The sequence below is a fragment of the Paenarthrobacter sp. PAE-2 genome, assembly GCF_026013155.1.
GTDB lineage: Bacteria > Actinomycetota > Actinomycetes > Actinomycetales > Micrococcaceae > Arthrobacter > Arthrobacter ureafaciens.
Genome location: NZ_JAPDNV010000030.1, coordinates 1 through 44,783 on the forward strand (window position 1 = coordinate 1; position 44,783 = coordinate 44,783).

The window sequence follows — 44,783 nt, forward strand, 5'->3', positions numbered from 1 at the left end:
GTGGCGGGTCACCGGAAAGGTGACCCGCCACTTTTTGTGTTCCCCCGCCCAAGTAAGTAGCAGTTAAGCGCGTTTTGACGGCTCAAAACGCGCTTAACTGCGACTCAGTTGGGTGCTTTAGCCAAGCTCGAGCACGCCGTCCACCCGGCGCGGGATACCCAGCGGGTTGGACTCGTGCAGGGCGGGATGCAGGATGCTTTCGGGAGCGTCCTGGTAAGCAACAGGCCGCTGGAACCGGCGCACAGCCGTGGCTCCCACCGAGGTGAAAAGGGAGGTGGTGGCCGGGTAGGGGCCACCGTGCTGCTGGGCCCAGTTCACCGCAACGCCGGTGGGCCACCCCGCGAACAGCACACGCCCGGCCAGTTCACTCAGTTGCTCCACCAAAGCAGAGATATCCTCGCCCGGCTGGGAGTGGATGGTGGCTGTCAGGCTGCCGGGTACCTTGGCGAGGGCCTGCGACAGCTCATCCTGGTTGGCGTACTCGATGAGCAGCGTGGTGGGGCCGAAGCACTCCTCCAGCAGCTCCTCCGGCCGCTCCAGCACGTTCGCCGCGGTGGTCGCGAAAACCACGGGGGCGGCGCCGTCGGCAAGCGCATCCTGCTCGGCGGTTCCGCTGACCAACGTGACACCGGGCAGCTCGGCGACGCCCCGCAGCCCGTGCGGGAACGCTTCCGCGATGCGTTCGGTCAGCATCGCTGCTGCCGGCTTGTCCTTGCTGGCTTCAGCCAGGTGCGCGGCGAAGTCGGTGCCGGCCGGGATGAAGACGAGTCCCGGCTTGGTGCAGAACTGGCCGGCGCCCATGGTGAAGGAACTTCCAAGGCCGGCAGCGAGTTCCTCGCCCCGCTCGGCCACTGCCGCTTCCGTGATGACCACGGGGTTCAGGCTGCCCAGTTCCCCGTAGAACGGAATGGGTTCCGGGCGCGAAACAGCGAGGTCGAACAGTGCGCGCCCGCCCGGAATGGAACCCGTGAAGCCGACCGCCTTGATGGCGGGATCCTGGACCAGGGCAGTGCCGGCTTCCCGTCCGCTGACCAGCGCGAAGATACCCTCCGGCGCGTCTGCTCCCGCGAGCGCCTCGCTGACGATTTCCGCGGTCCGCTCGGAGAGGCGAAGGTGCCCGGAGTGGGCCTTCACAATCACGGGGCAGCCGACGGCGAGCGCCGAGGCGGTATCGCCGCCTGCCACGGAGAACGCGAACGGAAAGTTCGACGCCGAGAACACGGCTACGGGGCCAACCGGCCTGAGGATGCGGCGCAGGTCGGGCTTGGGCGGGGTGGCGCCCGGATCGGCATGGTCAATGACCGCTTCGAGGTACGAGCCCTCGGTGATCACCTTGGCGAACAACCGCAGCTGCCCGCTGGTCCGCGCCACTTCCCCCGCCAGGCGGACTGTGCCAAGGCTGGTTTCGGAATCGGCAATGGCCACGAGTTCGTTCACGTTCGCGTCCAGCGCGTCGGCGACGGCGGTCAACCATGTGGCGCGTTCGGCGTCGGAAGCTGCTGCGGTCACTTTGGCGGCGGCCGCCGCTGCTTGCGTGACCGCCGTCAGGTCAAGAGTTGCTGTACTCAATGTGCATTCCTTTGTTTTCGGAGCTCTCGCTTGCGGGCGTCATGGAACCGAAATCGAGGCCGAGCCCGGGACGCCCCCCGGAACTGAGCCTGCTGTTGCGGATATGGATGGGCGATGACCCGGCCAGGATGCCCAATTGTGCGAACGAAGCATCCTCGACGTCTTCGACCTTGACCGCTTCTGCCATGGTCAGTGCCAGTTGGCCGGACAACTCGGGCAGAAGGTGCGGGGCAACCCTGATGCTGTTGGCCCGGGCAAGTTCGACGATCCTCCGGAACGGGGTAATGCCGCCCACGCGGACAATGTTCGGCTGGATGATGTCCACGGCTTCTGCCTCGATGAAATCCCTGAAGCGATAGATCGTGTGGACGTTCTCCCCCAAGGCAATGGGCACCGGCGAGTGCTTGCGCAGCCGCCGGTAGGCCCAAAGATCGTCTGCACGGATTGGTTCCTCCAGCCATTCCAGGCCATAGCCGGCCAGGGCATCCAGGGCCCTGAAGGTATGGGCCAGGTCCCACCGTTGGTTGGCGTCGATCATGAGCAGGCGGTCCGGGCCGATCACTTCCCGGACAGCAGCCACCCGTTCGGCATCCTCCCGCAACTCGGGCTTGCCGACCTTGATCTTGACTGCGTTGTGTCCGGCCGCCACCCACCGTTGGGCCTGCTCCACCAACTGCTCCAACGTGTAGTGCAGGTTCACGCCGGAACCGTAGACCTCCACGGATTCCTGCCTCTGGCCAAGGAACCCGGTGATGGAAGTGCCGGATTGCCGTGCGAGGAGGTCCCACAGGGCGAGGTCCACGCCAGCCATCGCGATGGTGGTCAGCCCTCCCCCGCCAGCTTCGTGAAGCCGTTTCCACAACTGGTCCCACACGATTTCCGGGTTGGCTTCCACACCGGAAACAAAGGGAGCAATGTCATGGTCCAGGAGGGCCTTTACCGCGTGGGGACCAATGGTAGGGGTCCAGGAGAAACCGTGGCCCGTGCCGCCGTCGTCCGTGGACAGTTCGGTGACAATCACGTGGTTTTCCGGCGCCTCAGTTCCCCAGCTGCGCAGCAGCGGAACGGTGATGAGCCGCGTGGAGAGCCCGGTGATTCTCGCAGTCATCAGCTGCCGGCCAGCTCGTGACCCTTGGCCAGGATCGCCTTGAGCTCCAGCAACTGCTCTTCGGTGGGATCAACCAGCGGCGGGCGGACGGAACCGACGGGAAGCCCGGCGAGGCGGAGTCCTGCCTTGATGAGGGAGACACCAAAGCCGGGGGTCTGGTCGCGGAGCCGGACCAGGGGTGCGTAGAACCCCTCGAGCAACGCATTGCGGCGGTCTTCGTCGCCGGCGACGTAGGCGTCATAGTAGGCCTTGGCAATCTCCGGAGCCATGGCAAAGGCAGCCGAGGAGTACAGCGGAATTCCCAGTCCCCGGTAAGCGCCCTGGGTGAGTTCCGCGGTGAGGAGTCCGTTGAACAGTGCGAAGTCCTTGCGGCCGCTGGCGTTGATGGCAGACACGATTTCCTGGGCAAGCCCAACGTCGCCGATCCCGTCCTTGAAGCCCACCACCTTCGGGTTGGCGGTCAGGCGGGTCATGGCTGCCGCGGTGAACTTCGCCGTGCCGCGGTGGTAGACAATGACGGGAAGGCTGCTGGCAGCGGCAACGGCCTCAACGTAGGCCACTACGCCGTCCGTCGGTCCGGAGACCAGGTACGGAGGCAACACCAGGAGCGCGTCGGCGCCGGCTTCCTCGGCCACCTTCGCAGCGGCGATCGCGTGGCCCAGCGGGCCTCCCGCGCCGGCAACCACCGGAACCGCGCCCGCAACGACCTCGACGGCGGCAGTCACCACGGTGCGGATCTCATCGAGGGAAAGGGCATGGAATTCGCCCGTGCCGCATGCGGGGAACACACCGCCCGGACCGAACGGCAGCCGTGAACCGATGTGTTCCTTCAAAAGCTCCACATCAACTGAGCCGTCTTCGGCGAAGGGTGTGACGGGGAAGAAAAGTACGCCGTCGAAATTCATGCTGTCTCCTTGCTGGTTGCGCCCGCGGGCACAAGCCCGCGGTTGTTCTCGTCCTTGAGTACTGCTGTGTCTGCGCCGTCAAAAGGCGGGGTGAGTTCGGTGCGCCAGCTCCGCTTCGGTTCCCAGCCCAACAATGTGCGGGCCTTCCCGATGGAGAACGCGGGACTGGTCCCCGTGAGGTGTTCCGTGAGCGGGCCGCTGCCGGGCAGGAACTGCGGCAGCAGCTCCGACAACGGCGCGGCAGCCAAGGCATCCTTGGCCCCCACAAAGAACGTCTGCCCGTTCGGAATGGAGTCCATCTTCGCCAGGAGCACATCCAGGAAATCCGCAACATCCCTCGCGTCAACGTAGTTGAACAGCGCGGGAGCGGACAGCGACGGATCCGCCAATCGCTCGCGTACGGTGTGGCCCTGCTGCGTCAACGCGCCCTCCCACTCCTCGGGCGAAATGACGTAGCAGGGTCGGAACGCCGCGTAACGGATCTTGTCCCCCTGGGCGGCGGCAAACATCCGGATTGTTTGCTCGGCGATCAGCTTGGACAGCGCGTACGCGTTCCAGGGTGTTGCCGGCGTGTTTTCGTCAAGCGGGAACGACGGCGGCAGCCAGCCTTCCGGGCAGCCGTAGCCCAAGGCGGTGGGGCTGCTGGCGGTGACGATCCGGCGAACGCCAACCTCTGTTGCTGCGCTGATGACGGCGAACGCGAGCCGCGTGTTGGTGCTGAAGATGACGTCCTCAGGAGCACTAAAGGGGACAGCGATGGCCGCCAGGTGGATGACAGCGTCCGGCGCCGTCTCGCGAATCAGCCTTTCGGCTTCCCCCGGCGCCAGAAGGTCGGCGGTGTACTGCACTGCGCCGGCCGGTAATTGCTCTGTGGGGATGGCGTCCCGGTCGACCGAAAACACCTCGTGCCCGGCGGCCGCCAGTCCGGCGACGACGCTGCGGCCAAGACGGCCGGAACCGCCGGTGACGAAAATCCTGCTCATTGGTTAATCCTTGTTGTCAAAGAAGCTTTAGCCCTGTCCGCGGCTGAGGTCGGCGCCGAGGCCAAGCTCGCTGATGCGGACAGGAAGGTCGGTTTCGAGGGACTGGTTGCCGGCAATGCCAACCGAGACGGAGCGGAGCCCATCGATGTAGCCGGACGGGCGGCCCAAGGGGTCCACGCCGGGTCCGTTGAAAAGGTCGGAAAGGAGCAGGTTGTCGCCGCCGCCGTGGCCGCCCTCTCCATTGATGATCGGGACTTCGTAGGCGGATTCCCAGTGGCGCTGGACCACCAGGCGCTCCCCGTTGCGCCGGACCGCGTCTTCTTCCTCAACCGGGGTGGCGCTCGGGTCCACCACGGTCTTCTTGTCGGTGCTGAATTCGACGGCGGCGCGCTCCACCACTTCGAGCTCGGCGCGGCCCTCGGTTCCGTTGACGCTCACCCGGTAGCCCTCCCACGGGCTGTGCGCATTCAGGGAATAACTCAGGGTCGGACCGCCCTGGTAGTCCACCACCAGCGCAAGGTTGTCCTCGATGGTGATGCCGTCGGTGAACACGTCCTGGTCACGGCGGTAACCGTCGAACTTTTCGTTGTCGTAATACAGCGCCTTCAGCCGTTCGTCGTCGCGGAGGTCCAAACGGAAGGGATCGCGTTCCAGGCCGTCTACGGTTCCGCGCTCCGGACGGGCACCGAGGCCGCGCTCGCTGGCGTTCTTGTCCCCGTAGAAGCGAAGGCCGCCGGAGGCAAAGACGCGCTCGGGGACATCGTCGATCCACCAGTTCACGAGGTCGAAGTGGTGGGAGGCCTTGTGGATGAGGAGGCCGCCGGAGTTCTTCTTGTCCCGGTGCCAGCGGCGGAAGTAGTCGGCGCCGTGCACGGTGTCCAGCACCCAGCTGAAGTCGATGGACGTCACTTTGCCGATCACGCCGCTCTGAATGATTTCCTTAAGCGCTGAGTTGCGGGGCGAGTAACGGTAGTTGAACGTCACCACCACGTTGCGGCCGGTTTCGGCGGCTGCGGTGGTGATGCGGCGGCAGCCTTCAACATCAATGGTGAGCGGCTTTTCAACCACGACGTCGGCACCGGCCTCGAGCGCTTCGACGATGTAGTCCGCATGCGTGTAGTCAGGCGTGGTGACGATGACGCGCTCGATGCCATTGGCCTGGATGAACTCCGTGAGCCGGGCGGGCTCGAAGGATGCTACCGGAGCCGGCGCGCCGAGCTCCTGGATGAGCTCCTGGTAAAAGTCCACACGGCCCGGGTTGACGTCGGACAACGCCACGAGTTCTGCCACGTCGGCGTGCTGGCCGTAGATGGCCCTGATGTACATTTCGGAGCGGCCACCGGTGCCGATGAGGGCGATCCTGGTCCGGTGGGCGGAGGTGTTCGGGGATGACGCAGCAGCGGCTGGTTGGGTCTCGGCGGTGTCGACGTTGACCATGGGGAAATGCCCCTTTCCAAAGGCAGGAATGAACCGCTTGACGGCCCGGCTTGATCTGGGAAGAATCATGAGAAAGCGTTTTCTCAGAGCGTTATAAGCTTTGTATCAAGACACTGGCGGTCGCGTCAACCATCACTCCAAGGACGGAGCAGCACGCGGTCGGCCAACCGGAAGGGGCACCATGGCACGCAGGAATACCAACAGGCGCGTTGGCATTGCCGACGTCGCGGAAAAGGCAGGCGTCTCCCACGCCACCGTGTCGCGCGTCATGAACGGCAACGCAGCAGTGGACCCCGGAATCGCAGAGCGGGTCCGGGCTGCGGCAGCGGAATTGAAGTACCAGCCGAACCCCGTTGGCCGAAGCCTGGCACTGGGAAAGACCGACACTATCGGCATCGTGGTGCCCGACCTTGCCAACCCGACCTTCCAAGCCATCCTGCGCGGACTCAGCATCGCCGCAGCCCAGGACGGTTACAGGGTCCTGATCGCCGATTCATCCGAAGTAACCAGCGAAGAAGCCATCCTGGCCGGCGAAGCACGCCGGCGCTGCGACGGAGTGGTTCTTTGCGCGCCACGCATGGCGGATGCCGAACTCGAAGAGCTGGCTCCCACGCTCCACCCCCTGGTCCTCATCAACCGGACCACCATCACCACCAACACCCCCAGCCTGAGCGTCGACTACGGGGAAGGCATCCAGGAGCTGGCCAAACACCTGGTCTCACTGGGGCACAAGCGACTGGCTTTCCTTTCCGGTCCGGAACACAGCGCATCGAACCGGCAGCGCCTGGTGGGCTTGGACAAGTTCCGGAGGGAACACCCGGAAATCGAGCTGCAGATGCTCCACGGCGGTTCCAACTTCGATTCCGGACACGAGTCCACGGACGCCATCATCGCCAGCGGCGCTTCCGGGATTCTGGCATTCAACGACCTCGTTGCCATGGGCTTGCTCAGCGGCCTGCACGAACGGGGCATCAGGGTCCCGGAAGACATCTCGGTCACCGGCTTCGACGACATCCCGTTCGCCAAGTACACCACTCCCCCGCTCACAACGGCCGCCGTGCCCATCAACGAACTCGGCAGCCTGGCTTGGCGGCGCATGCGCGAACAGATCCAGCAATCGGCCGAGGCCCTCAGCCAGCCGCAGGATGAGTTCGAGCCCCGGATTGAAATCCGCAAGAGCACCGCGGCGCCTGCTCTCACGCCCATTCCTGCCCCGCGGGTTGGCAGTTAATGGCAATCCCCGCCGGGTAAAACTGTCACTTCGGTGAGGGCGCCGAGCCCACACCTGCCTCCGCGTAGAAGCCCCTGATGTGCGCGGCCACCAGCTCCGCTGCCCGGCCGCCGTCGTTCGCGTTGACCGCCTCAAGGATGGCGCGGTGCTCCGCCCGAAGCCGCGCCGAAGTGGCGTTCCAATCGGGCAGGTTTCCCGTCAGTTCGCCGGCGTAGTTTTCTATGGCACCGCGCAGGGACGCCATCATGGCACTGACGACGGCGTTGCCCGCTGCCTCAGCCAGGGCGACGTGGAACCGGGAGTCCAGGGCCAGGAAAGTGTCGACGTCGGGGGCGTTCTCCATTTGCTCGAGCAGCTCCGCGGCGTCGTCGAGTGCCGCTACCCCCGGCCGGGCCCGCTCCGCTGCCCAGGATTCCAGGAGCACCCTCGTTTCCACGATGTCCGGGACCGGCAGGTGCCTGGTGGCCACGTGCAGGCGAAGGGTGGACCCCAATGCCGACCCCGGCTCGGCGATCACGATGGTGCCCGCGTCCTTTCCGGAGCCCACGCCGGCGCGGACCACCCCCATGGCTTCCAGTATCCGCACGGCTTCACGGACGGACGTGCGGGAGACCTGCAATTGCTCGGCCATGGCCCGCTCGCCGGGAAGCCGTCCACCCAGTGCCAGTTCTCCGCTGGCGAGTTGGTTCTCGATCCATTCCAGGACAAGTTGATGCGTTCGCATAGTCGAATAGTAGTTGATGTGGTATGACCACATGGCCTACAGTGTGGTTAGACCACACCACCACCAGGGAGAACCGAAGTGACAAACACCCTCGATCCCAAGCTCACGGCCGCCCCCGCCAATGCCGGCAGCGACCAGAACGTCAGCCGCGCAACCCAGCCGGCCCCCGCCGTCGTACAGCCTCCCGCGCTGAAGCGCCGCGTCCCCAAGGTGGCCGACCTCGCGCCGCTGATGCAGTTCAAGAAGCCTGAATTCAGCAAGGCGGCCCGCCTCAAGCGGGCCAGCACCATCTGGGAACTCCGCGACATCGCCAAGCGGCGGACACCCCAGGCGCCCTTCGATTACACGGACGGTGCGGCTGAAGAGGAAATCACCCTTCGCAGGGCACGCCAGGCATTCCAGGACATCGAGTTCCGTCCCGGGATCCTGCGCAATGTGTCGAAGATCGACCTGCGGACAGACATCCTGGGCCAGGAGTCGAAGCTTCCGTTCGGCATTGCCCCCACCGGGTTTACCCGCATGATGCAGTCCGAAGGCGAGTACGCCGGCTCGCAGGCAGCTGAGGCCGCCGGAATCCCCTACACGCTGTCCACCATGGGCACGGCATCGATCGAAGACGTTGCAGCGGCCGCACCGAACGGCCGGAACTGGTTCCAGCTGTACTTGTGGACGGACCGGGACCGCTCGCTCGAGCTGATCGAGCGCGCCGCCAAGGCAGGCAATGACACCTTGATGGTCACGGTGGACACGGCCGTGGCCGGCGCCCGGCTCCGCGATGTCCGCAACGGCATGACCATCCCGCCGGCCCTGACCCTGAAGACGGTGCTGGACGCGTCCTACCGGCCGGCCTGGTGGTTCAACTTCCTCACGCACGAACCGCTGACCTTCGCCTCCCTGTCCCGCTACACGGGCACGGTGGCCGACCTGATCAACTCGATGTTCGATCCCACACTGACTTACGAGGACCTCGACTGGCTCCGCGAAACGTGGAAGGGCAAGCTCGTGGTCAAGGGCATCCAGACGGTGGAGGACGCCCGGCGCGTCGTGGACCATGGAGCCGACGGGATCGTCCTGTCCAACCACGGCGGACGCCAACTGGACCGGGCCCCGATTCCGTTCCACTTGCTGCCGGAGGTGACCTCTGCCCTGGAAGCGGACAACAGCGACGCCGCGGTCATCCTGGACACGGGCATCATGAGCGGAGCCGACATCGTGGCAGCACTTGCCCTTGGCGCGGACTTCGCTCTGATCGGCCGCGCCTACCTGTACGGACTCATGGCCGGGGGCCGCGAGGGCGTGGACCGCACCATCCAGATCCTGGAGAAGGACATGACCCGCACCATGGCCCTGCTGGGCGTCAGCAAGGTTTCGGAGCTGAACCCGGAGCACGTGCGGCTGCTCCAGCGCTAACCCATCCAGGTACGCTAACCCATCCAAGTAGCAGTAGAGCGCGTTTTGAGGGTTCAAAACGCGCTCTACTGCTACTCAGTTGGAATTAGATCAGGCCCTGGGCGAGCATCGCGTCGGCTACCTTGACGAAACCACCGATGTTCGCGCCCACTACGTAGTTACCGGGCGCGCCGTATTCCTCGGCCGTCTCGGCGCAGCGGTCGTGGATACCCACCATGATCTCGGTGAGGCGCTGCTCGGTGTGCTCGAACGACCACGAATCGCGGCTGGCGTTCTGCTGCATTTCCAGTGCCGAGGTGGCTACGCCACCGGCGTTGGCAGCCTTGCCCGGCCCGAACAGGATCCCGGCCTCCTGGAAGACGGACACGGCCTTCTGGGTGGAGGGCATGTTGGCACCTTCGGCCACGGCGAGCAGACCATTGCTGACCAGCTTGGCAGCGGCGTTGCCGTCCAGTTCGTTCTGGGTGGCGCAGGGCAGGGCAACAGTACCGTTGACATCCCACACGCTGCCGCCGGCAACGTAGCTGGAGCCGGGGCGCCGGGCCGCATACTCCGTGAGGCGTGCGCGCTCCACTTCCTTGATCTGGCGCAGGAGTTCGACGTCGATGCCGGAATCGTCCACGATGTAGCCGGCCGAATCGGAGCACGCCACCACAGTTGCGCCAAGCGCCTGGGCCTTGGCGATCGCGTGGATGGCAACATTGCCCGAACCCGAGACCACAACGCGCTGGCCGTCGAAGGAGGTTCCGCGGGTCTTCAGCATTTCCTGTGCGAAGATCACGGTGCCATAGCCAGTGGCCTCCGGGCGGACCAGCGATCCACCCCAGGAGATGCCCTTTCCGGTGAGCACACCGGACTCGTACCGGTTGGTGATCCGCTTGTACTGGCCAAAGAGGTAGCCGATTTCGCGGCCGCCGACGCCGATGTCACCCGCGGGGACGTCGGTGTATTCACCGATGTGACGGTACAGCTCGGTCATGAAGGACTGGCAGAAACGCATGATTTCCGCATCGCTGCGGCCACGGGGATCAAAGTCGGATCCGCCCTTGCCGCCACCGATCGGCATGCCGGTCAGGGCATTCTTGAAGATCTGCTCGAAGCCCAGGAACTTGACGATTCCCAGGTACACGGACGGGTGGAAACGGAGACCGCCCTTGTACGGGCCGAGGGCCGAGTTGAACTCCACCCGGAAGCCACGGTTGACGTGTACACGGCCGGCATCGTCAGTCCACGGGACGCGGAAGATGATCTGGCGTTCAGGCTCGCAGAGGCGCTCCAGGACCGCACCCTCAAGGAACTCGGGGTGCCTGTCGTGGACCGGGCCGAGGCTTTCAAAAACCTCGTTCACGGCTTGGTGGAACTCCTTCTCACCCGGATTGCGAGCAAGTACGGTGTCCCGGACGGCTTCGAGCCTTGAATCCATTGCGTCTTCCAATCCCTTCAGTGCCACGGGCGGCAGCAAGACAGTAAGTCGCACTCATGGTTTCACCATCAAAGGTAGGATCTCCACCCGGATCGGATGTGACCGAAGAACGTGAGTTAACAGAACCGTGGAAAATCCTTGAAATGTAAAGGATCAGAAGGTGAACAAAACCTCACAATGTGAGAAGGATCACGTTAGATTGCAGGTTAGCGCTTCCGCCCGAACTTAGGCAGGGTGGGCAGGTTCGCAAGCAGGTCGGCTGCCTTGGTGGCGGCCCGGCCCACCGTGCGGCCAATCTGCTGCGGCACAGTGTCATCGGTCTGAAGCTCCACCGAGACCGGAGCCTCGCCGGCCTGAACCGTGACGGCCGGACTCAACGCCTGGGGCGCCGCTGCCAGTTCGGCCGCCGCGGGAGCCTCGGCCACCTCGGCAGCCACTGCCGCTTTCTCCCCCGCAGAAGGTACGACGGCGACGGGAGCCGCGGGTCCGACGTCGAACGTTTCCAGCCAGCTGGCTACGCCGGCCAGGGGCTTGGGGTTCAGGGTGTAGTAACGCTTCTGGCCCTGCGCGCGCATGCTGACCAGGTCCGCTTCACGCAAGACTTTCAGGTGCTTGGAGATAGTGGGCTGGCTCGCAGCCAGTTCTTCCACCAGTTCGCCTACAGCCTTATCCCCAGAGCGGAGGGAAACCAGGATCTCGCGCCTGGTTGCCTCAGCTATGACGGCAAATACGTCGTCAGTCACCATGCCTCCCACCCTAGCGACATATACGTCAATTGGCATCCCTGTTTCCTGCGGCGTCACCGGCCCTCCCCGTTGACCGCGCAATGCCCCGGTGCTACAACGTTTTCACGGTCCGTCCGGGCTCCCAGGCCCCGACCGCCAACTGCACGGGGTGCATTGCTATGGCTGACTTCTTCCGCCGGCATATCTTCAACATCATCGCTGCGGCGTTCCTGGCGCTGTTTGTCCTGGTGTGGACCACGGTGCTCATCCGGGTGGGCACGTGGGTTCCGACCGGCGAGGCCGAGGCACCCGAACTCAACGGAGCCCTGGTGACGGCCGCCGGAGTCCTGGCGACGTCGCTGAGTTCCCTCACCGCTTCGGCGTTGGGGTTCACCATCTCGGAGGTCAAAAGGGACAACGCCGGGGCGGACGGGAACGGGCCGCTGGTGAACCCCGCACAGGTGGCCACGCGGCTCTCCGGACGGGTGATCTTCGCGATCATGACCTACATGACCATGGGCATGCTGGTCCTGGTGCTGTGGCTCTTCAAAGGCCAGGCTTCAACAGACCTCATCGGAGCCTTCGCCTTGTCATTGCTCGGCTGGCTGGTGGGGGCCGCAGGGGTGGTGTTCCAGACCGAAAAGTCGGACGCCTAGCCGAAAACGCTCAGTCGAACCAGGGGTCCAGTCCGTACAACGGAAAGATCTCCTTGCGGGTGGCGATGACGGTCCGGTCCACGGGATCGGCAGGGTCATAGCCCACTTCCCAGGAGCGCCACCAGATATCGACGTCGTCGCCCATGCTTTCCGGCGCGGCCACCCCGTACTTCTCGCTGACATAAGTGCGCCACGATGCGGGCACGGGCTTGGACAGGGGAACGGGACGCTGCGTCACCATTCCGATCAGGTGGGTCCACGCGCGCGGAACAACGTTCACAACCTCGTACCCGCCTCCCCCGGTGGCTATCCACCGGTTGTCGCAGTACCTTGCCGCGAGGCTTCCGATCGCGCTTGCGGCCTCCCGCTGGGCGTCCACGCTGAGGTTGAGGTGCGTCAATGGATCCAGCCGGTGGGAGTCGCAACCGTGCTGGCTCACAATGACCTCGGGCTGGAAAGCGCCCACGATCTGCGGAACCACTGCGTAGAACGCCCGAAGCCACGCGGCGTCGCCCGTGAACGCCGGAACGGCCACGTTCACTGCAGTGCCCGGGGCGTTCGGGCCGCCGGTCTCATTGGCGAAACCTGTTCCGGGGAACATGGTGAGGCCCGACTCGTGCAAGGAAATGGTCATGACGCGCGGATCGTCCCAAAACAGGCTCTGGGTCCCGTCGCCGTGGTGGGCGTCGACGTCGATGCTCACCACCCGTTGCACGCCATTGTCGAGCAGCCGCTGGATGGCCATCGCGACGTCGTTATAGATGCAGAAGCCGCTGGCCCGTTCGCGGGCTGCATGGTGCATCCCGCCGCTGAAGTTGACGGCCCGCACGGCGGCCCCGGACAGAATCGCGTCCGCCGCCACCAGCGAACCTCCGGCCAGTCGCGCGCTGGCCTCGTGCATTCCGGCGAACGCCGGGTCGTCTTCGGTCCCGAGCCCGCGTTCTTCATCGGGAGTGAAGGGGTCATCGCTGACCTTCCGTACCGCTTCCACATAGGCGGCGCTATGGACCGAGCAAAGTTCGACGTCGGTGGCAATCCTGGGCGGTTCCATCGCCACATGCTTGTGGTCGAAGAGGCCCAGCGTTTCAGCAAGTCTTGCTGTCAGCTCAAGCCGCTGCGGTGCCATCGGGTGGGTAGGCCCGAAGTTGTACGCGGTCATGGCAGAGTCCCACACCACCGTCGTTGGCAGTGCGGAGCGGGTGATGCTGGAAGCAGGCGTTCCAAGCGTGTCATTCATCCAGAACAGGCTACCTGAGGGCGTCCCGCCGCTTCGCCCGGTTACGGCGGGCGAATAGTGGTTTACTACTCAGGGAAAGTATGTTCACTTGAGGAAGAGCGCCATGTCTCAAAGCCAGTCGCGGTCAACTACCCCGGCCAACTGGCAACCCGGCCAGCCGGAACGCGAAGGCTTGTGGATTTTCACGCGTGCGCGCGACTTCATCGACAACATCGCCAACACCTCACCGGCCCGCCTGGCGCTGGTGGCCTTCTCCTTGGTCATCCTGCTTTTCACCGGGCTCCTGTCACTTCCGGCGTCTTCCGCCTCCGGGGAGCCCACACCCCTCCACCAAGCCATGTTTACCGCCGTTTCCAGCGTCTGCGTTACCGGATTGACGGTTGTTTCCACTGCCACCCACTGGTCTTTCTTCGGGCAGCTCGTCATCCTGATCGGCATCTTCGTGGGCGGCCTCGGTACGCTCACTCTGGCGTCGCTGCTGGCCCTCATGGTGAGCAAACGGCTTGGTGTCCGTGGAAAACTCATCGCGCAGGAAGCCATGAACAACGCCGGCAGGCTCGGCGAAGTGGGTACCCTGCTCCGGATCGTGATCGTGACCTCGGTGGTCATCGAGGGTGCCTTGGCCCTGGCCCTGGTGCCACGGTTCATGCTGCTGGGTGAGCCGTTCTGGCAATCGGTGTGGCACGGTGTCTTCTACTCCATCTCAGCGTTCAACAACGCCGGTTTCACTCCGCACTCGGACGGAATTGTTCCCTACGAGACCGATCTGTGGATCCTCGTACCCCTGATGCTGGGGGTCTTCCTGGGCAGCCTCGGCTTTCCCGTGGTCATGGTGCTGCAGCAGAACGGCTTGAACTGGAAGAAATGGAACCTGCACACCAAGCTCACCATCCAGGTGTCCTTCATCCTGCTGGCCGCGGGAACAGTCCTCTGGGCATTGATGGAGTGGGACAACCTGCGGACCATCGGGCACATGAGCCTCGGGGACAAGATCATCCACTCACTCTTCGCCTCGGTGATGACCCGGTCCGGTGGATTCAACCTGGTGGACCAGAACCACATGGAATCCACCACCATGCTGCTCACGGATGCCCTGATGTTCGCCGGCGGCGGTTCGGCGTCCACCGCGGGCGGAATCAAGGTGACCACCATCGCCGTCATGTTCCTGGCAATCGTTGCCGAAGCGCGCGGTGACGCAGACGTCAAGGTCTACGGCCGAACCATCCCCCAAGGCACCATGCGGGTAGCCATCTCCGTCATCGTGGCCGGAGCAACGCTCGTCTCCGTGGCTGCTTTCCTGCTGTTGTCCATCAGCGGAGCTTCGCTGGACCGGGTGCTGTTTGAAACCATTTCCGCCTTTGCCACCGTTGGACTGAGCACCAACCTCAGTGCCGAACTGCCGCCGTCGGGCGTTTACGTCCTGACAGCACTAATGTTCGCTGGCCGCGTCGGCACCGTTACCCTCGCTGCGGGCCTGGCCCTGCGCCAGCGCAGCCAGCTGTTCCACTACCCGGAAGAGAGGCCAATCATTGGCTAGCATCCAAGGGGCGGCCAATCGCCCCGCCCACAACGCGCCTGTCCTGGTGATCGGACTCGGGCGTTTCGGTTCGGCAACCGCCGAGCAACTGGTGAAACAAGGCCGGGAGGTCCTCGCGATCGAACGTGACCGTGGCTTGGTTCAGAAGTGGGCACCGGTGCTGACCCACGTCGTGGAAGCCGATGCCACCAACATCGACGCCCTCCGCCAGCTCGGTGCGCAGGAATTCAGCTCCGCCGTGGTGGGCGTCGGCACGTCGATCGAATCCTCCGTGTTGATCACGGTGAACCTGGTGGACCTGGGAATCCAGCACTTGTGGGTCAAGGCCATCACGCCCTCGCACGGGAAGATCCTCAGCCGCATCGGCGCCAACCACGTCATCTACCCTGAGGCCGATGCCGGCGTCCGCGCAGCGCACCTCGTGTCCGGGCGCATGCTGGACTTCATAGAGTTCGACGACGACTACGCAATCGTCAAGATGTACCCGCCCAAGGAAACCGTGGGCTTCACGCTGGAGGAATCCAAGGTCCGCTCAAAGTACGGCGTGACGATCGTTGGCGTTAAGACTCCGGGCGAGGACTTCACGTATGCCCGGCCGGAAACCAAAGTGTCCGGACACGACATGCTGATCGTATCCGGACACGTGGACTTGCTGGAGCGCTTCGCGGCGCGGCCTTAGCGGCCTTGGCGGTTCGGCGCGGGCTTAGCGGTGCGGCGCCGCCTTGGCGGTCAGCCAAGCTCCTTGGTGATCTCAGCTGCCCTCGCTGCGGCAGCACGGGCGCCTTCGGCAATGATCTTGGGCAGCCCGCCGTCGTCGAACGCGGCAATGGCGCGCTCGGTGGTGCCGTTCGGGCTGGTGACTGCCTTGCGGAGTGCGCTCGGGTCCGCACCCGGTTCAGCGAGCATGAAGCCGGCCCCGGCTACCGTTTCGCGCGCAAGCATGACGGACAATTCCTCGTCCAAGCCGAGCTCAACACCGGCGGCGGCCATGGCCTCGGCCAGGTAGAACGCATAGGCGGGACCCGAACCGCTGATCGCGGACAGGGCGTCCACCTGCTCCTCAGGAATCTCCACGACCTTGCCGGCTCCTGCGAAGGCAGCCTTGGCTGACTCGAGCTGTTCAGGCGTGCAGTGCGTTCCGGGGGACACTGAGATGACGCCCCGGCCCAACTTGGAAGGGGTGTTCGGCATAGTGCGGATCACCGGCTGGCCGTCCGGGAGGGCCGCTTCAAGCTGGGCAATGGAAACCGCGGCAGCAACGCTGACCACCACCGTATCCTTCGCCAGCGCCGGGCTGATTTCCCGGGCGAGGTCCGCGATGCCCACAGGTTTGACGCCCAGGATAACCATGCTGGAACCCTTGGTGGCCAGCTTGTTGTTGTCCGGTTCCTCTTCGCCTGCAATAGCGGTAACCCGGTGCCGCTCGGCCAGCTCCTCCGCACGCTCGGCCCGCCGCACCGTGGCGACGATGTCCGAAGGGGCGGTCCCGGCAGCAAGGATGCCGGTGAGAATTGCCTCGTTCATTGATCCACAGCCAAGGAATGCGATTCGGTTGCTCATTGGTCCATCATGGCAGTTCCGCTGCGGAGGGGTCGAACGGAGTCCGCACTGAGGGATTCACAGCAAGTTCCCAAGATTATTGCAGGCCCCACCCAAGGTTGGTCCGTAAGTTGGTTCTTACCTCATTGAGGGTGCGAGTGATGAGGCGGGCATGGGGATGTCCGCCAGCAGCACCGGTGGCCGGGACGGGTTTTCCCCCATTTCCCGATTCGGCCGCCGGTGCTTTCGCTTTTAAGCGGGGTTGTACGACAAAACGCGCGGCAAAGGTTTCTCTTTAGGCACGGCAAAGCCCGGGCCCAGGTTTTATGTCCGGGTCCCGGGCCTTGCTGAAGCCGGTGCTAACCCTCCAAGCTGCGGACCGGGGCAGCGAGGTGCTGGCGTGCGAAGCGCAACGTCTCGGCGAGCATCTCCTCACGCTCCCCGGTGACCTTGGCCTTGCGGGTGGAAATTTCGGCCACCACCGCGCCTGTGAACCCGTTGGAGGCAAGATGTTGAAGGACGTCGGCGCACTGCTGGGTTCCCGTTCCCGGGACCAGGTGTTCGTCTTTGCCCGAGCCTGAACCATCCGTGAGATGGACGTGCCGCAGTTTGCTGCCCAAGGCCTTAACGGCCTCCAAACTGTTGGCCCCGGCAGTGGCGGCATGCGAGAAGTCCCACGTGACGGCGTCGTAATCCCCCTCCATAGGGTCCCAGTGCGGCAGGTAAGCCACCGCTTCACGTCCCCGGACGCGCCACGGGTACATGTTTTCAACGGCGATGTGCACTTGGTACATGGCCGAGATCTCGCGGACGCCTTCGACGAAGTTTTCGGCGTAGTTGGACTGCCACCGGAAAGGCGGGTGCACCACCACCGTGTCGCAACCCACTTCCTTGGCCATCTGGCAGGAACGCTCAATCTTGTTCCAGGCGGTGCCCCAAACCTGCTGCGTCAACAACAGCGTGGGTGCGTGGATTGACACGATTTCCTGGTTGTAGCGATGGCTTAGCTGGATAAGCGCACCGGGGTTTTGGCTCACGGCATTGTTGGTGACCATGACCTCCACGCCGTCATAACCGAGGTCCTGGGCCACGGCGAAAGCGTCATGGACGCTGAGCGGGTAAACGGATGCGCTGGACAGCGCCACCGGAATCCCGCGATGGTTCTCTGAAGGTTCGACGTCGGTAGTCATCCTAGGAAGCCAACCCCCTTGCCGTCGTGGCTGGTGCAGTGTCGGAGACCGGCGCGCCGAGCTGTACCTGCAGGCTCTCTACCGGGTGCGCGGGACCGTCGGCATCTGCTTGCCCGGCCGTTTCCAAGTGCTTGTCTGTATCCGTGTGCTCTTCGCTTTCCTTGGCCTTCTTCTTCTTTTTGGACTTGTCTTTCTTGCGCTTGCCCACATGCGGGGCCGGCTCGAGGGCTTCCTCGAACACCAACTGGTCAAGCCGGCGGAGGATCAGGCCCTCCCGCAGCGCCCACGGGCAGATCTCCATTTTGGGAAACTCGAAAAGCTCCAGTGCAGCCTCGGCGACCAGTGCTCCGGCGAGCAGCTGGCGGGCCCGGGCGTCGGAAACACCCGGGAGGTACAGGCGATCCGCCACGGTCATGGCGGAGATCCGCTGTGCCCAGAGGCCAAGGTCCGCCGCATGGAGCTCGCGTTTGACGTACGGGCCTGCGGCGCTCGGCGCGGCACCAGCAATCCGTGCCAAGGACCGGAAAGTCTTGGACGTCCCCGCCACGAGGTTGGCCCGGCCGAGTTCCTGGAATTCGCGCACCACCGGTTTCAGGGTCGAACGGATGTACCGGCGCAGTTCCTTGACGCTCTTGGCCGTGGGCGGGTCCTCATGCAGCCAGTCCCGGGTGAGCCGGCTCGCGCCCAAGGGGACGGACGTGGCGAACTCGGGAAGCTCGTCAGTGCCGTAGGCCATTTCGAACGAGCCACCGCCTATGTCCAGGTCCAGGATGGGCCCTGCCCCCCAGCCGTACCAGCGGCGCACGGCGAAGAACGTCATGGACGCTTCTTCGCTGCCGGTGAGTTCCTGCAGCGTCACGGTGGTTTCGTGCTTGACCCTGGCCAGGACCTCGGCACCGTTGGTGGCCTCGCGAATGGCCGAGGTACAAAAGGCCAACAGATCCTCGGCCTTGTGGCGGGCAGCGAACTCCCACGCCTCAAGGACAAATTCGATCAGCTCGTGCTGGCCCTCATCACTGATGTTTCCGTCGCCGTCCAGGTATTGCACCAGCGACAACGGACGCTTGTGTGAGGCGAAAGCCACCGGACGCGCGCCGGGATGGGCATCGACCAGCAGCAAGTGGACGGTGTTTGACCCGATGTCGAGAACGCCAAGACGCATTCTGCCATTATTCACCGAATCGAAGCCCGGGAAGCAACTCGCGGGCACGTTTCGTCCGACTCTGAGGCCCTTTTACTCTGCAGCCTCGCCGACTTCGTCCGCCCGCTTGAAATCACGGCGGATATTGGCGATGCCTTCAGGATCGATCTCGAAGCCGTGTTCGCTTCCAGGGTTGATGACCAGGCCCAGTTCGTCGCCGATGTTCGCGAGGATGGCCGAGCCCATGGTGCCCAGCACGTTCGGGGCCGCTTCGAGGAAGCGGGCATCCACACGGCTCGGGTGGCTGAAGACAGCAAGGACCGGCTGGTTGTCCGCGTTGGACAGCACCAAGGGTTCCACGGAGGAATCCGGACCGTCCACGGCTTCGGAGCTGACCAGGTAGACCTCGTTGTTCAGGAAGGCGAGGATGACATCCACCGGATTCGCATCCGGCTGCTCGGCCAAAGCAAGCTTCGCCTCAAGATCATTCAATGGTTGGTTGTCCGGGGCGGCAGTCTGTTCAGTCATGGTTCTACTCGACCATGATGGCGGCCGGGACGCAAAGTGCGATCATCGCCATGCGTCCCGGCGCAGTGCTATTTCTTCGCCGCTGCCTTTCGGGCCGGTGCCTTGCGGGTGGTCCGTTTCACCGGGCCCTTGGCGCGCTTCTCGGCGAGCAGCTCGATGGCCCGTTCCCTGGTGAGCTCTTCCAAGGACGTGGAACGCGGAACCGTGATGTTGGTGAGGCCGTCAGTGATGTAGGGGCCGAAGCGGCCTTCCTTCACCACGATGTTCTTTTCCGACACGGGATCGGGACCGAACTCAGCCAGCGGCGGTACCGCTGCACGGGCGCCACGCTGCTTGGGCTGCGAATAGATCTCCAGCGCCTGCTCCAGGGTGATCGTGAAGATTTCCTCCTCCGAACCAATGGAGCGCGAGTCCGTCCCCTTCTTCAGGTAAGGCCCAAACCGGCCGTTCTGCACGGTGATGGGGTTGCCTTCCGCGTCCTCGCCGAGCACCCGTGGCAGGCTCATCAGCTGCAAAGCTTCATCCAGCGTGACGGTGTCCACGGACATGGACTTGAACAGCGAGCCGGTGCGGGGCTTGACCTTCACAGGCTTCTTGGGCGGCTTCGGCTTGCCGTTCTTGTAATACTCAACCGGCTGGTTGGCGAGCTGTTCTTCCGTCATTTCCGGGATGATCTCGGTGACGTAAGCGCCGTAGCGGCCGTTCTTGGCTACAACTGTGTGCCCGGTGTGCGGATCTGTTCCCAGGACCCGTTCCTCGGGTGCCGCCGTTTCCATGAGCTCGATGGCTTTGGCTGCCGTCAGCTCATCCGGGGCCAGTTCCTCGGGAACATTGGCCCGCGCGGACTCCACGACCTCCCCGGTTTTCTCATCGACCGTGGGGATGGTGCTCTCAAGGTACGGGCCGAACTTACCCACCCGCAGCGTGATGCCGTCTGCGATCGGCACTGAGTTGATCTCGCGGGCGTCGATCTCGCCGAGGTTGTTGACGATGCTCAACAGGCCGGGATCGGCATCTTCTCCGTAGTAGAAGTGTTTCAGCCACGCTGCGCCCACCGCTTGCCCGTTGGCGATCTTGTCCAGGTCGCCTTCCATGTCAGCGGTGAATTCGTAGTCCACATAGTCGGTGAAGTGCTGTTCCAGCAGGCGGATCACGGAGAAGGCGATCCAGCTGGGTACCAGCGCAGAACCCTGTTTCCGGACGTAGCCGCGGTCCTGGATGGTGGAAATGGTCGAAGCGTAGGTAGACGGGCGTCCAATGCCGCGCTTTTCCAGTTCAGCGGTCAGTGACGCTTCGGTGTACCTCGGCGGCGGAGATGTCTCGTGGCCGACCGCAACAATATCCGAGGCGGTAAGGGAATCGTCCTTGGCCACGTTCGGCAGGCGGCGGGCGTCGTCGGAGTCGTCATCGCCGCGGCCCTCGTCCTTGCCTTCCTCATAGGCGGCAAGGAAGCCGGGGAAGGTGATCACGGTACCGGAAGCAGAGAACTCGGCGTCCCGGCCGTCCGCGGCAACTGCGCCAAGGCGGATGGTTGCCGTGGAGCCCTTGGCATCTGCCATCTGGGAAGCCACGGTGCGCTTCCAAATGAGTTCGTACAGCCGGAACTCGTCTCCGCTGAGCTGCTTGGCCACCTGGGCCGGGGTGCGGAAGGAGTCACCGGCCGGGCGGATAGCCTCGTGCGCTTCCTGGACGTTCGCGGCCTTGTTCGCGTAGATCCGCGGACTCTGCGGGACGAATTCGGGACCGTAGAGCTCAGCAGCCTGGCGACGCGCGGCCGTAACGGCCTCGTCGCTCAACGCCGAGGAGTCCGTACGCATATAGGTGATGTAGCCGTTTTCATAGAGGCGCTGCGCAACCTGCATGGTGCTCTTGGAGGAGAACCTGAGCTTACGGCCGGCTTCCTGCTGCAACGTGGAAGTGGTGAACGGGGCGGCGGGACGGCGGGTGTACGGCTTGGTGTCCACGGAGCGGACCTTGAAGTCCGCGTTCTCCAGGCCGGCAGCAAGGGAGGTGGCGAGTTCCTCGTTGAGGTGGACCACGTTCGAGGAGACCAGCTGGCCGTCGTCATTGAAATCGCGGCCGGTGGCAACCTTGGAGCCGTCGACGGCAGCAAGCTTAGCCTTGAAGAAGCCCGAATCGGCGCCGAATTGGCCCGTCAGGTCCCAGTAGGAAGCGGCCTTGAACGCCATGCGCTCACGTTCACGGTCAACCACCATCCGGGTCACCACGGACTGCACGCGTCCTGCCGAAAGGCCGCGGGCAACCTTGCGCCACAGCACCGGCGAAATTTCGTAGCCGTACAGCCTGTCCAGGATCCGTCGGGTTTCCTGCGCATCAACGAGGGCAGTGTCCACGTCGCGGAGGTTGTCCATCGCGCGGTGAATGGCTTCCTTGGTGATTTCACCGAAGGTCATGCGGTAGACCGGAACTTTGGGCTTCAGGACCTCAAGCAGGTGCCACGCGATGGCTTCGCCTTCGCGGTCCCCATCGGTTGCGAGGTAAAGCGCGTCGGCGTCTTTCAGCTGGGCCTTGAGTTCGGCGACCTTCTTCTTCTTGTCCGGAGAGACGACGTAATACGGCTTGAAGTCGTGCTCAACGTCAACAGCGAACTTGCCCAGCGAGGTCTTCTTGAGTTCTGCAGGGAGGTCGGACGGCTGCGGAAGGTCACGGATGTGACCAATGGAAGCCTCGACGATGAAGCCTTCACCAAGGTACTTGGCGATGGTCTTGCTCTTGGCCGGAGACTCCACGATCACGAGTTTCTTGCCGGTTTTTGCCTTGCTGGGCACGGTGCTCCTACAGAAAAAATGTGTATTTGGGCTGGTGCCCATATTGGCCTAGTTCACCATAGTTTGCAGAATCCTGCGTTTGGGCCGGTCAATCCGCCCTTCCAGGATGCCGGTTGGTGGCTGGCTCCTGAATCCTAGTTCCCGGGCGCTGACCGATCGTCCGGAATCATCGACCATAACGTAGCAACACGTTCAGCATCTTGCGGAATCCGGGTGGGATCCTCGAGCTCGTACTCCCTGAGAACTTCACGAATCCTGTCCGAAAGTTCCTTTCGCTGCTGGTTGGTCAAATAGAGCAGATTGCTGGAGAGGAGCACCGATGCCGGTTCCTCCGCAGTCTCACCGCGTTGCCGCCGTTCACCCCTGGCCTTGGCAAAAGCGGAAGCCCTCCGCCTGAACGCATCGAGTTCCAGATCGACAACCGCAATCTCCGGGCTAGCGACGCTGCCGCCGGAAATGGTGAAGTCCTTCCCTGCCGCCTTCCACCGACGTTCGCGGGCGTCACCTGCGTTCTCGGCCGGAACAACGATCCCCCATTTCTGGAGTGCGCGGAGGTGGTAGCTCATGGCGCTGGGAGTCAGGCCCGTCCTGGCAGCAAGCTCCGTGGCCGTGTGGCTTACCTGCGTGGCATAAAGTTCCGAGATGACTTCCAACCTGGCCGCGTGCGCCAAGGCGCGGATGGCTTTGGGGTCGGTGATCTCAACTTTTTGCTCGTTACGTCCACTGCCCGCCGGTTCGCCCGCCACCCCGGTCTCCTGATTCTTCGCAATCACTTCATCAGTGTAATCAGCGTCACGTCCAGGGTGATCAGCGCCACGTGGGGGCACTGAAGGAGGGCGGGTGCCGGCACCGGGGAATGACCTCCGTGGATCTGCGTGCGTCATGGCGACGTGCCCGGTTCGTCCGGCACAAGGAATCCGTCCAGGACCAAATTGCCCACCTCATGGAAGAGCGTGGAGGTGAAGGCTTCGGCGTCAAATCCCTCTTCCCCGCCCAGGAGTGCTTCCAGTGCCGTGATGATCTGGTTGACGCTGAGGTCACCGTCGCAGGCAGAGACGAAGCCGGCTAGTTTGCTGCTCAGCAGGTTGGTCCTGCGGAGGCCTGCCCCCTGCCGCAACAGAATCACTCCGGGGTGCTCAGCGCCCGGCCGTTGATGCCTTTCCTCGGTGACGTCCTCGGCCACCAGCAGATGGGCATCCTTCAACTGGTTGGCCGACAGCCAGTCCGCCCTCGCGATCGCCGCGCCCAGATGGGGGCCGATGGGTTGCTCGATGGGGTAGGTGATTTCCTCGAACCGGCTGATGGTGCCCTGGCTTCCGGCCGGCCGACGCAACCAGATCATGCCGAAACCAATTCCCTCCACATTCCGGGAGGCGAAGTCCGCAAGGTAGGCAGCGTAGGCCTCCTTGTAGTGGTTCGGGTCCCGGGACTCGGATGCGTCCTGGAGCCAGGTCTCGGCGTACTGTTCGGGCCCCACCTGCTCGCGTTGGATGAACCAGACGTCCAGTCCGGAACCCTTGAGCCAGGACGCAGGCCGGTCCTTCCACTGCGCACCTGCGGTAATCTCCCAGTTGCCCAGCATTTGGGCGGTTCCGCCCGGCGCGAGGACGCTGCCGAGGGACTTCACCAAGGAAGAGACGATCTGGTCGCCCGGCAAACCGCCATCCCTGTAGGTGAACTGGTCTGCTGCGGATTCGCCCTTGGTGCGGGGAGTGATGACGAAGGGCGGGTTGGAGACTACGAGGTCGAATCGTTCGCCTTCCACCGGTTCCAGGAGGGAACCGAGCCTCAGGCTGATGCGGGCTTCGAGGTTGTTTGGATCCACTTCCAAGGCTGCGGCGTTGAGGACGAGATTGAACCTCGTGAAGGCCAGGGCCCTTTCCGAAATGTCTGTTGCCGTGACGTGCTCACAATGGTGGAGCAGGTGGAAGGTCTGGATTCCGCAACCGGTACCCAGGTCCAGGGCACGCTTGGCATGCGGCCTAATGGTGGTCTGCACCAGCGTTGTGGAAGCCTGGCCGATTCCCAGGACGTGGTCGTGCCGCAGCACGCCCGGCTGCTGGTGGGCCGCCAGGTCACTCGCCACCCACAGTTCCGCTCCGCCGCTGCCGTCCGGATTAGCGTCCCATCCATAAGGACGGACATCGACGGCGGCGGTAACAACCCCGTCCGCGATGGTGACAAGCCCGAGCTCGGCGAGCCCGTTGGCACCTGGACCGGGCAGGGCGGCATCAACGTCCGCAACAGCCTGCGGAACCGCAAGAAGCCATAGCCGCACCAGGACGGTCAGCCCCCGCAGCCCGGCCTGGTCCGAACCCGACGTCCGTTCCGTGGCCAAAAGTGCCGGGATGATCTGGTCCCTGCCCAGCGCCGCATAGGCTGATGGCCCCAGAAGGTCCGCAACGCCGTCGAGCGTGTAATTCACTGACTTGAACGCGTCTCCAAGGGCAGCCAGGAGCGCCGGTTGGTCACTGCGGGGAGCATCGGGGGTATTGCCTGAGGAAAACACTGATGTGGATGGGTTCACGTTGCCAGTCTATGGTCGGGGTTGCCCTGCCGGTTCACCGTGGATGCGCTATGTGGAAAGACTCCTGCGGGGAAACCGGTAGCGTGGAACCATGCTCAATTTCTCCTCCACAGTCCGCCGTGCCGGCATGGTTCTTACTGCCGCCGGCTTCCTGCTGGCAGCCACCGCATGCCAGCAGCCGGTGGACATCTCCCGCGCCGATGTGTCCACATGGAAGAAGGACGCACTGCCCGCCGCGTCCGGCATTGTGTTGGAGGACTCGGGAAAGATCCTGGACCGGGACCCGATCGTGAAGGATGCACAGAACGTTGCTGCCGGCCAGTACACCCTCACCATGGCCTGTGACGGCGGAGGAAAAGCCTTCTTCGCGGTATCCACGGGCGGACAGCAGATCGCCGACGCCGGCGCTGCCTGCAACGGCAGCCGTGAAACCGTGAAGATCAAGATCCCGGCCACAGGGGCGGTCATCATCTCCACGAGCAGCGTTGACGCGCCATTGATCTACGCCTACCAACTGGCGCCCGCGACGAGCTGAACTCCGCCTCCATCGAACCAACAACCAGCTCTATGGAGAAACCGGCGCGCAAGCGTAAAGTCAGAACATGGGCGGCAAGGCGGCTGGCTCCGTGGGCCCGCGACGGTTGGCGGGTTCCGCCGTCGTGCTTCTGCTTGGAGTGGTCACGGCGCTGACGGGGTGCGAGTACACCTATGAGGAACCTGGCCGGGCCGAAGCTGATTCCACGACCTCCGCGGGCAGGAACGTAGTGCTTCCTCCGGATCCGGCCTTGGAAACGATCGTCACCGGTAAAGCCCTGGAAGAGTGGACCCGGGCGGCGCTGCCAGAATCCCAGGGACGATCCTTCTACTCAAGCAGCGGCTACCTGGAGCCTGGAGAGTCAAAGACGGAACAAACAGTGCAACTGCCCGGCGGCACGTACGCAGTGACCTTGGCCTGCCGCGGCACCCGCAGGGTCTCCTTCAAAGTGGCGCTTGGTGAATCGGATCTGGTGGATCTGACACTTGGCTGCGCGAACGCCCGAGTGAGCGTCGTGCAACTCGACGCCGATGCGGTCTTGGACATCACCGTGGGAAGCAGGTCCGATGCCAACTTCGCGTACCGGGTCAGCCGCCTTTAGCGGGTCAGCCGCCTTGGGCGGGTAGCCGCCTTTGGTTCGGCGCCCGACGGCGGTCAGGCGGCTTCGCAGCCGTCCGGACACCTCAAGGTTGCCGGATCCGAAGCGCAATCCGCGCAGTAAAGCGTCAACGTACGGCAGCTTGGGTTGGAGCAGTTCTCGAACTTGTTGGTGGGCGCCGAGCACCGGACACACGAGCCGATGGTCTTGGCGTCATCGCTGAACTCCACATGCATGCGCTTGTCGAAGACGTACAGCGAGCCTTCCCAAAGACCGTTGTCCTTGAAGGTCTCTCCATACCGGACGATTCCGCCGTCCAGTTGGTAAACCTCCTTGAATCCCCGGTTGACCATCAGGCTGGAGAGAACTTCGCAACGAATCCCGCCCGTGCAGTACGTGACCACGGGTTTGTCTTTGAGGTCGTCGTACTTCCCCGAGTCCAGTTCCTTGATGAAGTCGTGCGTCGTGGCGACGTCCGGGACCACCGCATCCTTGAACTTGCCGATTTGAGCCTCGAACGCGTTGCGTCCGTCAAAGAAAACAACGTCCTCGCCGTCGGCCTTCTTGCTGTCCAGCAGGGCGTGCAACTCCTCGGGCTGCAGGTGCTTGCCGCCACCCACAACGCCGTTCTCGTCCACCTTCAACTCGCCCGGTGCACCGAAGGAGACAATCTCATCGCGGACCTTGACGCTGAGCCGCGGGAAGTCGTCAGCGCCGCCGTCGGACCATTTGAAGTCGATATCGTGGAAACCCTTGTACTCACGCGTGGTTTTGACGTACTGCTTCATGTTGTTGAGCTCGCCGCCGACGGTTGCGTTGATGCCGTCCTTGGAGATCAGGATGCGGCCGGTAAGGCCCAGTTTTTCGCAGAGGGCGCGCTGCCATAGGCGCACTGCATCCGGGTCGGCGATCGGAGTAAAGCCGTAAAAAAGTACAATTCGGTTCAAAGCCACCGTTAAAGGTTACTTGGTGTATTAGAATCCCGCGGCGAAGTCACAATTTCATAAGCACCCGCTAGCGGGCAGAACCGGCTCTGTTGCTTCCCGGAGCGCTGGCATACTCTCTCTACATGAGTCCAGACGCCTTGGTTGAAGACATCGCACACCTCCTGGAAGTCTGGGTGGCCGGGTGGACCGGCTGCCGGGGCTACGAATCACGGCAAGAGGGCCGTTTTCCTGCCGCGCTGCGCGCCGACAAGACAGGTGACTGGGAGTACTTTGCCCATGACCCTTCCGACGAGGAATTCGCTGCACTGGCTGCGAAAACCGCAGAAGCAGAGACCCGGATCCTGACGATCCTGACCAACGACGTTCAACGGTACAAGTACCTTGCCGAACAACACGGACTCAACGTCAACTCCGCTTCCCAGACCATGATGATCGTGGACATGGAGACCCAGGATGCCGAAGATCCCTGGCTTCCCGACGATGATCTTGAACTGGCCACCAGCGAGTCCAATGGCGTGCACTATGCCGTGGTCCACTCCGGTGAGCAGGTGGCTGCGAGCGGCCGGGTCTACGTGGTGGACGGCACTGCGGTCTTCGACAAGATCGTGACGGAGCCCGCCTTCCAGCGGCGCGGTTTGGGAACTTTCATCATGAAGGCGCTGGCCGCCCAGGCTTTCTCGCACGACGTCGAGAACGGGCTGTTGCTGGCTTCGTTGGACGGGCAGAAGCTCTACTCCCACCTCGGTTGGGACGTGGTGTGCCACGTCCTCATGATGTCCGTGGGAAGCGCTGGAGGACCGGACCTTTCCGCGGAATGACAGAATGGGTTGGTGGCCGCACCATCCCTGATCTCCTTGCTGAGCCGGACAACCGATCCGGAGCAGCTCCGCCACGTCCACACCATCCCGGCGCGCAAAGCCGTCAACGAGCCGTGGCCCGAATGGGTGCATCCGGACATCGTTGCCGCCTACCAAGGCCTGGGAATCCAGGAACCATACCGGCACCAGGTGCAGGCAGCGGGTCTGGCCCACTCCGGCCAACACGTGGTCATCGCCACGGGCACTGCCTCCGGGAAGTCCCTCGCCTACCAACTGCCCGCTTTGGATGCGATCCACAGGTCCGAGCTCCGCGTCCTGTCCGAACCCGGCAAACTCCACGACGACGGCGCCGTGGCTTTGTATCTGTCCCCCACCAAGGCTTTGGCCGCCGATCAGCTCGCTGCCGTGCGCTCGTTGCGCTTGCCGACGGTCCGCGCAGAAACCTACGACGGCGACACCGACCAGTCGTCCCGGCGCTGGATCCGTGATCATGCCAACCTGATCCTCGCCAACCCCGACATGCTGCACTTCGGCATCCTGCCAAACCACGAGTGGTGGGCCAAGTTCTTCCGTAGGCTCCGCTACGTCATCGTGGACGAGGCCCACAGCTACCGCGGGGTGTTCGGTTCCCACGTCGCCAACTTGATGAGGCGGTTGCGGAGGGTCTGCGCTTATTACGGCGCAGGTACGTCCTTTCCCGAGCCCGTCTTCATCGCCGCATCCGCAACGGCGTCGGACCCCGGCGTGTCCTTCGGCAGGCTCATCGGAGCCCCCGCCCGGGAAATTTCGGAGGACTGCTCTCCGCACGGTTCCACAACGGTAGCCTTCTGGGAGCCGGCCCTGACCGAACTCAAGGGCGAGAACGGCGCCAAGCAGCGGCGCACGGCAGTGGCCGAAACCGCAGATATCCTGGCCAACCTTGTTTCGTCCCGCGTCCGTACCATCGCCTTCATCAAGTCCCGCCGCGGCGCTGAGTCCATCGCCTCGATCACTAAGCGGCTGTTGGACGAGGTGGACCCGAGCCTGCCTGGGCGGGTGGCGGCCTACCGTTCGGGCTATCTGCCGGAGGAACGCCGGGCCTTGGAGCAAGCGCTGCGGTCGGGTCAATTGTTGGGCGTCTCCAGCACCTCGGCACTGGAACTGGGAATCGACATCTCCGGCCTTGACGCCGTGCTCGTTGCAGGGTGGCCGGGCACCAGGGCATCGCTTTTCCAGCAGATCGGTCGCGCGGGACGCGCAGGGCAGGACGCCGTGGCTGCTTTCGTGGCCAGCGACGATCCCTTGGATACCTATCTGGTGAACCACCCCCAGGCCATCTTCGACGTATCGGTCGAAGCCACGGTCTTCGATCCCGGAAACCCCTACGTCCTTGGCCCCCATCTGTGTGCCGCCGCCGCGGAATTGCCCATCGGGCCGGCCGAACTTGATCTGTTCGGGCCCAGTGCCGAGGGACTCCTCGACCGGCTGGTCATGCAGGGCTACCTCAGGAAGCGCCCTGCCGGTTGGTTCTGGACGCATTCGGAAAGTGCCGCCGGAATGGTCAACCTCCGGGCCGACGGTGGCGGCCCCGTGAGCATCGTGGATGCCGAAACCGGCTCCCTCCTGGGCACCATGGATTCCCCACAGACGCACTACCAGGCCCACACCGGCGCGATCTATGTCCATCAAGGCGAAAGCTACCTCGTGGAGGAGCTCAACGAGGGCGATCATTGCGTCATGGTCCGGCGGGTGAACCCCGATTTCTACACGACGGCAAGGGACGTCACCCAGATCGAGGTGCTGGATACGAACCGGTCCGTCCAATGGGGCGATGTCACCGCACACTTCGGGGACGTCAAAGTGACCACGCAAGTGGTGTCCTTCCAACGCAAGGCCTTGATCTCCAACGAAATCCTCGGTGAAGAACCGTTGGACCTTGGAGCCAGGGAACTCTTCACCAAGGCCGTGTGGTTTGTTGTCGAAAACCGGTCCCTGAACAATGCCGGCCTGGTTGAAGCCCAGTTCCCGGGAGCCTTGCACGCCGCGGAACATGCTGCGATCGGGCTGCTGCCATTGGTCGCGTCCAGTGATCGATGGGACATTGGAGGCGTCTCCACGGCACTGCATGCTGACACCGGACTCCCCACCATCTTCGTCTACGACGGGCACCCCGGAGGAGCCGGCTTTGCGGAGCGCGGCTTCGAGAAGGCCAAAACCTGGCTCAGCGCCACACGGGATGCCATTGCCGCCTGCGAGTGCGACGCCGGCTGCCCGTCCTGCGTGCAGTCCCCCAAATGCGGGAACAAGAACAACCCGCTGGACAAGGCAGCCGCCATCACACTTCTGGATGTCCTGCTGAAGCAAGCCGTCTGATCCGGTGCTCCCGTGCCCGTCCTACCCGCGCCGCAGTCCTACCCGCGCCAGAGCCGCAGCCCCGCAGACGCTAGGGCGGCGGTCCGGCCCGCGCCCGTCCAGTGGCTGGACCTAAGAGGAACGGTTGCAGCAGCTCCGTACTGACCTCGACGATCCCTTCCCCCAATGTCCTACAACGAGTAGTACGGGCACCGTGCTCCGCCGCGACAGCCGATGCGACGGAACACGGTTCTCCGCTGGTCAGCCCGCGAGCGGCATCGGCGGCCGCAAGAGCCGACAGGTCCGCAGCTGTTGCCGCCCGTGAAGCCATGACGCCGGCCTGGGCCAACAGCAGCAGTCCCACCAGCAGCGCGCCCAGGACTGCGACGAGGCCAAGGGACAAGATTGTTCCGGATCCGCGCTCAGCGAGGAACGCTTCAAAACATTTCTCCGAACCCGTACCTGCCCTTCGCGTCATTCCGGAGGTACTTCTCACTTTCCCGGTACCTCTTGGCGAGCTAAGGCCGTAGCAGTCAGATCCCACGGAATCAGTGGGCCGACCGCTCCCCCTGCCCGGGCGGTGGCGGTAACAGAAAACCAGTCACCGTCGCTTCCCACGTGCACGCTTGCTTCCTCTCCACCGATGCGCTGGACGATCCCTTGCACCTCCCCCTCGGTTTCTCCTCGGGCCAGGGCCCGAGCGCCGGCACGCGCAGCTTCCTCCAGACGCAGCTGGGTGATACCTGCTGCACCCGCGGCCAGCAGAAAGGCCAACAGCAGGATCACCGCGGGCAAGGTCACCGCCAACTCGGCCGTCACGGCCCCGGATTCCCTGCCGTCCACGTCATCCTTGCCGGCCAACCGGGCCCGGAGGTGTTGCCTCATGGCAAAGAGAGCGCGGTTCGAATCAGGTTGAGCAGGAACCCACGAACTTCATCGCTGCGCAGGAGCACCACCAGCAGCCCGGCGAGTCCAACGGCAGCGAGGGTAGCGATGGCGTATTCGGCCGTAGCCATCCCCGCTTCACCGGCCATGACCCGCCTGAGCATCCTGCTGACCGGGGAACGTCCGGACGGTGACGTTCCCGCCGATGACGTTCCAGCCGGTGACGTTCCGATCCGTGAAGTTCCGGCCGGTGGCGCCACCTGCAGGGAAGGCACGCTTTCCGGGATGTGCTGCGCTTGCGGGATGTGCGGCGCTTGCGAGGCGGGGGACGGGCTGGCGCCGGTCGTCTGTGCCGACGGCCGACGAGCTTCCCCGGCTGCCTGCGGCAGGGGCTGCCGACGTGCCTCCCCCGCTGCCTGCGAATTCCTGGCACCTCGTCTGGCCGCAAAGGCCCCTAAGACAAAACGGCCCTGACGCCGATGCGTTCGACGAGCTGGCGAAGAGCTGGTGATGATGGTCAAGACATTCCTCTCGTAGATCCGGAAGATTCCGGTAAGACGACTCTTCCGGTCCGCGGATTACCTTTGAAGATCCCGGTTCGTCCAAGTGGAAAACCCGCTGCTTGCACCTTCTGTGGAGGAGCAGTGTGAGCCTCAACCCGGGGGAAGCATGGCGATGAGGACGGGCACCACCCCGAGGCAAATGAAGGCCGGCAGCGAGCACAGGCCAAGGGGAATAACGAGTTTGACCCCCAAGGCGGCCGCGCGTTTCTCTGCAGCACGGAACTGTTCACGGCGTTCCCGGGCGGCCTGGGCATACAGGATCGATGCCGAGGGCGCACCGGTAAGTGCTGCGAAAGCCAACGCGTCACGTATGCGGGCCACTTCGGGAGGTTGACGGCCAGGTGTACTCCACGCTGTTTCCCAGTCCGTTCCCAAGAACAACGCGGCCACCACAGGCCTCAGGGAATCGCGAACAGGAGTGGTGGCACTCCGTGCAATGAGTTCCAAGGCCCGCCCGATTCCTGCCCCGGAGTCCAGCATCGAGGCCATCAGCTCGAGCATCATCGCGGGATCGCGCAAACCGTCCGCTGCGCTCTCGTGAAGCGGCGCGGCATGACCCACGGAAATTTCAAAGTTCCTGGTGTGCGGCGTTGCCGGATGCCCGGCGCCGGTGAGACTCAGTCGTCTGCGGAACTCCGCACGCGGCCGTCTACGTTTCCCGAAGCCCACCATGACTGCAAGAAGCAAGGCCGCAAGCACCAACAGGGACATACCGGACATCAATCAGCCCCCGCCGCCGCAACCAGTCGCGCCGACCACAGGCGGCCTGCCATGGTCAGCACCAGCCCCAGGACGAACGTCGCCGTGCCCATGACGTTACCCAGCAGGGTCCCCACGGGATCCACTCCCAGGGCCATCCCGAGCAACAGCCCAAAGACGGGGAGCCAGGACAGGAGCCGGACGGTTGCCTTGGGTCCCGCCAAGGCAGTCTGCCGGGCAGCTTCGGCGTCCTCTTCCGCTTCCAACTGGGCAGCAAAGCGCGCCAATAGCCCGGCGAGCGGACACCCGCTGATCTCCGCGATGTCGAGGCACGCAGCCAACTCAACCCAAACCCGCCGTTCCTTGCTACCGCGCACGGGATACACCCGGGCACACGCGCTCCTAATTGCTTGGGCCGGGGAACTGCCCACTGCTGCTACTGCACGGGCCGCGGCCAGTATCTCCAAAGATTCACCGGAGACAACGGATACAGCGCCATGCCTTCCATCACGGGAGGACCTGCGCCCAGGTACTCCCGTGCCACGGGGCATCGATGTATGCACACGCCACAGCTCGTCCCACATCTGCAGGGGCGCCCGTCCGCCACGGAGAAGGGCAGCGAGCTGCTGCACCAGGACCACCATGGACACTGACGGGGTTCGTTCGGCAGCGGCGCCCCTAAAACGGCCGGACAGTCGTGCACGCTGCGCCCGCCCGGTTACGGGCACGCCCGTCGCGGGCAACCGGAGCCGGGCACCAAAACGTTCCGGAGCAGCGAAACCTTGCTGGGCGTCTACACGCTGCCCAGCACCCGGCCCGGGTGGCGTTCCATCGCCAGGGTCAAGACGGCGTCGTATCCGCCGTGTGGCTGCATAAGCTCCCCGGAAGTGGAGAAGCACAGCAACAGTGGCGAATACGACGACGAACGCGGTACTCATGCATCAGCGCCGATGGCCAAGCGTGCTGCCAGCAGCGGCCAGCCCGGGCCGCGTGCCAGGCCGCTGTCCGTCATCGTCAGTGCCGGCACCACGATCAGGCTGACACCAGCGTCGTTCACGATGCCAAGGGATGCGACTCTTCGGCCCGTCTGCGAGCGCTCCACGTGGATCACCAGATCCAAGGCGCTGGCGACCTGCAACCGCACGGCCTCCGAGCTCAACCCTGCGAGCGCGCCCAATGCGATCAACCGTGCAGGGACCGCCTGGGCCGTATTGGCATGGATGGTCCCGCCCCCGCCCGTGTGCCCGGTGTTCAGCGCGGTCAGGAGTTCACGGACCTCCGCTCCCCTGCACTCGCCCACGATCAGCCGGTCCGGCCGCATCCGGAGAGCCTGCCGCACCAATTCACCAAGATCCAGCGCGCCGCCCCCTTCGAGGTTTCCATGCCTGGATTCAAGGGTCACCACGTGGGGGTGGACGGGGTTGAGTTCGGCTGCGTCTTCGATCAGGACAAGTCGTTCGGAGGGATCGCTGAGGCCCAGCAAGCTGGACAGAAGGGTGGTCTTCCCCGAGCCTGTGGAGCCGCTGACGAGGAAGCTGAGGCGGTGCCTGATGATCGCCCTGAGAACGTCCTCTATCTCTTCGCAAAACATTCCTCCTGCCCGCAATTCGGTAAGGGTGAATGTTTCTTCCCGCCGAATACGGATGGAGAGCAGGGTGCCTGCGGTGGAGATGGGCGCGAGCACTGCATGCACCCGGTAGCCACCGCTGAGGCGAACGTCCACGCAGGGTGAGCCGTCGTCCAGGCGACGCCCGCCGGCGGCCACCAATCGTGAGGCAAGTGACCGTACTTGGGCTTCTGTGTCGAACCTGACGGTCGAACGCTCCAAACCGCCGCCCCTGTCCAACCAGACGGAGTCCGGCGCGTTGACGAAGATGTCGGTGACCGCTGGATCGCGGACCAGGGGCTGCAGCGGACCCAGGCCATTGAGTTCGGCGTTGATCGTCTCGGCCGCTTCCAAAGCCCCTGCTGTGCCAAGGAGCTTGCCGCTGGCTTGGACAGCTGCTGCCACGGTGGAAGGGGTGACGGGGCCGCGTCCTGCCAGCACCGACTCCCGAACTGTCTCGAGAAGGACCGCGTCAAGACGTCGCTGTTCCCGTCCGCGGTTGTCCCTTCGGTTCACCGGTCGCCACCGTTCAATCCAAGTGCCGCCTCGGCAAACCGCCTGACAGGCCGGCGCCGTCCAAGTTCCAGGAGGCGTCCCTGCTCCGTCCCGGCCCCTACTCCGCGGAGGTCCGGTACCACTCCTGCCAGCGGAATTCCCAGGGCATCGGCCACAAGGTGAGGGTCTGTTGGGTCCGATCCAGCGGCGCGGACAAGCAGCCCTGTGTCGGTGGGTGGCACCTCGTTGAGGACCCTCGCGGTTGCGACGGCGGATTTCAGGTGCGTTGTGGTCAGCAGCAGTATCCGGTCACAGTCCCAGGCAAACGCCTGCAATCCTTCCTGGTTCCGGGCAATGTCAATGACAGTCAGTTCGAATGCACGGCGGGCCGCATCGAGAACGGCAGATGCGGAGGCCGGATCGGTGCTTTCGAACGGCTCGCGCGTTCCGGGCCAGGACAAAAATGCGAAGCCTCCAGCCGTGGGCAGGGAGTCCCTGAACTGGCCGGGATCGATGCTGCCCCTTGTCGCGGCGAAGTCCGGCCACCTCAGTCCAGGCAGGGACTGGTCACTGACAGCCAGTTCCACCCCGCCTCCCCACGGGTCCCCGTCCACCAAGAGGGTAGCGATGCCATGGTTGGCCGCGGCATGGGCCAACCAGATGGCTGCAGTCGTGGCGCCGGATCCTCCCCTCCCACCGACCACCCCCACCATGGTTCCACCGGGCTCCGGGGCGCTGGCCAGGCTCAGGTGCTCGGCAAGCCATGCTGCGGCCTCCGGCAGCGCCGCAACACGCTCTGCTCCCAGGACCGCTGCCAGTCTCCACAATTCGTCGGCTTCGGCGGACCGGCCCAAGAGGACTGCAGGGGCTCGCCTGCGCGGCGGCGTCTCCCTGACGTCACTGCCCACGATCAGGACATCGGCCGTATCCCATCCCGAAAGTGCCTCTTCCACCCGTTCGACTGTGCGCAGCCTCCCGCCGGATGCCGCCACGATGCGCACGGCTTCATCCTGCAGGTATGGGTCGGCTGAAACGAGCAGGATGTCAGCAGCGGCAGGCGGTATCCAGGGGTCCCCTGTGGCTTCACTGTGTGGTGGTCGTGGCCGTTGTTGTCTTCTGCCCATGGAAGCCAGCCTCGCCTGTGCCTGGGCCGGGAAGTAAGGCTCAACCGGGCGTATGTGGACAAGCCCGGGACCCCGAGGCTGTGGAGGAACAGTCACCCGGGCTTTACAGGCCCTGCCCCGTACAACGCGTCCCGCGCCGCAAGGCAGAATGGACTCCATGTATTTGTTGCTCGCCGCCCACCAGGACGGCGCAGCTATTCAGAGGATTTCCCCTTCCGGAAAGCCCACATCCGATGCGCGCCCCGTCACCAAAAGTGAGCTGCCCGGCGTCGTACGTGAACTGGAACTGCAGCGGCCCCGCTGGGTGTGGAGCCGCGCCCAGGATTGGTACCCCGAACTGCTGGCCCGGGGTGTTGAACTGGAGCGTTGCCATGACTTGGCGCTGTGCGGATCAATCCTCGCCAATTCCGCCCTGACCGCCCACACGGAGTACGCGAAGAACGCTGAAAAGCTCGTCCAGGATGACGACACAACCCCTGCCAGGGCCCTGCAACCGCCGCCCCCGCCAAGTACGCAAGGGGCCCTCTTCGAGGACATCAAACCCGTTGTGGCGGGCGTGGTTGAGTTGCGGAACGAGTTCGCCGCCCAGCAGGCAGCCCTAGCCGATGTCGATGATGCTGATCTATTCAAGCGGCTGCAGCTGCTCCTCGCCGCAGAATCGGCAGGCGCGATCATCGCCGTCGAAATGCAGCACGCCGGCGTTCCATGGCGCGAGGAACTGCATGAGCAGATCCTTACCGAAGCCCTTGGCCCGCGGCCTCCGCTGGGCCACCGGCCACCCGCGCTTGAGGCGCTGTGCAACGAGCTACGGCACATGCTCAATTCGCCCGCGTTGAACCCGGATTCGCCCCAGGACCTCATGCGGGCCCTGCACCGCAACGGCATCGAGGTTAAAAGCACCCGCAAGTGGGAACTCCAGCAGTCCGGCCACCCCGCCATCCAACCGCTGCTGGCGTACAAGCAACTGTCCCGCCTCCACACCGCCAACGGCTGGACCTGGCTGGATACCTGGGTTCGCGACGGACGCTTCCATCCCGAGTACGTAGTTGGCGGCGTCGTCTCCGGCCGTTGGGCGTCGCGGGGCGGCGGAGCCCTGCAAATTCCCAGGAACATCCGGGCGGCCGTCCATGCAGAACCCGGACACAAGCTCATTGTCGCCGACGCGTCCCAGCTGGAACCGCGGGTTCTGGTGGCCCTGGCGCAGGACACGAAGATGGCAGAGGCCGCGCGGGACAAGGACCTGTATGCAGGTATCGCCGCGCAGGGGTTCGGCGGCGACCGCCAAAAAGCCAAGGTGGCGCTTCTGGGCGCAATATACGGAGCCACTACGGGTGAATCCGGCCGTTTGATGCCCCAGCTTGCCCGAACATATCCGCGGGCTGTCGGCTTCGTTGAACAGGCGGCGCGCGAAGGCGAGGCGGGGCGTACGGTGACCACCCGGCTGGGTCGCAGCAGTCCCGCGCCTTCCCTCGGCTGGTTGCGCAGCCAGCAGTCCACCACCGCCGAGGAACAGCGGCGGGCAGACACCATCGCACGCTCGCGTGGGCGCTTCACCCGAAACTTCGTTGTGCAAGGTTCCGCGGCTGAGTGGGCTGCCTGCTGGCTGGCGGAATTACGACGCCGGTTGCGAACCTTCAGGGCCGAAGGACGCCCTTCGGGTGAACTCGTCTTTTTCCTGCACGACGAGGTGATGGTCCATGCCTCGGACGATGCGGTGGAGGCGTGCGTGGAGGCTATCCGGGAAGCAGCCGATACCGCCAAGGAACTCATGTTCGGCCGGATTCCCGTGGAGTTCCCGGTGAGCATCGCCGTCGTCGACTCCTACGACAAAGCGAAGTAGCCCCGGCCTTGTAGCCCACCGCATCACGGATGGAAACTGGCTGCATGGCTTCGGAAGTCCGCGAATCCCTGGATGCCTACCTCGCCTTTCAGATCGCCGAGGTGCAGCGTTCCATGCCCCTCATTTCGGCGGCCGACCAGGAAGCTGTCCACAGCGCCCGCCTCGCCTTGCGGCGGCTGCGGTCCGGGATTTCCTGCTTTGGCCTCTTCCTGCCCCCTGCCCCGCCGGAGGCGCGCCACGGAATCAGGTGGCTTGCGACGTCCCTGGGTGAGGCGCGGGACCTGTTTGTCCTTGCCCAGCGCGTGAAGCTGTGGTTGGACGCCCCGGTGTCGTGGCGGTCGCCAGAGGTCCTCCACACCGCCGTCGAGGGTCTGGTGGAGCGGAGCAACAGCATCGCCCGTCAGGTTGCCGGCGATCTACGTGCCAGCATGGCGATAGCGGATTTTGCCGGCCTCCCGTCTCACGGAACGGGGCCGAATGGGCCCACCGACGGGCAAGCCATCGCCTGCCTGCACCGTCAGTGGGAGGTGATGCAGCAGCGAATCGCCGAAGCAGAGAAATCCCGCTCCGGCTCCGCACGAAATGAACTCCTCCACGACGCCCGGAAGGATGTGAAGAGACTCCGTTATGCCCTGGAGGCCGTTGCCGGGGCGCTCGGTCCCGGTTCCCTACTCATCCTTCAGCCGGCAGTTGCCCTCCAGCGGGTGCTCGGAGAACACCACGACGCCGTTGCGAGCCTGGCGTGGATGGACACCCTCGCCGTGGACCGGGGAATTGACGCATCGGACCTGGACCAGCTTCGCCACATGGAAGCCCGGCGCTTGGAAGAAGCAGAGAGGGAGTACAGCCGGACCCTGCTGGAAACACCTGTTCCCGCACCGGGAGCCGTGCTTTCATCTGACGGCGCAGTACCCGCCGTTCGGCTCCAGGACCAGTCATAAGACGCTTTGTGATGGACCGTGACCACCCCAGTGACGGGTACTCGGAAGTAACTTTAATTCCTCGCCGCTTCTGGATACGGTCTCTTGTGTGGCCTGCAACACAAGGTCACTCAACGTATGCAAAGACGCATTTTGACAAGGGGGATCAGCGATGGCTGGCAGATTCGTAATTGTGCGGGACAACGACGGCACGTACCGCTTCCGCCTTACGGCAGCGGACGGAACCGTGGTGGCGGAATCGCCCGCGTACAAGCACCTCAAGGGCGTCGTGGAAGGCATCCACGCGGTACGCGAAAACGCAGCAACGGGACTGATCGTGGACCGTTCAAGCACTGCCCGGGAGGCAGCCTGACATAGCCGTGGGACTGCCAGAGGCAGGGTTGGCAAGCGTCAGAGATCGACGTCGTAAAGCTTGCCTTCGTCCCAAGGCACGGTCCAGCCGAGCTCATCGAACAGCCCGCTGAGGACCATGCCCGTGAACCCCCAGACCAGGACGCCGTTCACCGTGAAACCAGGACTGGTGAAGGTGCGTCCCATGCGGCTGATGGTGGCCGTCACCCGGTTGGCGGGATCCAGCAAGTCTCGGACAGGAACGCGGAACACCTGCGCGGATTCGGCGTAATCCACTACACCCACCGGTGACGGGGAGTCCCACCAGGCCACAACGGGAGTGACCCGGAAGTTGCTGCGCGTGATGCCCAACTCCGGGATCACTCCCAGAACACGTACTCCCGCGACGTCCAGTCCGGTCTCCTCAACGGCTTCCCGGAGGGCGGCAGCAACCACCGATTCATCCTCGGGGTCCACACTGCCACCCGGGAAAGCCACTTGGCCTGGATGGTCGTCCAAGGTATGTGCCCGTTCCAAAAGGAGGACATCGAGGTCTGCCGGTGCAATGGGACGATCCGATTCGGCCGGGACATCGTCCAGCTTTCCAAAGAGCATCAACACCGCCGCAGGCCTGTTCGTCTCCGCGCTGACCGGCAGCTTGGCCCACTGCCCGGCGTGGCTTTGCCCGCCACCCTCGAAACGGGCAACCAGCGCTGATAAATCCTCAAACGCCGTCAACGGGCCTCCTCTGGGACTCCATCCGGATCTCGGCGGCCCGGTGTGTTTCTGCCAGCAACTGCTCCAGCAATGCTTCGTTGCCGGGCGCCAACTCGTATTTAAGCAGCTTCGCGGCTTTGACCGGATCTGTTTCGCCGTCACCGTAGCTAGGGCACAAGCTCGCCACCGGGCACGCCCCGCAAGCCGGTTTCTTCGCGTGGCAGATCCTCCGGCCGTGGAACACCACACGGTGGGACAACATGGTCCAATCGCGCGGCTCGAACAACTCTGCAACGTCGAACTCGACCTTGACCGGATCCTCCGATGCGGTCCACCCGAACCGCCTTGCCAGGCGGCCGAAGTGGGTATCCACCGTGATACCGGGGACTCCGAAGGCATTGCCCAGGACCACGTTGGCAGTCTTCCGGCCAACGCCGGGCAGGGTTACCAGATCCTCCAGGCGGCCGGGGACCTGCCCGTCGAACTCGTCCACCAGCCGGTTGCATAGGGCGAGGACGTTCCGGGCCTTGGCGCGGAAGAACCCCGTGGGTTGCAGGATGGTCTCAAGTTCGACGGGGTCTGCTTCCGCCATGGAACGGGCGTCCGGGTAGCGGGCAAACAGGATCTTGGTGACCTGGTTGACCAGGACATCGGTGGTTTGGGCAGAAAGGACCGTGGCCACCACAAGCTCAAAGGGGTTGCGGAAGTCCAGCTCGGCATGTGCGTACGGATACTTCTCCGCGAGCACCCTGTTGATCTTGCGTGCGCGGCGCTTGAGCGCGAGCGGGGAACCAGCGTCAGTGATGGCCACGGGGTCCTGCTAACCGCGTTCGATGTTGCTGAGCTCCCTGAGGACCCCAAGCTTGCCGTCGGTGTCCTGCACCAGGAACTCATGGCCGCGGTCCTCGAGAGCCAACACCCAACCACCGGGTTGAATGACGAACGCAGGAGCGCCGGTTTTCTGGTCATAGGCCGTTCGCGGCTGGGCTACGGCGAACCAGAAAGCCTCGTAGTGCGGCGCGTCCTGGGACTCGTCGGGTCGGCTCGCGGGATCCACTGTTGCGCCGATGGAGTCGCTGACGGTCCGGGTGTCGGACGACACGATCGGCGTCGCCATGGTCGCTGCCCATGGACGTTCATTGGATTGCTGCTGGGCGGCCGGCTGGCCGACCTGTTCGGCCGCAGCCTGTCGGGACGCTGTCTGCTGCGCAGCTGCTTCCTGGGTGGTTCCCGGCTGGCCGGCTTCATGTTGGGTGGCCGCCGGCTGGGCAGCTACAGGCTGGCCGGCTGCAGGCTGGGCGGTTCCCGGTTGGGCAGCTGCAGGCTGGTCCCCGCCTTGGGCTGCGGCGGCGGGAGTGCCGGCCGCGGTTCCGAGGGCTGCGGAGGAATTGCCGGGCTCCCGGGAGGCAGGTTCCTGCGCACCCTGCTGCGGGCCCCGTGCGGACTGGTCTGCGGTCCTCGGCGCGGCTTGCGTCGCCGGCGCAGAGTGGGTCACAGGCGTGTGAGCGGAAAGCTGCTGGTTCCCGGTCTGCTGCGGAACAGGGGCCTGCGCACCCGAAGCCGAGGCCGAACCGGTGAATCCGGGGACTGCCGGGCCAACACCGGACTTGCCGTCCTTGGGTACCTTCGGCGCCTTGGGCGCAGCCGGTTTGCGGGTGGGAACAGTGGCTTGCCGGGCCACGACGTGCGCCGGTGTTTCGGCACGGCCCTTGAAGTCGACCGAGAGGAAGGGAAGGTGCGGCCCAAGGACCGTGGCGGCAAGCAGGCCCACGGAGCCCACGAGGCCCAGCAAAACGCTGCCGTTAAAGGAGTCCGCGATCGTCAGGAAAAACAGGGGCAAGGCAAAGGCAGCCGTGACTGAGGCGAACTGGTCAATGGACAGGGAGCCGATGCGGATGTTGGTGCCGGGCTGAAGTCGACGTGCCACAAAAAGTGCGGCAACCACCAGCGGAAGGATGACCCCCAACAAGAGGAAGAACAGGTTGCCCAGGTTCCACAGGTTGTAGCGACCGCCAAACATGGGAAGCAGCGACGCAATGAACATCAACAGGACGGAACCAAAGACCGTCACATCCCTTACCGTGAACGGACCGGCGACGGCTTCAAACTTGCCGGCTGCCCCGGACGTGGTTGCCGTGCTGTCAGGTGTGGCCGTTCCAGCGTTGGTGTCCGTTCCCGAGGATTGCGAGTCGTGCGGGCCTGGTCTCAGCTGGTTCATCTAATCTCCTTCGTGCGGCGTCGTCCTGGGCAGTCCGGACCGGCTGTTCCGCGGCATTCCGCAGCACAGCCTGACACGCCTCTGGCGTCCCCAGGACTTATTCAGCCTATGCCACCCCACAGACACTGACCTAGCCAAAAACGGTCCTCCGGCTTCGCCCACAGCAAACTCAAAGGCTACTTACGGATAGACGCAGGAATGCGTGGCCCGCGACCGGCGAAACGAGTGCCGCCGTCGTCGTCATGCAAGCGGTTCCCAGCCACCCAGCGCGCCATTCGGCGCCAAATTCTTACCGCTCACTGACGCATTTGTGATGACGCACACGTAGGACCTCTCGAAAGGGATAGTGTTGATGGCGGACAGCGCTGCAGCCCCCGCCCAGGGCCAGTACGACGCCGGAACACGGCTTGTGCGGGACCCCGCGGACGGCGGTTGCGGCTTAGATCGCGATGAATGATGAGGTTCACATGTCCCAGGACACCACCGGATCAACGGCAACCGCAGCACCTTCGGCTGCCGGGGGCCAGGCCCGCCAGGATGCCCTTGAAAACCTGCTTCAGGAAAACCGTAAGTTTGCGCCGTCGGCGGAGTTCGCGGCGAACGCGGTGGTAACGGCTGATGAGTACGCAAAAGCTGACGCGGACCGGCCTGCGTTCTGGGCGAATCAGGCACGCGAGCTGCTGACGTGGAGCAAGGACTTCGATCAGGCGCTGGATTGGTCCAACCCCCCGTTTGCCAAGTGGTTCGTTGGCGGGGAGGTCAATGCCGCTTACAACGCCCTGGACCGGCACGTGGAGAATGGCCTGGGCGACCGGGTAGCGATCTACTTCGAGGGCGAACCGGGCGATGCCCGCACGTACACCTACGCGGAGCTCACCGAAGAGGTGAAGAAGGCCGCGAACGCTTTCGAGTCCCTGGGTGTTGCCAAGGGCGACCGGGTGGCCGTGTACCTGCCGATGATTCCCGAGGCCGTGATCACCATGCTTGCCTGCGCCCGGATCGGCGCGGTCCACTCCGTGGTGTTCGGAGGGTTCTCCGCTGATGCTTTGCGGTCCAGGATCGAGGACGCCGAAGCCAAGCTCGTGGTCACCGCCGACGGTACGTACCGCCGCGGCAAGCCCTCCCCGCTCAAGCCCGCCGTGGACGAAGCACTTTCCAAAGAGGGTCACACTGTCCAGAACGTCGTCGTGGTCAAGCGCAACGGCGAGAACGTCAACTGGGTGGAAGGCCGGGACCTCTGGTGGTCGGAAACTGTTGATAAGGCACCCAGTGAGCACACCGCCGTCGGGCACGATTCCGAGCACCCGCTGTTCATCCTCTACACCTCCGGCACCACCGGCAAGCCCAAGGGCATCCTGCACACTACCGGCGGCTACCTGACCCAGACCGCCTACACGCACAGGGCCGTGTTCGATCTGCACCCGGAAACGGACGTGTACTGGTGCACCGCCGACGTCGGCTGGGTCACCGGCCACTCCTACGTCACCTACGCCCCGCTCATCAACGGCGCAACCCAGGTCATGTACGAAGGCACCCCGGACTCCCCACACCAGGGCCGCTGGTGGGAAATCGCTGAAAAGTACAAGGTCTCCATCCTCTACACGGCCCCCACGGCCATCCGTACATTCATGAAGTGGGGACGCGAGATCCCTGCCAAGTACGATCTCTCCGCCATCCGGGTCCTGGGCTCCGTGGGCGAACCCATCAACCCCGAAGCCTGGATGTGGTACCGCGAGGTCATCGGCGGCAACGGCGGCAAGAAAGCCAATCCAGCCCCGATCGTGGACACCTGGTGGCAAACCGAAACCGGTGCCCAGATGATCGCCCCGCTTCCCGGGGTCACCTCCACCAAACCCGGCTCCGCCCAGGTCCCCCTGCCCGGCATCGCCGTGGACGTCGTGGACGAAAACGGCGCCTCGGTGGCCAACGGCGAGGGCGGCTACCTCGTGGTCCGCGAACCGTGGCCCTCCATGCTTCGCGGCATCTGGGGTGACCCGGAACGGTTCAAGGACACCTACTGGTCCCGGTTCGAAGCCATGTACTTCGCAGGGGACGGCGCCAAGAAGGACGAAGACGGCGACGTCTGGCTGCTGGGCCGCGTGGATGACGTCATGAACGTCTCCGGCCACCGACTCTCCACCACCGAAATCGAATCGGCCCTGGTCTCCCATCCCGCTGTGGCTGAAGCAGCCGTGGTCGGTGCCGCGGACGACACCACCGGACAAGCCGTCGTCGCGTTCGTCATCCTCCGCGGTGACGCCACCAACAAGGGAGACGAAACCGTCCTGGAGCTGCGCAACCACGTGGGCAAGGAAATCGGTCCCATCGCCAAGCCCAAGCAACTGCTCATCGTGCCGGAACTGCCCAAGACCCGCTCCGGCAAGATCGTCCGCCGCCTCCTCAAGGACATCGCAGAAGGCCGCGACACCGGAGACGCCACCACGCTGGCCGACCCCTCGATCATGAACCAGATCGCCGAGTCGCTGCGCAAGTAACGTCCCTTCCCTGCCGGGAACCACGGCGCCGCCCACCACACCAGGTGAGCGGCGCCGTCGTCGTTCTGTGCAGTCAGCCAACGGAATCCCGCCCTAGACTGTAGCCAGACGACTCCCTCCCTCGAGGTCCCCCAAGAAAGGCCCTGATGCTTCAGGCAGCACGCCACTCCGCCATCCTTGAAGCCGTGCAACGCGAACGCGTGGTGCGTGTCTCGGATCTGGCCCAGTTGTTGGGCGTATCCCCTATGACAGTCCGTCGGGACATCGAGGCCTTGGAAGAAACCGGGCGCGTTGAGCGCATCCATGGCGGGGCCAAGCTTCCCGGAGATGCGGGCACCCACGAACCCGGTTTTGAACTGAAGTCCACCCGGCTGATGGCCGAGAAGCATGCCATTGCCGTTGAGGCGGCCACACTGGTGCACGAGGGCATGGCCGTCGGACTCAGCGCGGGCACAACCACGTGGGCATTGGCCCAGGAGCTCGTCCATGGCCCGCGCATCACGGTGGTGACCAACTCTGTTCGGATCGCGGACCTGTTCCACCACGGCGCGTCGTCCGGCCCGGGACGGTTCGGCTCCACAGTGATTCTGATCGGTGGGGAGCGGACGCCTTCGGATGCCCTGGTAGGTCCGATCGCAACGTCATCGTTGAAGCAGCTGCATTTGGACGCGCTGTTCCTCGGCGTGCACGGCATGGATGCGCAAGCCGGCTTCACCACGCCCAACCTGCTTGAAGCCGAAACCAACCGGGCCTTCATGGCATCGGCCCGCAGCACCGTGGTCCTGGCCGACCACAGCAAATGGGGTGTTGTAGGCATCGCTTCCATAGCCGCCCTTGAGGAGGCCGACCAACTCATCACCGACTCCCTGCTCGGTGACGATGCCCGCAAGGTGCTGGCAGAAAATGTGGCCAAGCTAAGGATCGCCGGCGCACCCAACTAATACGAAAGTAGGGGTGGGTTAGGCTGCGGTGACCGGGGTGA

40 protein-coding genes and 1 pseudogene are annotated in these 44,783 nt (G+C 64.3%); 14 read left to right on the forward strand and 27 right to left on the reverse strand.

The window, feature by feature from the left end:
• Positions 1-117: 117 nt before the first annotated feature.
• The 5 genes from OCL88_RS15945 to OCL88_RS15965 are packed head-to-tail and all read right to left on the reverse strand — an operon-like array spanning position 118 to position 6,002.
• Entirely contained in the window at positions 118-1,569 is a 1,452-nt protein-coding gene (locus tag OCL88_RS15945; RefSeq protein ID WP_264963132.1) for an aldehyde dehydrogenase (NADP(+)), read from the reverse strand.
• Positions 1,550-2,677, reverse strand: a complete 1,128-nt coding sequence (locus tag OCL88_RS15950; RefSeq protein WP_264963133.1) for a mandelate racemase/muconate lactonizing enzyme family protein — start codon at positions 2,675-2,677, stop codon at positions 1,550-1,552. The genes OCL88_RS15945 and OCL88_RS15950 overlap by 20 nt, the downstream gene beginning before the upstream one ends.
• Positions 2,677-3,582 carry a 5-dehydro-4-deoxyglucarate dehydratase gene (locus OCL88_RS15955; protein ID WP_217376870.1) on the reverse strand — a complete coding sequence of 302 codons (906 nt, stop codon included), beginning with the start codon at positions 3,580-3,582 and terminating at the stop codon, positions 2,677-2,679. Before OCL88_RS15955 ends, OCL88_RS15950 begins: the two co-directional genes overlap by 1 nt.
• Positions 3,579-4,565, reverse strand: a complete 987-nt coding sequence (locus tag OCL88_RS15960) for an NAD-dependent epimerase/dehydratase family protein (RefSeq protein WP_264963134.1) — start codon at positions 4,563-4,565, stop codon at positions 3,579-3,581. Before OCL88_RS15960 ends, OCL88_RS15955 begins: the two co-directional genes overlap by 4 nt.
• Before the next feature lie 27 nt (positions 4,566-4,592).
• Positions 4,593-6,002 (reverse strand): Gfo/Idh/MocA family protein, encoded by a 1,410-nt coding sequence (locus tag OCL88_RS15965; RefSeq protein ID WP_264963135.1) that lies wholly within the window; start codon positions 6,000-6,002, stop codon positions 4,593-4,595.
• Between the two features lie 181 nt (positions 6,003-6,183).
• Here OCL88_RS15965 and OCL88_RS15970 point away from each other — a divergent pair, with 181 nt between their 5' ends.
• Complete coding sequence (locus OCL88_RS15970) at positions 6,184-7,233, forward strand: LacI family DNA-binding transcriptional regulator (RefSeq protein WP_264963136.1); 1,050 nt, start codon at positions 6,184-6,186, stop codon at positions 7,231-7,233.
• A 25-nt stretch (positions 7,234-7,258) separates the two neighbouring features.
• On the opposite strand, the gene OCL88_RS15975 is transcribed toward OCL88_RS15970, so the two are convergent.
• Complete coding sequence (locus tag OCL88_RS15975) at positions 7,259-7,957, reverse strand: FadR/GntR family transcriptional regulator (protein ID WP_069695910.1); 699 nt, start codon at positions 7,955-7,957, stop codon at positions 7,259-7,261.
• 78 nt (positions 7,958-8,035) lie between these two features.
• Here OCL88_RS15975 and OCL88_RS15980 point away from each other — a divergent pair, with 78 nt between their 5' ends.
• Positions 8,036-9,367 (forward strand): alpha-hydroxy acid oxidase, encoded by a 1,332-nt coding sequence (locus OCL88_RS15980; protein ID WP_319951664.1) that lies wholly within the window; start codon positions 8,036-8,038, stop codon positions 9,365-9,367.
• Between the two features lie 85 nt (positions 9,368-9,452).
• Here the strand turns inward: OCL88_RS15980 and gdhA are convergent, their stop codons facing one another.
• Together gdhA and OCL88_RS15990 are read right to left on the reverse strand one after the other, a co-directional pair.
• The gene (gene gdhA, locus OCL88_RS15985; protein ID WP_021473829.1) at positions 9,453-10,790 is read right to left on the reverse strand and encodes an NADP-specific glutamate dehydrogenase; all 1,338 of its coding nucleotides are present in this window, start codon (positions 10,788-10,790) and stop codon (positions 9,453-9,455) included.
• 206 nt (positions 10,791-10,996) lie between these two features.
• Complete coding sequence (locus OCL88_RS15990) at positions 10,997-11,536, reverse strand: ArsR/SmtB family transcription factor (RefSeq protein ID WP_217376865.1); 540 nt, start codon at positions 11,534-11,536, stop codon at positions 10,997-10,999.
• A 158-nt stretch (positions 11,537-11,694) separates the two neighbouring features.
• Between OCL88_RS15990 and OCL88_RS15995 the strand changes: the two genes are divergently transcribed.
• A complete protein-coding gene (locus tag OCL88_RS15995) occupies positions 11,695-12,171 on the forward strand; it encodes a hypothetical protein (RefSeq protein WP_031216954.1) in 477 nt (158 codons plus the stop codon).
• 10 nt (positions 12,172-12,181) lie between these two features.
• On the opposite strand, the gene OCL88_RS16000 is transcribed toward OCL88_RS15995, so the two are convergent.
• Positions 12,182-13,408, reverse strand: coding sequence for an acetoin utilization protein AcuC (locus OCL88_RS16000; protein WP_264963137.1), 1,227 nt, complete (start codon positions 13,406-13,408; stop codon positions 12,182-12,184).
• Between the two features lie 103 nt (positions 13,409-13,511).
• On the opposite strand from OCL88_RS16000, the gene OCL88_RS16005 reads away from it, so the two are divergent.
• Positions 13,512-14,945 (forward strand): TrkH family potassium uptake protein, encoded by a 1,434-nt coding sequence (locus OCL88_RS16005; RefSeq protein ID WP_021473825.1) that lies wholly within the window; start codon positions 13,512-13,514, stop codon positions 14,943-14,945.
• Positions 14,938-15,624, forward strand: coding sequence for a potassium channel family protein (locus OCL88_RS16010; protein WP_021473824.1), 687 nt, complete (start codon positions 14,938-14,940; stop codon positions 15,622-15,624). Before OCL88_RS16005 ends, OCL88_RS16010 begins: the two co-directional genes overlap by 8 nt.
• Positions 15,625-15,674: 50 nt before the next feature.
• Here OCL88_RS16010 and proC read toward each other — a convergent pair whose 3' ends face one another.
• The 7 genes from proC to OCL88_RS16045 all read right to left on the reverse strand — a co-directional run bounded on the left by proC (position 15,675) and on the right by OCL88_RS16045 (position 24,659).
• Complete coding sequence (proC, locus tag OCL88_RS16015) at positions 15,675-16,505, reverse strand: pyrroline-5-carboxylate reductase (RefSeq protein WP_031216952.1); 831 nt, start codon at positions 16,503-16,505, stop codon at positions 15,675-15,677.
• A 338-nt stretch (positions 16,506-16,843) separates the two neighbouring features.
• Positions 16,844-17,674, reverse strand: coding sequence for a sugar phosphate isomerase/epimerase family protein (locus OCL88_RS16020; protein WP_264963138.1), 831 nt, complete (start codon positions 17,672-17,674; stop codon positions 16,844-16,846).
• Between the two features lies 1 nt (position 17,675).
• The gene (locus OCL88_RS16025) at positions 17,676-18,836 is read right to left on the reverse strand and encodes a Ppx/GppA phosphatase family protein (protein ID WP_021473821.1); all 1,161 of its coding nucleotides are present in this window, start codon (positions 18,834-18,836) and stop codon (positions 17,676-17,678) included.
• Positions 18,837-18,908: 72 nt separating this feature from the next.
• On the reverse strand, positions 18,909-19,343 hold the full coding sequence (locus OCL88_RS16030; protein WP_021473820.1) for an SseB family protein: 435 nt from the start codon (positions 19,341-19,343) through the stop codon (positions 18,909-18,911).
• A 68-nt stretch (positions 19,344-19,411) separates the two neighbouring features.
• Positions 19,412-22,132 carry a type I DNA topoisomerase gene (gene topA / locus OCL88_RS16035; RefSeq protein ID WP_264963139.1) on the reverse strand — a complete coding sequence of 907 codons (2,721 nt, stop codon included), beginning with the start codon at positions 22,130-22,132 and terminating at the stop codon, positions 19,412-19,414.
• A gap of 134 nt (positions 22,133-22,266) precedes the next feature.
• The gene (locus OCL88_RS16040; RefSeq protein ID WP_021473818.1) at positions 22,267-22,905 is read right to left on the reverse strand and encodes an ArsR/SmtB family transcription factor; all 639 of its coding nucleotides are present in this window, start codon (positions 22,903-22,905) and stop codon (positions 22,267-22,269) included.
• A 107-nt stretch (positions 22,906-23,012) separates the two neighbouring features.
• On the reverse strand, positions 23,013-24,659 hold the full coding sequence (locus OCL88_RS16045; RefSeq protein ID WP_264963140.1) for a methyltransferase: 1,647 nt from the start codon (positions 24,657-24,659) through the stop codon (positions 23,013-23,015).
• Positions 24,660-24,750: 91 nt separating this feature from the next.
• Here OCL88_RS16045 and OCL88_RS16050 point away from each other — a divergent pair, with 91 nt between their 5' ends.
• Positions 24,751-25,194 carry a hypothetical protein gene (locus OCL88_RS16050; RefSeq protein WP_021473816.1) on the forward strand — a complete coding sequence of 148 codons (444 nt, stop codon included), beginning with the start codon at positions 24,751-24,753 and terminating at the stop codon, positions 25,192-25,194.
• Positions 25,195-25,261: 67 nt separating this feature from the next.
• Positions 25,262-25,795, forward strand: coding sequence for a hypothetical protein (locus tag OCL88_RS16055; protein ID WP_021473815.1), 534 nt, complete (start codon positions 25,262-25,264; stop codon positions 25,793-25,795).
• Positions 25,796-25,848: 53 nt separating this feature from the next.
• Here the strand turns inward: OCL88_RS16055 and OCL88_RS16060 are convergent, their stop codons facing one another.
• Positions 25,849-26,745, reverse strand: a complete 897-nt coding sequence (locus OCL88_RS16060; RefSeq protein WP_062097855.1) for a rhodanese-related sulfurtransferase — start codon at positions 26,743-26,745, stop codon at positions 25,849-25,851.
• Between the two features lie 116 nt (positions 26,746-26,861).
• Here OCL88_RS16060 and OCL88_RS16065 point away from each other — a divergent pair, with 116 nt between their 5' ends.
• Together OCL88_RS16065 and OCL88_RS16070 are read left to right on the forward strand one after the other, a co-directional pair.
• A complete protein-coding gene (locus OCL88_RS16065; RefSeq protein ID WP_021473813.1) occupies positions 26,862-27,557 on the forward strand; it encodes a GNAT family N-acetyltransferase in 696 nt (231 codons plus the stop codon).
• 12 nt (positions 27,558-27,569) lie between these two features.
• Positions 27,570-29,909, forward strand: coding sequence for a DEAD/DEAH box helicase (locus OCL88_RS16070; protein ID WP_021473812.1), 2,340 nt, complete (start codon positions 27,570-27,572; stop codon positions 29,907-29,909).
• Between the two features lie 70 nt (positions 29,910-29,979).
• Here OCL88_RS16070 and OCL88_RS16075 read toward each other — a convergent pair whose 3' ends face one another.
• The 7 genes and pseudogenes from OCL88_RS16075 to ssd all read right to left on the reverse strand — a co-directional run bounded on the left by OCL88_RS16075 (position 29,980) and on the right by ssd (position 35,260).
• The gene (locus OCL88_RS16075; RefSeq protein WP_264963141.1) at positions 29,980-30,366 is read right to left on the reverse strand and encodes an Rv3654c family TadE-like protein; all 387 of its coding nucleotides are present in this window, start codon (positions 30,364-30,366) and stop codon (positions 29,980-29,982) included.
• Between the two features lie 14 nt (positions 30,367-30,380).
• Positions 30,381-30,773 carry a TadE family type IV pilus minor pilin gene (locus OCL88_RS16080; RefSeq protein WP_031216942.1) on the reverse strand — a complete coding sequence of 131 codons (393 nt, stop codon included), beginning with the start codon at positions 30,771-30,773 and terminating at the stop codon, positions 30,381-30,383.
• Positions 30,770-30,928, reverse strand: a pseudogene (locus OCL88_RS21310) (DUF4244 domain-containing protein); the annotation flags it as partial. The gene OCL88_RS16080 and the pseudogene OCL88_RS21310, both read right to left, overlap by 4 nt.
• Before the next feature lie 498 nt (positions 30,929-31,426).
• Positions 31,427-32,056, reverse strand: coding sequence for a type II secretion system F family protein (locus tag OCL88_RS16090; RefSeq protein ID WP_031216940.1), 630 nt, complete (start codon positions 32,054-32,056; stop codon positions 31,427-31,429).
• The gene (locus OCL88_RS16095) at positions 32,056-32,973 is read right to left on the reverse strand and encodes a hypothetical protein (protein ID WP_319951665.1); all 918 of its coding nucleotides are present in this window, start codon (positions 32,971-32,973) and stop codon (positions 32,056-32,058) included. Before OCL88_RS16095 ends, OCL88_RS16090 begins: the two co-directional genes overlap by 1 nt.
• Positions 32,970-34,157 (reverse strand): TadA family conjugal transfer-associated ATPase, encoded by a 1,188-nt coding sequence (locus tag OCL88_RS16100; RefSeq protein ID WP_264963142.1) that lies wholly within the window; start codon positions 34,155-34,157, stop codon positions 32,970-32,972. Before OCL88_RS16100 ends, OCL88_RS16095 begins: the two co-directional genes overlap by 4 nt.
• The gene (gene ssd / locus OCL88_RS16105) at positions 34,154-35,260 is read right to left on the reverse strand and encodes a septum site-determining protein Ssd (protein WP_192551566.1); all 1,107 of its coding nucleotides are present in this window, start codon (positions 35,258-35,260) and stop codon (positions 34,154-34,156) included. Before ssd ends, OCL88_RS16100 begins: the two co-directional genes overlap by 4 nt.
• A gap of 157 nt (positions 35,261-35,417) precedes the next feature.
• On the opposite strand from ssd, the gene OCL88_RS16110 reads away from it, so the two are divergent.
• The 3 genes from OCL88_RS16110 (at position 35,418) to OCL88_RS16120 (ending at position 38,393) form a co-directional block, all read left to right on the forward strand.
• The gene (locus OCL88_RS16110) at positions 35,418-37,100 is read left to right on the forward strand and encodes a bifunctional 3'-5' exonuclease/DNA polymerase (RefSeq protein ID WP_264963143.1); all 1,683 of its coding nucleotides are present in this window, start codon (positions 35,418-35,420) and stop codon (positions 37,098-37,100) included.
• Between the two features lie 44 nt (positions 37,101-37,144).
• A complete protein-coding gene (locus tag OCL88_RS16115) occupies positions 37,145-38,041 on the forward strand; it encodes a CHAD domain-containing protein (protein WP_264963144.1) in 897 nt (298 codons plus the stop codon).
• 151 nt (positions 38,042-38,192) lie between these two features.
• Positions 38,193-38,393: a YegP family protein gene (locus OCL88_RS16120; RefSeq protein WP_021473802.1), complete on the forward strand. Its 201-nt coding sequence runs from the start codon at positions 38,193-38,195 to the stop codon at positions 38,391-38,393.
• A gap of 38 nt (positions 38,394-38,431) precedes the next feature.
• On the opposite strand, the gene OCL88_RS16125 is transcribed toward OCL88_RS16120, so the two are convergent.
• The 3 genes from OCL88_RS16125 to OCL88_RS16135 are packed head-to-tail and all read right to left on the reverse strand — an operon-like array spanning position 38,432 to position 41,306.
• Positions 38,432-39,109 carry an NUDIX hydrolase gene (locus OCL88_RS16125; protein ID WP_062097869.1) on the reverse strand — a complete coding sequence of 226 codons (678 nt, stop codon included), beginning with the start codon at positions 39,107-39,109 and terminating at the stop codon, positions 38,432-38,434.
• Entirely contained in the window at positions 39,096-39,899 is an 804-nt protein-coding gene (gene nth, locus OCL88_RS16130; protein ID WP_021473800.1) for an endonuclease III, read from the reverse strand. The genes OCL88_RS16125 and nth overlap by 14 nt, the downstream gene beginning before the upstream one ends.
• Before the next feature lie 9 nt (positions 39,900-39,908).
• On the reverse strand, positions 39,909-41,306 hold the full coding sequence (locus OCL88_RS16135; RefSeq protein WP_264963145.1) for a hypothetical protein: 1,398 nt from the start codon (positions 41,304-41,306) through the stop codon (positions 39,909-39,911).
• Positions 41,307-41,773: 467 nt separating this feature from the next.
• On the opposite strand from OCL88_RS16135, the gene acs reads away from it, so the two are divergent.
• A complete protein-coding gene (gene acs / locus OCL88_RS16140) occupies positions 41,774-43,801 on the forward strand; it encodes an acetate--CoA ligase (protein ID WP_264963146.1) in 2,028 nt (675 codons plus the stop codon).
• Between the two features lie 146 nt (positions 43,802-43,947).
• Entirely contained in the window at positions 43,948-44,742 is a 795-nt protein-coding gene (locus tag OCL88_RS16145) for a DeoR/GlpR family DNA-binding transcription regulator (protein ID WP_264963147.1), read from the forward strand.
• Positions 44,743-44,783: the final 41 nt, after the last annotated feature.

Coding starts and splice junctions, on each gene's coding strand:
- OCL88_RS15950 (WP_264963133.1), bottom strand. CDS start 2,677: ATGACTGCGAGAATCACCGGGCTCTCCACGCGGCTCATCACCGTTCCG.
- OCL88_RS15955 (WP_217376870.1), bottom strand. CDS start 3,582: ATGAATTTCGACGGCGTACTTTTCTTCCCCGTCACACCCTTCGCCGAA.
- OCL88_RS15960 (WP_264963134.1), bottom strand. CDS start 4,565: ATGAGCAGGATTTTCGTCACCGGCGGTTCCGGCCGTCTTGGCCGCAGC.
- OCL88_RS15965 (WP_264963135.1), bottom strand. CDS start 6,002: ATGGTCAACGTCGACACCGCCGAGACCCAACCAGCCGCTGCTGCGTCA.
- OCL88_RS15970 (WP_264963136.1), top strand. CDS start 6,184: ATGGCACGCAGGAATACCAACAGGCGCGTTGGCATTGCCGACGTCGCG.
- OCL88_RS15975 (WP_069695910.1), bottom strand. CDS start 7,957: ATGCGAACGCATCAACTTGTCCTGGAATGGATCGAGAACCAACTCGCC.
- gdhA (WP_021473829.1), bottom strand. CDS start 10,790: ATGGATTCAAGGCTCGAAGCCGTCCGGGACACCGTACTTGCTCGCAAT.
- OCL88_RS15990 (WP_217376865.1), bottom strand. CDS start 11,536: ATGGTGACTGACGACGTATTTGCCGTCATAGCTGAGGCAACCAGGCGC.
- OCL88_RS15995 (WP_031216954.1), top strand. CDS start 11,695: ATGGCTGACTTCTTCCGCCGGCATATCTTCAACATCATCGCTGCGGCG.
- OCL88_RS16000 (WP_264963137.1), bottom strand. CDS start 13,408: ATGAATGACACGCTTGGAACGCCTGCTTCCAGCATCACCCGCTCCGCA.
- OCL88_RS16005 (WP_021473825.1), top strand. CDS start 13,512: ATGTCTCAAAGCCAGTCGCGGTCAACTACCCCGGCCAACTGGCAACCC.
- proC (WP_031216952.1), bottom strand. CDS start 16,505: ATGAGCAACCGAATCGCATTCCTTGGCTGTGGATCAATGAACGAGGCA.
- OCL88_RS16020 (WP_264963138.1), bottom strand. CDS start 17,674: ATGACTACCGACGTCGAACCTTCAGAGAACCATCGCGGGATTCCGGTG.
- OCL88_RS16025 (WP_021473821.1), bottom strand. CDS start 18,836: ATGCGTCTTGGCGTTCTCGACATCGGGTCAAACACCGTCCACTTGCTG.
- OCL88_RS16030 (WP_021473820.1), bottom strand. CDS start 19,343: ATGACTGAACAGACTGCCGCCCCGGACAACCAACCATTGAATGATCTT.
- OCL88_RS16050 (WP_021473816.1), top strand. CDS start 24,751: ATGCTCAATTTCTCCTCCACAGTCCGCCGTGCCGGCATGGTTCTTACT.
- OCL88_RS16055 (WP_021473815.1), top strand. CDS start 25,262: ATGGGCGGCAAGGCGGCTGGCTCCGTGGGCCCGCGACGGTTGGCGGGT.
- OCL88_RS16065 (WP_021473813.1), top strand. CDS start 26,862: ATGAGTCCAGACGCCTTGGTTGAAGACATCGCACACCTCCTGGAAGTC.
- OCL88_RS16075 (WP_264963141.1), bottom strand. CDS start 30,366: ATGACGCGAAGGGCAGGTACGGGTTCGGAGAAATGTTTTGAAGCGTTC.
- OCL88_RS16080 (WP_031216942.1), bottom strand. CDS start 30,773: ATGAGGCAACACCTCCGGGCCCGGTTGGCCGGCAAGGATGACGTGGAC.
- OCL88_RS16090 (WP_031216940.1), bottom strand. CDS start 32,056: ATGTCCGGTATGTCCCTGTTGGTGCTTGCGGCCTTGCTTCTTGCAGTC.
- OCL88_RS16095 (WP_319951665.1), bottom strand. CDS start 32,973: ATGAGTACCGCGTTCGTCGTCGTATTCGCCACTGTTGCTGTGCTTCTC.
- ssd (WP_192551566.1), bottom strand. CDS start 35,260: ATGGGCAGAAGACAACAACGGCCACGACCACCACACAGTGAAGCCACA.
- OCL88_RS16110 (WP_264963143.1), top strand. CDS start 35,418: ATGTATTTGTTGCTCGCCGCCCACCAGGACGGCGCAGCTATTCAGAGG.
- OCL88_RS16115 (WP_264963144.1), top strand. CDS start 37,145: ATGGCTTCGGAAGTCCGCGAATCCCTGGATGCCTACCTCGCCTTTCAG.
- OCL88_RS16120 (WP_021473802.1), top strand. CDS start 38,193: ATGGCTGGCAGATTCGTAATTGTGCGGGACAACGACGGCACGTACCGC.
- OCL88_RS16135 (WP_264963145.1), bottom strand. CDS start 41,306: ATGAACCAGCTGAGACCAGGCCCGCACGACTCGCAATCCTCGGGAACG.
- acs (WP_264963146.1), top strand. CDS start 41,774: ATGTCCCAGGACACCACCGGATCAACGGCAACCGCAGCACCTTCGGCT.
- OCL88_RS16145 (WP_264963147.1), top strand. CDS start 43,948: ATGCTTCAGGCAGCACGCCACTCCGCCATCCTTGAAGCCGTGCAACGC.